The organism is Isoptericola sp. NPDC058082, assembly GCF_042885055.1.
Lineage (GTDB): Bacteria > Actinomycetota > Actinomycetes > Actinomycetales > Cellulomonadaceae > Isoptericola.
On sequence record NZ_JBHVSQ010000001.1, the window covers coordinates 469,481 to 525,144 of the forward strand.

General features: G+C 75.1%; 54 protein-coding genes and 1 pseudogene. 36 read left to right on the forward strand and 19 right to left on the reverse strand.

Going from position 1 to position 55,664, the window contains the following annotated elements:
- The first annotated feature begins 302 nt into the window (after positions 1-302).
- Genes pyrR through pyrF form a run of 7 tightly spaced genes read left to right on the forward strand, consistent with a single transcriptional unit; the run spans position 303 to position 9,413 of the window.
- Positions 303-914, forward strand: coding sequence for a bifunctional pyr operon transcriptional regulator/uracil phosphoribosyltransferase PyrR (gene pyrR, locus ACFVS0_RS02200; RefSeq protein ID WP_430586789.1), 612 nt, complete (start codon positions 303-305; stop codon positions 912-914).
- Positions 911-1,969, forward strand: coding sequence for an aspartate carbamoyltransferase catalytic subunit (locus ACFVS0_RS02205; protein ID WP_430587036.1), 1,059 nt, complete (start codon positions 911-913; stop codon positions 1,967-1,969). The genes pyrR and ACFVS0_RS02205 overlap by 4 nt, the downstream gene beginning before the upstream one ends.
- Positions 1,966-3,303 carry a dihydroorotase gene (locus ACFVS0_RS02210; protein ID WP_430587037.1) on the forward strand — a complete coding sequence of 446 codons (1,338 nt, stop codon included), beginning with the start codon at positions 1,966-1,968 and terminating at the stop codon, positions 3,301-3,303. The genes ACFVS0_RS02205 and ACFVS0_RS02210 overlap by 4 nt, the downstream gene beginning before the upstream one ends.
- A gap of 8 nt (positions 3,304-3,311) precedes the next feature.
- Positions 3,312-3,842 carry a hypothetical protein gene (locus ACFVS0_RS02215; protein WP_430552631.1) on the forward strand — a complete coding sequence of 177 codons (531 nt, stop codon included), beginning with the start codon at positions 3,312-3,314 and terminating at the stop codon, positions 3,840-3,842.
- On the forward strand, positions 3,839-5,173 hold the full coding sequence (gene carA / locus ACFVS0_RS02220; RefSeq protein WP_430587038.1) for a glutamine-hydrolyzing carbamoyl-phosphate synthase small subunit: 1,335 nt from the start codon (positions 3,839-3,841) through the stop codon (positions 5,171-5,173). The genes ACFVS0_RS02215 and carA overlap by 4 nt, the downstream gene beginning before the upstream one ends.
- A complete protein-coding gene (gene carB, locus ACFVS0_RS02225) occupies positions 5,173-8,547 on the forward strand; it encodes a carbamoyl-phosphate synthase large subunit (protein ID WP_430552633.1) in 3,375 nt (1,124 codons plus the stop codon). Before carA ends, carB begins: the two co-directional genes overlap by 1 nt.
- On the forward strand, positions 8,544-9,413 hold the full coding sequence (gene pyrF / locus ACFVS0_RS02230) for an orotidine-5'-phosphate decarboxylase (RefSeq protein ID WP_430587039.1): 870 nt from the start codon (positions 8,544-8,546) through the stop codon (positions 9,411-9,413). The genes carB and pyrF overlap by 4 nt, the downstream gene beginning before the upstream one ends.
- 65 nt (positions 9,414-9,478) lie before the next feature.
- Here the strand turns inward: pyrF and ACFVS0_RS02235 are convergent, their stop codons facing one another.
- A complete protein-coding gene (locus tag ACFVS0_RS02235; protein WP_430586785.1) occupies positions 9,479-10,264 on the reverse strand; it encodes a class I SAM-dependent DNA methyltransferase in 786 nt (261 codons plus the stop codon).
- Between the two features lie 207 nt (positions 10,265-10,471).
- Here ACFVS0_RS02235 and mihF point away from each other — a divergent pair, with 207 nt between their 5' ends.
- The 11 genes from mihF to ACFVS0_RS02290 all read left to right on the forward strand — a co-directional run bounded on the left by mihF (position 10,472) and on the right by ACFVS0_RS02290 (position 21,843).
- Positions 10,472-10,783: an integration host factor, actinobacterial type gene (gene mihF / locus ACFVS0_RS02240; RefSeq protein ID WP_380323750.1), complete on the forward strand. Its 312-nt coding sequence runs from the start codon at positions 10,472-10,474 to the stop codon at positions 10,781-10,783.
- 76 nt (positions 10,784-10,859) lie between these two features.
- Entirely contained in the window at positions 10,860-11,516 is a 657-nt protein-coding gene (gene gmk / locus ACFVS0_RS02245) for a guanylate kinase (protein WP_430552636.1), read from the forward strand.
- A 79-nt stretch (positions 11,517-11,595) separates the two neighbouring features.
- A complete protein-coding gene (rpoZ, locus tag ACFVS0_RS02250) occupies positions 11,596-11,913 on the forward strand; it encodes a DNA-directed RNA polymerase subunit omega (RefSeq protein WP_430552637.1) in 318 nt (105 codons plus the stop codon).
- A gap of 55 nt (positions 11,914-11,968) precedes the next feature.
- Entirely contained in the window at positions 11,969-13,216 is a 1,248-nt protein-coding gene (gene coaBC / locus ACFVS0_RS02255) for a bifunctional phosphopantothenoylcysteine decarboxylase/phosphopantothenate--cysteine ligase CoaBC (RefSeq protein WP_430587040.1), read from the forward strand.
- A 76-nt stretch (positions 13,217-13,292) separates the two neighbouring features.
- Positions 13,293-14,510 carry a methionine adenosyltransferase gene (gene metK / locus ACFVS0_RS02260; RefSeq protein ID WP_430587041.1) on the forward strand — a complete coding sequence of 406 codons (1,218 nt, stop codon included), beginning with the start codon at positions 13,293-13,295 and terminating at the stop codon, positions 14,508-14,510.
- Between the two features lie 238 nt (positions 14,511-14,748).
- Positions 14,749-17,028, forward strand: a complete 2,280-nt coding sequence (locus ACFVS0_RS02265) for a primosomal protein N' (protein WP_430587042.1) — start codon at positions 14,749-14,751, stop codon at positions 17,026-17,028.
- Positions 17,028-17,654 (forward strand): HAD family hydrolase, encoded by a 627-nt coding sequence (locus ACFVS0_RS02270; protein ID WP_430587043.1) that lies wholly within the window; start codon positions 17,028-17,030, stop codon positions 17,652-17,654. The genes ACFVS0_RS02265 and ACFVS0_RS02270 overlap by 1 nt, the downstream gene beginning before the upstream one ends.
- Before the next feature lie 54 nt (positions 17,655-17,708).
- Positions 17,709-18,692 (forward strand): methionyl-tRNA formyltransferase, encoded by a 984-nt coding sequence (gene fmt / locus ACFVS0_RS02275; protein WP_430587044.1) that lies wholly within the window; start codon positions 17,709-17,711, stop codon positions 18,690-18,692.
- Positions 18,689-20,236, forward strand: coding sequence for an RsmB/NOP family class I SAM-dependent RNA methyltransferase (locus ACFVS0_RS02280; protein ID WP_430587045.1), 1,548 nt, complete (start codon positions 18,689-18,691; stop codon positions 20,234-20,236). The genes fmt and ACFVS0_RS02280 overlap by 4 nt, the downstream gene beginning before the upstream one ends.
- Positions 20,237-20,312: 76 nt before the next feature.
- Positions 20,313-20,573 carry a helix-turn-helix transcriptional regulator gene (locus ACFVS0_RS02285; protein WP_430587046.1) on the forward strand — a complete coding sequence of 87 codons (261 nt, stop codon included), beginning with the start codon at positions 20,313-20,315 and terminating at the stop codon, positions 20,571-20,573.
- Positions 20,566-21,843, forward strand: a complete 1,278-nt coding sequence (locus ACFVS0_RS02290) for a type II toxin-antitoxin system HipA family toxin (RefSeq protein ID WP_430587133.1) — start codon at positions 20,566-20,568, stop codon at positions 21,841-21,843. The genes ACFVS0_RS02285 and ACFVS0_RS02290 overlap by 8 nt, the downstream gene beginning before the upstream one ends.
- A 47-nt stretch (positions 21,844-21,890) precedes the next feature.
- Here the strand turns inward: ACFVS0_RS02290 and ACFVS0_RS02295 are convergent, their stop codons facing one another.
- Positions 21,891-22,451 carry a GNAT family N-acetyltransferase gene (locus ACFVS0_RS02295; protein ID WP_430587047.1) on the reverse strand — a complete coding sequence of 187 codons (561 nt, stop codon included), beginning with the start codon at positions 22,449-22,451 and terminating at the stop codon, positions 21,891-21,893.
- Between the two features lie 38 nt (positions 22,452-22,489).
- Between ACFVS0_RS02295 and rpe the strand changes: the two genes are divergently transcribed.
- The 4 genes from rpe (at position 22,490) to ACFVS0_RS02315 (ending at position 25,021) form a co-directional block, all read left to right on the forward strand.
- Positions 22,490-23,152 (forward strand): ribulose-phosphate 3-epimerase, encoded by a 663-nt coding sequence (gene rpe / locus ACFVS0_RS02300; RefSeq protein WP_430562521.1) that lies wholly within the window; start codon positions 22,490-22,492, stop codon positions 23,150-23,152.
- A gap of 146 nt (positions 23,153-23,298) precedes the next feature.
- A complete protein-coding gene (locus ACFVS0_RS02305) occupies positions 23,299-23,562 on the forward strand; it encodes a phosphoribosyl-ATP diphosphatase (protein ID WP_079575216.1) in 264 nt (87 codons plus the stop codon).
- Between the two features lie 102 nt (positions 23,563-23,664).
- On the forward strand, positions 23,665-24,513 hold the full coding sequence (gene hisG, locus ACFVS0_RS02310; RefSeq protein WP_430551880.1) for an ATP phosphoribosyltransferase: 849 nt from the start codon (positions 23,665-23,667) through the stop codon (positions 24,511-24,513).
- A gap of 61 nt (positions 24,514-24,574) precedes the next feature.
- The gene (locus tag ACFVS0_RS02315; protein ID WP_430551881.1) at positions 24,575-25,021 is read left to right on the forward strand and encodes a PH domain-containing protein; all 447 of its coding nucleotides are present in this window, start codon (positions 24,575-24,577) and stop codon (positions 25,019-25,021) included.
- Positions 25,022-25,110: 89 nt separating this feature from the next.
- Here the strand turns inward: ACFVS0_RS02315 and ACFVS0_RS02320 are convergent, their stop codons facing one another.
- On the reverse strand, positions 25,111-26,988 hold the full coding sequence (locus tag ACFVS0_RS02320) for a DEAD/DEAH box helicase (protein WP_430587048.1): 1,878 nt from the start codon (positions 26,986-26,988) through the stop codon (positions 25,111-25,113).
- Between the two features lie 236 nt (positions 26,989-27,224).
- Here ACFVS0_RS02320 and ACFVS0_RS02325 point away from each other — a divergent pair, with 236 nt between their 5' ends.
- From ACFVS0_RS02325 to ACFVS0_RS02360, 8 genes are all read left to right on the forward strand, one after another.
- Entirely contained in the window at positions 27,225-27,836 is a 612-nt protein-coding gene (locus ACFVS0_RS02325; RefSeq protein WP_430562519.1) for a CDP-alcohol phosphatidyltransferase family protein, read from the forward strand.
- On the forward strand, positions 27,833-28,813 hold the full coding sequence (locus ACFVS0_RS02330; RefSeq protein WP_430551884.1) for a DUF881 domain-containing protein: 981 nt from the start codon (positions 27,833-27,835) through the stop codon (positions 28,811-28,813). Before ACFVS0_RS02325 ends, ACFVS0_RS02330 begins: the two co-directional genes overlap by 4 nt.
- Positions 28,810-29,142: a small basic family protein gene (locus tag ACFVS0_RS02335; RefSeq protein WP_079575212.1), complete on the forward strand. Its 333-nt coding sequence runs from the start codon at positions 28,810-28,812 to the stop codon at positions 29,140-29,142. The genes ACFVS0_RS02330 and ACFVS0_RS02335 overlap by 4 nt, the downstream gene beginning before the upstream one ends.
- 7 nt (positions 29,143-29,149) lie before the next feature.
- Complete coding sequence (locus ACFVS0_RS02340) at positions 29,150-30,493, forward strand: DUF881 domain-containing protein (protein ID WP_430587049.1); 1,344 nt, start codon at positions 29,150-29,152, stop codon at positions 30,491-30,493.
- Positions 30,494-30,703: 210 nt separating this feature from the next.
- On the forward strand, positions 30,704-31,180 hold the full coding sequence (locus tag ACFVS0_RS02345) for an FHA domain-containing protein (protein WP_430551886.1): 477 nt from the start codon (positions 30,704-30,706) through the stop codon (positions 31,178-31,180).
- Positions 31,177-31,920, forward strand: a complete 744-nt coding sequence (locus tag ACFVS0_RS02350) for a MerR family transcriptional regulator (RefSeq protein ID WP_430551887.1) — start codon at positions 31,177-31,179, stop codon at positions 31,918-31,920. The genes ACFVS0_RS02345 and ACFVS0_RS02350 overlap by 4 nt, the downstream gene beginning before the upstream one ends.
- A gap of 118 nt (positions 31,921-32,038) precedes the next feature.
- A complete protein-coding gene (locus ACFVS0_RS02355; protein ID WP_430552014.1) occupies positions 32,039-32,572 on the forward strand; it encodes a bifunctional nuclease family protein in 534 nt (177 codons plus the stop codon).
- Between the two features lie 262 nt (positions 32,573-32,834).
- Entirely contained in the window at positions 32,835-33,422 is a 588-nt protein-coding gene (locus ACFVS0_RS02360; protein WP_430551888.1) for a MerR family transcriptional regulator, read from the forward strand.
- Between the two features lie 6 nt (positions 33,423-33,428).
- On the opposite strand, the gene ACFVS0_RS02365 is transcribed toward ACFVS0_RS02360, so the two are convergent.
- Genes ACFVS0_RS02365 through ACFVS0_RS02380 form a run of 4 tightly spaced genes read right to left on the reverse strand, consistent with a single transcriptional unit; the run spans position 33,429 to position 38,953 of the window.
- On the reverse strand, positions 33,429-34,724 hold the full coding sequence (locus tag ACFVS0_RS02365; protein WP_430587050.1) for a phosphatidylserine/phosphatidylglycerophosphate/cardiolipin synthase family protein: 1,296 nt from the start codon (positions 34,722-34,724) through the stop codon (positions 33,429-33,431).
- Positions 34,712-35,878: a tyrosine-type recombinase/integrase gene (locus ACFVS0_RS02370; protein ID WP_430587051.1), complete on the reverse strand. Its 1,167-nt coding sequence runs from the start codon at positions 35,876-35,878 to the stop codon at positions 34,712-34,714. The genes ACFVS0_RS02365 and ACFVS0_RS02370 overlap by 13 nt, the downstream gene beginning before the upstream one ends.
- A gap of 34 nt (positions 35,879-35,912) precedes the next feature.
- Positions 35,913-37,604 carry an FAD-dependent monooxygenase gene (locus tag ACFVS0_RS02375; RefSeq protein ID WP_430587052.1) on the reverse strand — a complete coding sequence of 564 codons (1,692 nt, stop codon included), beginning with the start codon at positions 37,602-37,604 and terminating at the stop codon, positions 35,913-35,915.
- An 8-nt stretch (positions 37,605-37,612) separates the two neighbouring features.
- Positions 37,613-38,953 carry an MFS transporter gene (locus ACFVS0_RS02380; protein WP_430551892.1) on the reverse strand — a complete coding sequence of 447 codons (1,341 nt, stop codon included), beginning with the start codon at positions 38,951-38,953 and terminating at the stop codon, positions 37,613-37,615.
- Positions 38,954-39,095: 142 nt separating this feature from the next.
- On the opposite strand from ACFVS0_RS02380, the gene ACFVS0_RS02385 reads away from it, so the two are divergent.
- On the forward strand, positions 39,096-40,043 hold the full coding sequence (locus ACFVS0_RS02385; RefSeq protein ID WP_430587053.1) for a LysR family transcriptional regulator: 948 nt from the start codon (positions 39,096-39,098) through the stop codon (positions 40,041-40,043).
- A 22-nt stretch (positions 40,044-40,065) separates the two neighbouring features.
- Here the strand turns inward: ACFVS0_RS02385 and ACFVS0_RS02390 are convergent, their stop codons facing one another.
- From ACFVS0_RS02390 to ACFVS0_RS02410, 5 genes are all read right to left on the reverse strand, one after another.
- Positions 40,066-40,623: a methylated-DNA--[protein]-cysteine S-methyltransferase gene (locus ACFVS0_RS02390; RefSeq protein WP_430587054.1), complete on the reverse strand. Its 558-nt coding sequence runs from the start codon at positions 40,621-40,623 to the stop codon at positions 40,066-40,068.
- Between the two features lie 675 nt (positions 40,624-41,298).
- Positions 41,299-42,009 carry a GNAT family N-acetyltransferase gene (locus tag ACFVS0_RS02395; protein ID WP_430587055.1) on the reverse strand — a complete coding sequence of 237 codons (711 nt, stop codon included), beginning with the start codon at positions 42,007-42,009 and terminating at the stop codon, positions 41,299-41,301.
- Between the two features lie 203 nt (positions 42,010-42,212).
- Entirely contained in the window at positions 42,213-43,028 is an 816-nt protein-coding gene (locus ACFVS0_RS02400; RefSeq protein WP_430587056.1) for an SDR family NAD(P)-dependent oxidoreductase, read from the reverse strand.
- Positions 43,029-43,090: 62 nt separating this feature from the next.
- Entirely contained in the window at positions 43,091-43,891 is an 801-nt protein-coding gene (locus tag ACFVS0_RS02405; RefSeq protein WP_430587057.1) for a hypothetical protein, read from the reverse strand.
- Between the two features lie 52 nt (positions 43,892-43,943).
- A complete protein-coding gene (locus ACFVS0_RS02410; RefSeq protein WP_430587058.1) occupies positions 43,944-44,984 on the reverse strand; it encodes a nitronate monooxygenase in 1,041 nt (346 codons plus the stop codon).
- Positions 44,985-45,154: 170 nt separating this feature from the next.
- Between ACFVS0_RS02410 and ACFVS0_RS02415 the strand changes: the two genes are divergently transcribed.
- Together ACFVS0_RS02415 and ACFVS0_RS02420 are read left to right on the forward strand one after the other, a co-directional pair.
- The gene (locus ACFVS0_RS02415) at positions 45,155-45,775 is read left to right on the forward strand and encodes an AAA family ATPase (protein WP_430587134.1); all 621 of its coding nucleotides are present in this window, start codon (positions 45,155-45,157) and stop codon (positions 45,773-45,775) included.
- A gap of 10 nt (positions 45,776-45,785) precedes the next feature.
- Entirely contained in the window at positions 45,786-46,235 is a 450-nt protein-coding gene (locus ACFVS0_RS02420; RefSeq protein WP_430551899.1) for a pyridoxamine 5'-phosphate oxidase family protein, read from the forward strand.
- Between the two features lie 3 nt (positions 46,236-46,238).
- Here ACFVS0_RS02420 and ACFVS0_RS02425 read toward each other — a convergent pair whose 3' ends face one another.
- The 6 genes from ACFVS0_RS02425 to ACFVS0_RS02450 all read right to left on the reverse strand — a co-directional run bounded on the left by ACFVS0_RS02425 (position 46,239) and on the right by ACFVS0_RS02450 (position 52,111).
- Positions 46,239-47,258: an LLM class flavin-dependent oxidoreductase gene (locus ACFVS0_RS02425; protein WP_430587059.1), complete on the reverse strand. Its 1,020-nt coding sequence runs from the start codon at positions 47,256-47,258 to the stop codon at positions 46,239-46,241.
- A gap of 4 nt (positions 47,259-47,262) precedes the next feature.
- Positions 47,263-48,969 (reverse strand): carboxylesterase/lipase family protein, encoded by a 1,707-nt coding sequence (locus ACFVS0_RS02430; RefSeq protein ID WP_430587060.1) that lies wholly within the window; start codon positions 48,967-48,969, stop codon positions 47,263-47,265.
- Complete coding sequence (locus ACFVS0_RS02435) at positions 48,966-49,838, reverse strand: alpha/beta fold hydrolase (RefSeq protein ID WP_430587061.1); 873 nt, start codon at positions 49,836-49,838, stop codon at positions 48,966-48,968. The genes ACFVS0_RS02430 and ACFVS0_RS02435 overlap by 4 nt, the downstream gene beginning before the upstream one ends.
- A 10-nt stretch (positions 49,839-49,848) precedes the next feature.
- Complete coding sequence (locus ACFVS0_RS02440; protein WP_430551903.1) at positions 49,849-50,412, reverse strand: dihydrofolate reductase family protein; 564 nt, start codon at positions 50,410-50,412, stop codon at positions 49,849-49,851.
- Between the two features lies 1 nt (position 50,413).
- Positions 50,414-51,289 (reverse strand): alpha/beta fold hydrolase, encoded by an 876-nt coding sequence (locus ACFVS0_RS02445; protein ID WP_430587062.1) that lies wholly within the window; start codon positions 51,287-51,289, stop codon positions 50,414-50,416.
- A 93-nt stretch (positions 51,290-51,382) separates the two neighbouring features.
- Positions 51,383-52,111, reverse strand: a complete 729-nt coding sequence (locus tag ACFVS0_RS02450; RefSeq protein ID WP_430551905.1) for a helix-turn-helix domain-containing protein — start codon at positions 52,109-52,111, stop codon at positions 51,383-51,385.
- A gap of 102 nt (positions 52,112-52,213) precedes the next feature.
- On the opposite strand from ACFVS0_RS02450, the gene ACFVS0_RS02455 reads away from it, so the two are divergent.
- Positions 52,214-53,053 carry an alpha/beta fold hydrolase gene (locus ACFVS0_RS02455; protein ID WP_430587063.1) on the forward strand — a complete coding sequence of 280 codons (840 nt, stop codon included), beginning with the start codon at positions 52,214-52,216 and terminating at the stop codon, positions 53,051-53,053.
- A gap of 30 nt (positions 53,054-53,083) precedes the next feature.
- On the opposite strand, the gene ACFVS0_RS02460 is transcribed toward ACFVS0_RS02455, so the two are convergent.
- On the reverse strand, positions 53,084-53,896 hold the full coding sequence (locus ACFVS0_RS02460) for a sulfite exporter TauE/SafE family protein (protein ID WP_430587064.1): 813 nt from the start codon (positions 53,894-53,896) through the stop codon (positions 53,084-53,086).
- Between the two features lie 216 nt (positions 53,897-54,112).
- Between ACFVS0_RS02460 and ACFVS0_RS02465 the strand changes: the two genes are divergently transcribed.
- Both ACFVS0_RS02465 and ACFVS0_RS02470 read left to right on the forward strand, forming a co-directional pair.
- The gene (locus tag ACFVS0_RS02465) at positions 54,113-55,132 is read left to right on the forward strand and encodes an ArsR/SmtB family transcription factor (protein WP_430562499.1); all 1,020 of its coding nucleotides are present in this window, start codon (positions 54,113-54,115) and stop codon (positions 55,130-55,132) included.
- Positions 55,133-55,186: 54 nt separating this feature from the next.
- Positions 55,187-55,660 (forward strand): annotated as a pseudogene (locus tag ACFVS0_RS02470) (GNAT family N-acetyltransferase); the annotation flags it as partial.
- Between the last annotated feature and the right edge of the window lie 4 nt (positions 55,661-55,664).

Genomic DNA, 55,664 nt, shown 5'->3' on the forward strand with positions numbered 1-55,664 from the left:
GCGGTGATGGCTTCTATGTTCTGCGCTATAACGCCCCATTTGCGGCGTTTCCGCCCTCTCCCCCCGCCTCCCCCCCCCCCCCACCGCCTGTCCGTCGTTCGGGGCCCGTCGTCCTGGGCTGTGTGACGCACGCCGCGCCCGCATCGTGGGCACGCCCGGTGGGCGCACGGAGGCGACGGGATAAGGTGGAGGCCGTCAGAACGACGCCCTGGGAGCCCGCCTCGAGGGGCACGAGAACCGACACCCTTTAACACCGTCCCGTGAGGCGGAGAAGGAGGTCGCCAGTGACTGCTGGCACCGGCATGCCCGGAACACCCGATCAGCCCGACGTCCCCGAGGGGACCGTCGTGCTCGGCGCGAGCGACGTCGCCCGCGCCCTCACCCGTATCGCGCACGAGATCGTCGAGCGCGCCAAGGGAGCCCAGGACGTCGTCCTGCTCGGTATCCCGACCCGCGGGGTCACCCTGGCCGCCCGCCTCGCGCAGCGGCTCGCGAGCATCGACCCCGCCTTCGACCCGGAGCGCGACCTCGGCGAGCTGGACGTCACGATGTACCGCGACGACCTGCGCCGCCAGCCCACCCGTGCGGTCGGCGTCACGCGGCTGCCCGCGGCGGGGATCGAGGGCAAGACGGTCGTCCTGGTCGACGACGTCCTCTTCTCCGGCCGCACGATCCGTGCCGCGCTCGACGCCATCGGCGACCTCGGCCGACCGCAGGCGGTGCGCCTCGCGTGCCTGGTGGACCGCGGTCACCGCGAGCTGCCGATCCGCCCCGACTTCGTGGGCAAGAACCTCCCCACCGCCCAGACGGAGCGGGTGCGCGTGCTGCTCGCGGAGGTGGACGGCTCGGACGCCGTGGTGATCAGCGGCCGGGAGCCCGGCGCCGCGACCCCGGGCGAGGGGGGCGACCGATGAGGCACCTGCTCTCCACCGCGGACCTGGCCAAGGACGAGGCGATCGAGCTCCTCGACACCGCCGCGCAGATGGCCGCGACGCAGTCCCGCGAGATCAAGAAGCTGCCGACGCTGCGCGGTCGCACCGTGGTGAACCTGTTCTTCGAGGACTCCACGCGTACCCGCATCTCGTTCGAGACGGCCGCCAAGCGGCTGTCCGCGGACGTCATCAACTTCTCGGCCAAGGGGTCGAGCGTCTCCAAGGGCGAGTCCCTCAAGGACACCGCGCTCACGCTGCACGCCATGGGCGCCGACGCCGTGGTGGTGCGGCACTGGGCCTCGGGAGCCCCGTACCAGCTCGCGCACGCCGGCTGGCTCGACGCGGCCGTGCTCAACGCCGGCGACGGCACGCACATGCACCCCACGCAGGCGCTGCTCGACGCCTACACGATCCGCCGCCACCTCGGCGGCCACGGCGGCGGCCTGCGCCGCGGAGGGGACGACGGCGTCGGCGCCGACCTCGCGGGCGTCAAGGTCGCGATCGTGGGCGACGTCCTGCACTCGCGCGTCGCCCGCGCCAACGTGTGGCTGCTGCGCACGCTCGGCGCCGAGGTGACGCTCGTCTCGCCGCCCACGCTGCTGCCGGTCGGGGTCGAGTCGTGGCCCTGCCGGACGTCCTACGACCTGGACGCCACGCTCGCCGACTGGCAGCCGGACGCCGTGATGATGCTCCGCGTGCAGCGCGAGCGGATGTCCGGGGGCGCGGGCGCGTTCTTCCCGAGCCCGCTGGAGTACACCCGCTACTTCGGCCTCGACGGCCGCCGCCTGGCGCTGCTGCCCGCGCACTCGATCGTCATGCACCCGGGCCCGATGAACCGCGGCCTGGAGATCTCCGCCGAGGCGGCCGACTCCGAGCGCGCCGTCATCGTCGAGCAGGTCGCCAACGGCGTCGCGGTGCGCATGGCCGCGCTCTACCTGCTGCTGTCCGGCACATCCTCGTCCGCCTCCGTGCCCGCTCCTGCGCCCACATCTCTGCCCGCACCTGTCTCGAGCACCACCGAAGGGACCGCCCTGTGACCACGACCTATGTGCTGCGCGGGGCCCGTCCCCTCGGCGGCGAGCCCGCCGACGTCGTCCTCTCCGGCGGCGTGATCACCCAGGTGACGGGCCCCGGCGCCGCCGACGTCCCCGCCGGCGACGACGTCGTGGAGGTCGCCGCCGACGGGCACGTCCTGCTGCCCGGCCTGGTCGACCTGCACACGCACCTGCGCGAGCCGGGCCGCGAGGACGCCGAGACGGTCGCGTCCGGCACCCGTGCCGCGGCGGCCGGCGGCTTCACCGCGGTGCACGCCATGGCGAACACCTCGCCGGTCGCCGACACCGCCGGCGTCGTCGAGCAGGTGTGGCGCCTGGGACAGGAGGCCGGCTGGGTCGACGTGCACCCGGTCGGTGCCGTCACCGTGGGCCTCGGCGGCGAGCGCCTCGCCGAGCTCGGCGCGATGGCCGACTCCGCCGCCCGAGTGCGGGTCTTCTCCGACGACGGCAAGTGCGTGCACGACCCGATCCTCATGCGTCGCGCGCTGGAGTACGTCAAGGCGTTCGACGGCGTCGTCGCGCAGCACGCGCAGGAGCCTCGCCTCACCGAGGGCGCCCAGATGAACGAGGGCGTCGTGTCCGCCGAGATCGGGCTGGCGGGGTGGCCCGCGGTCGCCGAGGAGGCGATCATCGCCCGCGACGTGCTGCTCGCCGAGCACGTCGGCTCACGGCTGCACGTGTGCCACCTGTCCACCGCCGGGTCCGTCGAGATCGTCCGGTGGGCCAAGGGCCGCGGCATCGACGTCACCGCCGAGGTGACGCCGCACCACCTGATCCTCACGGACGAGCTCGCCCGCACGTACGACCCCACGTACAAGGTGAACCCCCCTCTGCGCACGGCCGAGGACGTCGAGGCGGTGCGCGCCGGCCTCGCCGACGGCACCATCGACATCGTCGCCACCGACCACGCCCCGCACACCCGCGAGGACAAGGACTGCGAGTGGGGCGCCGCCGCGTTCGGCATGACCGGGCTGGAGACCGCCCTGTCGGTCGTGCAGCAGACCATGGTCGACACCGGCCGCCTCACCTGGGCCGACGTCGCGCGCGTCCTGTCGACCAACCCCGCCCGGATCGGCCGGGTCACCGATCACGGCCGACCGGTCGCGGTGGGCGAGCCCGCCAACCTCACGCTGGTCGACCCGGCCGCCGCCCGGACGGTCGACGGGGCCGCGCAGGCCACCGCGAGCGGCAACACGCCCTTCGCCGGGCGGGAGCTGCCCGGCCGCGTCGTGGCGACGTTCCTGCGCGGGCGCGCCACGGTGCTGGACGGCGCCCCGGTCGCCGCGCCGGCCGTCGGGCTCGGGGGCGCACGATGAACCTCCCCATGCCCGTGGCCGTCGGGATCTGGGTCGTGATCGGCGTCCTGCTCCTGCTCGTGATCCTCACGGGCCGGCGCCGGCTCGCCGCCCGCACCCGCGGCACCGTCCCCGTGCCCCCCGCCGTGCCCGAGGACCTCGGCGCCCTGCGTCTGGGCCCCCTCGACGCCACCTACGTCTCCTCCACGCTCGCGGGGGACTGGCTGGCCCGCGTCGGCGCGCACCACCTCGGCGACCGCTCCACCGCCCACGTGTCCGTGCACGACGCCGGCGTGCTCGTCGAGCGCGACGGCGCCCCGGACGTGTTCGCCCCCGTGGCCGCCCTGCGCGGCGTCGGCCTCGCCCCCGGCATGGCCGGCAAGTACGTCGGCGCCGACGGCCTGGTCGTCGTCACCTGGGAGGACCCGGAGGCGGACGGCGTGCCCGCCGTCGCCCTCGACACCGGCCTGCGCACCCGCCTCGCGCCCGACCGCTCCCGCCTGGTCGACGCCGTGCGCCACCTCATGACCTCCGCCCCCGCACCGAAGGACGAGCAGTGACCTCCAGCTCCCTGACCAGCCCTGTATCGAGCCCGGCACCGAGCCCGGTACCCAGCTCCGGGCCGGGCACCGCGCCCGCGCCGCACGCGGCCCTCCTCGTCCTCGAGGACGGCACGGTCGCCCGCGGCCGCGCCTACGGGGCCCGCGGCGCGACCTTCGGCGAGATCGTGTTCTCCACCGGCATGACCGGCTACCAGGAGACCCTCACCGACCCCTCGTACCACCGGCAGATCGTCGTGATGACGGCCCCGCACGTCGGGAACACCGGCATCAACGACGAGGACCCGGAGTCCGGCAAGATCTGGGTCGCCGGCTACGTGCTGCGCGACCCCGCGCGCCGCGTGTCCTCCTGGCGCGCGGACCGCTCCCTCGAGGAGGAGCTCGCCGCCCAGGGGGTCGTGGGCATCAGCGACGTCGACACCCGCAAGCTCACGCGCCACCTGCGCGAGCTGGGCGTCATGCGTGCCGGGATCTTCTCCGGCGACGCGCTGGTGCGCGAGGTCGCTCCCGGCACGTTCGTGGAGCGGTCGCTGCCCGAGCTGGTCGCCGAGGTGCAGGCCTCCCCGCAGATGGCGGGCGCCAACCTGTCCCCGGAGGTCACGACCGACGAGGGGTACGTCGTCGAGCCGTCGGGCGAGTTCGCCGGGCAGGCCCCGCTCGCGACCGTCGTCGCCGTCGACCTCGGCATCAAGGCCATGACCCCCGCGCGTCTCGCGCAGCGGGGCGTGCGCGTGCACGTCGTGCCCCAGTCGGCCACGATCGCCGACATCGAGGCCCTGCTGCCGACCGACGGCTCGCCCACGGGCGTGTTCTTCTCGAACGGACCCGGCGACCCGTCGTCGGCCACGCACGAGATCGAGCTCCTGCGCGGGGTGCTGGACCGCGGCATCCCGTTCTTCGGCATCTGCTTCGGCAACCAGCTGCTGGGCCGCGCGCTCGGCTACGGCACCTACAAGCTCGGGTACGGCCACCGCGGCATCAACCAGCCCGTCATGGACCGCACCACCGGCAAGGTCGAGGTCACCGCGCACAACCACGGGTTCGCCGTCGACGCGCCCCTCGACGCGGTGTCGAGGGCGCCGCACGACGCCGAGCGCACCGACGGCCGTGCCTACGGACGCGTCATCGTGTCCCACGTCGGCCTCAACGACCAGGTGGTCGAGGGGCTGACCGCGCTCGACGTGCCGGCCTTCTCCGTGCAGTACCACCCCGAGGCCGCCGCCGGCCCGCACGACAGCGCCTACCTCTTCGACCGCTTCGTCGAGCTCATGACGAGCCGCGAGCCCGTGACCGTCCCCGCCGCCACGCTGGCCGCGCTGAAGGAGAACTGATGCCCCGCCGTTCCGACCTCTCCTCCGTCCTGGTCATCGGCTCCGGCCCGATCGTCATCGGCCAGGCCTGCGAGTTCGACTACTCCGGCACGCAGGCCTGCCGCGTGCTCCGGGAGGAGGGCCTGCGGGTCATCCTCGTGAACTCGAACCCGGCCACGATCATGACCGACCCGGAGTTCGCCGACGCCACGTACGTCGAGCCGATCACCACCGAGGTCCTCACCACGATCATCGCCAAGGAGCGTCCCGACGCCCTGCTGCCCACCCTGGGCGGCCAGACGGCGCTCAACGCGGCCATCGCGCTCGACGAGGCCGGTGTCCTGGAGCAGTACGACGTCGAGCTGATCGGCGCGAACATCCCCGCCATCCAGAAGGGCGAGGACCGCCAGCAGTTCAAGGACGTCGTCGCCAAGTGCGGCGGCGAGTCCGCCCGCTCCGTCATCGTGCACACCGTGGACGAGGCGGTCGCGGCCTCCGCGGACCTCGGCTACCCGATGGTCGTGCGCCCGTCGTTCACCATGGGCGGCCTCGGCTCCGGCTTCGCGTACGACGAGCGCGAGCTGCGCCGCATCGTCGGGCAGGGCCTGCACTACTCGCCGACCACCGAGGTGCTCCTGGAGGAGTCCATCCTCGGCTGGAAGGAGTACGAGCTCGAGCTCATGCGGGACAAGGACGACAACGTCGTGGTCGTCTGCTCGATCGAGAACGTCGACCCGGTCGGCGTGCACACCGGCGACTCCGTCACGGTGGCGCCCGCGATGACGCTCACCGACCGCGAGTACCAGAAGCTGCGCGACATCGGCATCGCCGTCATCCGCGAGGTCGGCGTCGACACGGGCGGCTGCAACATCCAGTTCGCCGTCGACCCGGACACCGGGCGCATCATCGTCATCGAGATGAACCCGCGCGTGTCGCGCTCCTCGGCCCTCGCGTCGAAGGCGACGGGCTTCCCGATCGCGAAGATCGCGGCCAAGCTCGCCGTGGGCTACACGCTCGACGAGATCCCGAACGACATCACGCGCGTCACGCCGGCGAGCTTCGAGCCCACGCTCGACTACGTCGTCGTCAAGGTGCCCCGCTTCGCCTTCGAGAAGTTCCCGGCCGCGGACCCGACGCTCACCACGACCATGAAGTCGGTCGGCGAGGCCATGGCGCTGGGCCGCAACTTCACAGAGGCCCTCGGCAAGGCCCTGCGCTCGATCGACAAGGGCGGCGTCGCGTTCCACTGGGACGGCGCCGCGCCGTCCGGTGCGGAGCTGGACCAGCTGCTCGCCGAGATCGTGCGCCCCACGGAGCACCGCATGGTCGGCGTGCAGCAGGCGCTGCGTGCGGTCGTCGCCGGGCACACGACGCTCGAGGCGGTCTTCGACGCGACGAAGATCGACCCCTGGTTCCTCGACCAGATCCTGCTCATGAACGAGGTCGCCGCGGAGGTGGCCGCCGGCCCGACCCTCACCGAGGACGTGCTGCGCCGCGCCAAGCGGCACGGCCTGTCCGACGTGCAGGTCGCGCGCCTGCGCGGCATGGGCCCGGCGGGGGAGGCCACCGTCCGCGAGGTCCGACGGGCGCTCGGCGTCCGCCCCGTCTACAAGACGGTCGACACCTGCGCCGCCGAGTTCGCGGCACGCACGCCGTACCACTACTCGTCCTACGACGAGGAGACCGAGGTGGCGCCCCGCGAGCGCGAGGCCGTGATCATCCTCGGGTCGGGCCCGAACCGGATCGGCCAGGGCATCGAGTTCGACTACTCGTGCGTGCACGCCGCCCTGACCCTCTCCGAGCGCTACGAGACGGTCATGGTCAACTGCAACCCGGAGACCGTCTCGACGGACTACGACACCTCGGACCGTCTCTACTTCGAGCCGCTGACGTTCGAGGACGTGCTCGAGGTCTACGAGGCCGAGCTCGCCGCGGGCCCCGTCAAGGGCGTCATCGTGCAGCTCGGCGGGCAGACGCCGCTCGCCCTCGCGCAGCGCCTCGCGGACGCCGGCGTGCCGATCCTCGGTACGTCGCCCGAGGCCATCGACGCCGCCGAGGACCGCGGCATCTTCGGCCAGGTCCTGCTCGACGCCGGCCTTCCGGCCCCCGCGTTCGGTACCGCCCGCTCGCTGGGCCAGGCGCGCGAGGTCGCCGAGACCATCGGCTACCCCGTCCTGGTGCGCCCGTCGTACGTGCTGGGCGGTCGCGGCATGGAGATCGTCTACTCCGCCGAGCAGCTCACCGAGTACGTGGAGCGGGCTCTCGAGGCGGCGGCCGCGGACGAGCGCACGGCGGGCGGCCTGCTGCCGGCGCCGCTGCTCATCGACCGCTTCCTCGACGACGCGATGGAGATCGACGTCGACGCCCTGTACGACGGCGAGGAGATGTTCCTCGGCGGCGTCATGGAGCACATCGAGGAGGCCGGCATCCACTCGGGCGACTCGGCCTGCGTGCTGCCCCCCGTGTCCCTCTCGACGGCCGAGATCGAGCGCATCCGCCGCTCGACCGAGGCGATCGCGAAGGGCGTCGGCGTGCGCGGCCTGCTCAACGTGCAGTACGCGCTCGTCTCGGACGTCCTGTACGTGCTCGAGGCCAACCCGCGCGCGTCGCGCACCGTCCCGTTCGTGTCCAAGGCGACGGGGACCTCGCTGTCCAAGGCGGCGGCCCGGGTCATGGTCGGCGAGTCGATCGCCGAGCTGCGCGCGGCGGGCGTCCTGCCTGCCGAGGGCGACGGCGGGACGCTCGACCTCGGGGCACCGATGGCCGTCAAGGAGGCCGTGCTGCCGTTCAAGCGGTTCCGCACCGCCGAGGGTCAGGTCGTCGACACGGTGCTCGGTCCGGAGATGCGCTCCACCGGCGAGGTCATGGGCTTCGACAAGGACTTCCCGCACGCCTTCGCGAAGTCGCAGGCCGCCGCGTTCGGCGGGCTGCCCACCGCGGGCCGGGTGTTCGTCTCCGTCGCGGACCGGGACAAGCGCTCGATCGTCTTCCCGGTGAAGCGCCTCGCGGAGCTGGGGTTCGAGGTGCTCGCCACGTCCGGCACGGCGCAGGTGCTGCGCCGCAACGGCATCGGCAGCACGGTGGTGCGCAAGTTCTCCCAGGGCCGTGGCGCCGACGGCGAGCCCACGATCGTGGACCTCATCACCGACGGCGAGGTCGACCTCGTGGTGAACTCGCCGTCCGGCCAGGGCGCGCGCGCCGACGGCTACGAGATCCGCGCGGCGACGACGGCGGCCGACAAGCCGATGATCACCACCGTCGACCAGCTCGCCGCGGCGGTGCAGGGCATCGAGGCGGTCCGCGGCGGCCCGTTCGACGTCGCGAGCCTGCAGGAGCACACGGCCGCGACGCACGAGCGGCTCGGGGTCGGGACGACGGCGGCGGTGTCGGCATGAGCGCCGCGCCGGTGCCGTTCGGCGCGCGGCTCGCCGCGGCGATGGACGCCCACGGGCCGCTGTGCGTGGGCATCGACCCGCACGCGTCGCTGCTGGCGGCGTGGGGGCTGGGCGACGACGCCGCCGGGGTGCGCGAGTTCGGGCTGCGCGTGGTGGACGCGCTCGGCGGGCGCGTGGCGGCCTTCAAGCCGCAGGCGGCGTTCTTCGAGCGGCACGGCTCGGCCGGCGTCGCCGCGCTGGAGGACGTGATCGCCGCGTCGCGGGCCGTCGGCACGCTGACGGTCGTCGACGCCAAGCGCGGCGACATCGGCTCGACGATGGGCGCGTACGCCGACGCGTTCCTGGCCGACGGCTCCCCGCTCGCGGGCGACGCGGTCACAGTGTCGCCGTACCTGGGCTTCGGCTCGCTGGCGCCGGCCGCCGAGCTGGCCGCCCGCACCGGGCGCGGGATCTTCGTGCTGTGCCTCACCTCCAACAAGGAGGGGCACGAGGTGCAGCACGCCGTCGGGCCCGACGGCGTGAGCGTCGCGGCGTCGGTCGCCGCCCAGGCGGCCGTGCTGAACGCCGGCGCCGTCGCCGAGGGGCTGCCGATGGGCTCGGTCGGCCTCGTCGTGGGCGCCACCGTCGGTGACGCCGCCCGGGAGACCGGGACGGACCTCGTGGCCGTGCACGGTCCGCTGCTGGCGCCCGGCGTGGGCGCGCAGGGCGCGGGGGAGCGGGAGCTCGCCTCGGCCTTCGGGGACGCCCGCCGCCAGGTGCTCGCGTCGTCGTCCCGGGGCGTCCTCGCCGCGGGGCCCGACGCCGACGGGCTGCGCGCCGCCGCGGCGTCGGCCGTCGCCGACGCCCGGGCGGCGCTGCGCCCCTGACGCCGCCCGTCCGCACGAAGGCCCGCCTCCCGACGGGGGCGGGCCCTTCGTCGTTCCCGGGCGGGTCAGACCGCGGCGAGCTGCCACACGGACACGTGCCGCTCGCTGTCGGCGGTGAACGGCGTGCGGTCCCAGCCCTCCCAGCGGTGCACCAGGCGCATCCCCGCGAGGCGCGCCATGAGGTCCAGCTCGGCCGGCCACACGTACCGGAACGGCAACCACCGGAACCGGCCGGAGCCGTCGGGCCCGACGGTCACGTGGTTCGACGTGAACCGCTGGGTGACCACGTCGAGCCGGTCGAAGCCCACGTACCCGCCGCCCGCCGCGTCGGGCGCGACGGTGAACGGCACGGTGTCCTGCCCGGGCGGCATGCGTCGCAGGGGCGGCACCCCGACCTCGACGACGAAGTACCCGCCGGGGCGCAGGTGGGCCGCGGCGGTGCGGAAGCAGTCCACCTGGCCGTCCTGCGTCGTGACGTTCCCGATGGTGTTGAAGACGAGGTACGCGACGGCGAACTCGCCGGGCACGCGGGCGCTCGTCATGTCACCGATCGTCACCTCGACGCGGTCGCCGCCCGGCTTGTCCGCGACGCGCGCCGCCATCGCCCGGGACAGCTCGATGCCGTGCACGGGCACGCCGCGCAGGGCGAGCGGCGCGGCGAGGCGGCCGGTGCCGACCGCGAGCTCGAGGGCGGCGCCGTCGCCCGCCAGGTCGGCGAGCACGTCGACCGTGCGCTCGACGACCGCCGGGTCGAACTCGTCGTCGGACGAGGCGTCGTAGGAGGCGGCGACGCTCTCGGGGAACCACCCGTCGTCGGCGGCGTCCGGGGTCTCGTGGGAGTCGGTCGGCATGACCCGACCGTAGGCCGCGGCGCACGGGCAGCAGGAGTCTTTTCCGGGCAGGCGCGCGACCTGCGACGATGTCGTGACCCGAATGCCGCTTTCCTCCCGGTCGCGCGGCGATCCGTCCTGCGCTACGGATTGCCGCCTTCGCAGGTCGTGGCTACTTTCGAGGGAGCAGTTCCCTCAACAGGCGGACCGACAGAGTAGGTGACTTGCGTGGCTCTCCCCCCTCTCACCCCGGAACAGCGTGCTGCGGCCCTCGAGAAGGCGGCCGAGGCTCGGCGCGTCCGCGCGGAGATCAAGAACCGGTTGAAGTACTCCCAGGGCTCCCTCAAGGACGTGATCGAGCAGGGGCAGAAGGACGACGTCGTGGGCAAGCTCAAGGTGGTCTCGCTGCTCGAGTCGCTCCCCGGGGTCGGTAAGGTGAAGGCCCGGGCGATCATGGAGGAGATCGGGATCGCCGAGACCCGCCGGGTCCGCGGCCTCGGGCCGCACCAGGCTTCGGCGCTCATCGAGAGGTTTGGCTGACATTTCCGCACCACCCGCCGGCCGTCCGGCATCGCAGGACTCCCTCGTCACCGCACCCGACAGCACACCTGTCGCCGTGCCCGCGGGAGCGACGCCGGCCCGCCTGACCGTGCTCGCCGGTCCGACGGCCGTCGGCAAGGGCACGGTCTCGGCCGACGTCCGCGCGCGCTACCCGCAGGTGTGGCTGTCCGTGTCGGCGACGACGCGGCCGCCGCGCCCCGGTGAGGTGCACGGCGTGCACTACCTGTTCGTGTCGCCCGAGGATTTCGACCGGATGGTCGCCGAGGGGCAGATGCTCGAGTGGGCGGTGGTGCACGGCCGGCACCGGTACGGCACGCCCCGCGGCCCGGTCGAGGAGCACCTCGCCGCCGGCGTGCCCACCCTGCTGGAGATCGACCTGCAGGGGGCGCGGCAGGTACGGGAGGCCGTCACGGCGATGGGCCTCGCCGCGCAGTTCGTCTTCCTCGCCCCGCCGAGCTTCGACGAGCTGGTGCGGCGTCTGGTGGGCCGTGGCACGGAGGACGCAGAGGAGCGCGAGCGGCGCCTGCGCACGGCGCGGACGGAGCTCGCCGCCGAGGCCGAGTTCGACGTGACGATCGTCAACGACGACGTCACCCACGCCACGGACCGGCTCGCGCGGGTCATGGGCGTGACGTCCGCCGCACCCCGGGTCGCGCTGGAGGACGCCGGGCTTGGGGGTCCGGGCCCGAGCGCGGGTAGGATGGACCGCTGACCCCCTGACGTCTCGTCACCGCGGCTGTCAGCGAACCCGTCACCGAACTTTGTCTCAACGTTTGTCTGGAGTGTGACCCATGGCCGGAACCGTGGCCCAGCCCATCGGCATCACCGACCCGCCCATCGACGAACTGCTCGAGCGCACCGACTCGAAGTACGGCCTCGTGCTGTACGCGTCCCAGCGCGCCCGTCAGATCAACGCCTACTACTCGCAGCTCAACGAGGGCCTGCTGGAGAACGTGGGCCCGCTGGTCGAGACCCGCAACCAGGAGAAGCCGCTCTCCATCGCCATGCGCGAGATCAACGAGGGCCTGCTCACCTCGACGCCGGTCGAGGAGAAGCCCGCGGCCGCCGCGGAGCCGGTCGTCGAGCCCGGCGACGAGATCACCTTCTGACGGCCTGACGCCGGTCGGCGACCGGCGTCACCCTGCGGCGACGAGGTAGCGCGCGATGAGGATCCTGCTCGGCGTCAGCGGCGGCATCGCCGCGTACAAGGCCGTGCTGCTGCTGCGGCTGCTGCGCGAGGAGGGGCACGCGGTCCGGGTCGTCCCGACCGCGTCCGCCCTGCGCTTCGTCGGCGCGCCGACGTTCGAGGCGCTGTCCGGCGAGCCCGTCACGGACGAGGTCTTCGAGGACGTCGCGCACGTCCCGCACGTGGCGCTCGGCCAGGGCGCCGACCTCGTCGTCGTCGCTCCCGCGACGGCCGACCTGCTCGCCCGGGCGGCGACCGGCCGGGCCGACGACCTCCTCACCTCGACGCTCCTCACCGCACGCTGCCCGGTCGTGATGGCCCCCGCGATGCACACCGAGATGTGGGAGCACCCCGCCACGCGCGCGAACGTGGCGACGCTGCGCGAGCGCGGCGTCACGGTGATCGAGCCGGCGAGCGGCCGCCTCACCGGCGCGGACACCGGGCCGGGGCGGCTGCCCGAGCCGGAGGAGATCGCCCGCGTGGCCCTCGCGGCCGCGACGGGTGCGGGCGCCGCGGAGCCCGTGGGCGGGCACCACGGGGACCTGTCGGGCCGCACCGTCGTCGTCTCCGCGGGCGGCACCCGCGAGCCGATCGACCCCGTGCGCTTCATCGGCAACCGGTCCAGCGGGCGCCAGGGCGCCGCGCTGGCGGAGGCCGCGCGCGCCCGCGGCGCCCACGTCACGCTCGTGGCCGCGAACCTGGACGACGCCGTGTGCGAGGCCGCCCGGGCGGCGGGCGTCGTCGTCGTGCCGGTGGAGACCACGGCCGAGCTGCGCGACGCGGTGCGCGCGGGCGCCTCGGACGCGGACGTCGTCGTGATGGCCGCGGCGGTCGCCGACTTCCGCCCGGCCGACGTGCCGGACGCCAAGATCAAGAAGGTGCCGGGCTCGGGCCCGGCGCCGATCACGCTCGTGGAGAACCCCGACGTGCTCGCCGAGCTCGCGCACGACCGGCTGCGCCCCGGCCAGCTCGTCGTCGGCTTCGCGGCCGAGACGGGCGACTCCGACGGCTCCGTGCTCGAGCACGGGCGCCGCAAGGCCCTGCGCAAGGGCGCGGACCTGCTCGCGGTGAACGCGGTCGGCTCCGGGCGCGGCTTCGGCGCCCCCACCAACGCCGTCACGGTGCTCGACGGCACCGGCGACGTCGTGACCGAGGCCGCGGGATCGAAGCGCGAGGTCGCCGACGCCATCTGGGACGTCGTGACGAAGACGTTGCCCGGCATCTGAGATTCACCCCAGCATGTGAGACATTTCCTGCCGCGAGGGCCTGGTCGGGCGCCCCGCTGCCCGTAGGCTGTCCGCCATGACCGATGCGCTGCGCCTCTTCACGTCCGAGTCCGTGACCGAGGGCCACCCGGACAAGGTGTGCGACCAGATCTCCGACGCGATCCTGGACGCGCTGCTGGCGCAGGACCCCCGCTCGCGCGTGGCGGTGGAGACGATGGTGACCACGGGGCTCGTGCACGTGGCGGGCGAGGTCACCACGGACGCGTACGTCGAGATCCCGCAGATCGTGCGCGAGGTGGTGCGCCGCATCGGCTACACCTCGTCGGCGATCGGGTTCGACGGCGACTCCTGCGGCGTGTCCGTGTCGATCGGGCAGCAGTCGCCCGACATCGCGCAGGGCGTCGACAAGAGCCTGGAGGAGCGCGACGACGCCTCCGGTCCGGGCCTCGACCGCGACCCCCTCGACGCGCAGGGCGCGGGCGACCAGGGCCTGATGTTCGGGTACGCCACCGACGAGACGCCCTCGCTGATGCCGCTGCCCATCTGGACGTCGCACCGGCTCGCGGAGCGGCTGTCGGCCGTGCGCCGCTCGGGCGAGCTGCCCGGGCTGCGGCCCGACGGCAAGACCCAGGTGACGGTCGCGTACGACGGCGACCGGCCCGTGCGGATCGACACCGTCGTGCTCTCCACCCAGCACGACGCCGACATCGTGCAGGAGAAGCTGCAGCGCGAGGTGGCCGACGTCGTCATCGCCCCGGTGCTGGCCCAGGTGGCCCAGGAGACCGGCGTCGAGACGGCGGACGCCCGCCTCATCGTCAACCCCACCGGCAAGTTCGTCGTCGGCGGGCCGCAGGGCGACGCCGGCCTCACCGGCCGCAAGATCATCGTCGACACCTACGGCGGGATGGCCCGCCACGGCGGCGGCGCCTTCTCCGGCAAGGACCCGTCGAAGGTCGACCGCTCCGCCGCGTACGCCATGCGCTGGGTCGCGAAGAACGTCGTCGCCGCGGGGCTCGCGCGCCGGTGCGAGGTGCAGGTCGCGTACGCGATCGGCAAGGCCCACCCGGTGGGGCTGTACGTCGAGACCTTCGGCACCGAGACCGTGCCGACCGAGCAGATCGCCGCCGCCATCGAGTCCGTGTTCGACCTGCGCCCCGCGGCGATCATCCGCGACCTCGACCTGCTGCGCCCCGTGTACGCCGCGACGGCCACCTACGGGCACTTCGGCCGCGAGCTGCCCGGGTTCACGTGGGAGCGGACGGACCGCGTCGAGGCGCTGCGCGCCGCGGTCTGATCCCGCCTTTCGCGCCTCAGGTCGCGGCCGCGTGGCGGGATGCTTCCTTCGCGCGGACGCGTTCACGGGCGCCAGGGCGCCCTCCACTTCGGGAGGGATACGTCCGCGCGAAGGAAGCATCCCGCCACGCTCGATCTTCGTCAGGCGGTGTCGCATCGCCGCGGCCTCGTCTCACGTCGTCACGGGAACCGTAGGGGGCTGTGCTGGTGGCGTGGGCGGGGCGTGATGGGATGGCCTCGTGACTGAGACCTCCGAGCCCGAGCAGCCCGCGCTGCTCGGGCTCGACGACGTCCCGGCCCCGCGTGACGCCGCGACGAAGGGGCGCCGCAAGCCCGGGACGGGCGGCAAGGGCGGCAAGGCTGCCCTGGGGGCCACTCCCGTCGCCGAGGAGCTGCCCGTCGCGCGGGTGGTGCTCGACCTGCAGCCCGCGCACCTGGACCGCCCGTACGACTACCTGGTGCCCGCCCCCATGGCCGACGACGCCCGGCCGGGGGTGCGGGTGCGGGCCCGGTTCGGGCCGCAGGAGGTGGCGGGCTACGTCGTGGAGCGTCAGGAGACGTCCGACCACGAAGGGCGGCTCGTGCCGCTCAAGCGACTGGTCTCGGCCGACCCGGTGCTGTCGGAGCCGGTGCTGCGGCTGGCCCGCGCCGTCGCGGACCGGTACGCCGGCACCCTCGCCGACGTGCTGCGCCTCGCGGTGCCGCCCCGGCACGCGCGGGTCGAGAAGGAGGTGCTGGCCTCCCTGGCGGAGCCCGTCGAGGAGGCGGGACAGGACGGCACGGACGGCACGGGGGAGGCCCGGGACCGCCCCCAGGACGCCTCTGACGGCGCTCAGAGCGACTCCGGGGCGCCCGCCGGGGACCTGGCGGTGCCGCGGCCCGTTCGTCCCGTGGCGGCGGGCTCCGTGGCGGCGTGGGAGTCGTACCTCGGCGGGGAGGCGTTCTGCCGCCACCTGCTGGCCGGGCAGGCGCCGCGGGCCGTCTGGACGCCGCTGCCCGGTCTGGCGCCGCCGACCGACGACGGGCCGGCCCACGTGCCGCACTGGGCGGCCGGCGTCGCGCAGGCGGCCCGCGCCACCGTCGCCGGGGGGCGCCGCGTCCTCGTCGTCGCGCCGGATGCCCGCGACGTCGAACGCGTCGTCGACGCCCTGGGCGAGGCCGGGCTCGACGACGTCGTGCGCCTCCTCGCCGACGACGGCCCCGCACCCCGCTACCGCGCGTTCCTGCGCGCCCGGCACGGCCTGGCGGACGTCGTCGTCGGGACGCGCGCCGCCATGTTCGCCCCGGTGCCGGACCTCGGGCTCGTCGTGCTCTGGGGCGACGGGGAGGACACGCTCGCGGAGCCGCACGCCCCCTACCCGCACGCCCGCGACGTGCTCGCCCTGCGCAGCGACCTGGAGTCCGCGGCGTACCTGCTGGCGTCGCCGGGCCGGACCGTGCAGGCGCAGGCGCTGCTGGCGTCCGGGTGGGCGCGCGAGATCGTCGCGCCCCGCGACGTGCTGCGCGCCCGCGCACCCCGCGTGCGCGCGCTCACGTCGGTCGAGCTCGCCGCCGAGGGGCCGGGCGCGGCCGCGCGGCTGCCGACCGCCGCCTGGCGGGCCGCCCGCGACGGGCTGACCCGTGGACCCGTCCTCGTGCAGGTGCCGCGCACCGGCTACCTGCCCGTCGTGGCCTGCGCGCGGTGCCGGACCGCCGCCCGGTGCGCCGCGTGCCACGGCCCCCTCGGCATGACCCGCACCGGCAGCGCACCGCAGTGCTCCTGGTGCGGCCGCCTCGCCGGCGGCTGGCGCTGCGAGGAGTGCGGCGACACCCGGCTGCGCGCCGTCCGCGTCGGGTCGGACCGGACGGCGGAGGAGCTCGGCCGGGCGTTCGCGGGCACGCCCGTGCGGGTGTCCGCGTCCTCCGCGCCCGCCGGGGTGCTCGACCGGGTCGGTGGGGAGCCGGCGCTCGTCGTCGCGACGCCCGGCGCGGAGCCCGTCGCCGACGGCGGGTACGCCGTCGCGCTCCTGCTCGACGCCGCCGTCGCGACCGCGGGCACCGGGCTCGCCACTGCCACGGAGGCGCTGCACCGCTGGCTCGCCGCCGCGGCCCTCGTGCACCCCGCCCGCGCCGGCGGGCAGGTGCTCCTCGTCGGGGACGCCGCTCCCGCCCCGACCGGGGCGCTCGTGCGCTACGACCCCCGGGGCCTGGCCGACCGGGAGCTCGCCGAGCGCCGCGAGCTCGCGCTGCCGCCCGCGGTCCGCGTCGCGGCCGTCTCCGGCGACCGGGGGGCGGTGGACGCGGTCGTCGGCCGCGTCGCGCTCGCGGGGCCCGACACCGTCCTCGGCCCCGTCGAGCAGCCTGACGCCGACCCGCGACGCGGAGCCACCCTCGAGCCCCAGGTGCGCACCGTGCTGCGCGTCCCCCTCGCCCAGGGGGGCGAGCTCGCCGCCCAGCTGCGCGCCTCCCTCGCCGTCCGGTCCGCTCGGCGCGAGGGTGGCGTGGTCCGCGTGCAGGTCGACCCGAAGGAGATGCTCTGATGGCCCTCGCCCCCGCCGGGGCCCCCGTCGACACCGTGGTGCTCGACTTCGGCAACGTGCTCGTCGGGTGGGACCCCTACGGGGCGTTCCCCGGCCGGCCGCGCGCCGAGGTGGCCGGCTGGATGGCGGAGATCGACTTCCCGGCGTTCAACCTCGCCCAGGACGCCGGCCGCAGCTGGGCCGACGCCCGCGCGACCCTCGACGACCGCCCCCACCTGCAGCTTCTCCTGGACGAGTACGTGGCGGGCTTCCCCGGGACGCTGACCGGCCCCGTCCCCGGCTCGGCGGAGCTCGTCGAGGAGCTCGGTGCCGCGGGCGTGCGCCTCCTCGGGCTCACGAACTGGTCCGCCGAGCTGTTCCGGCACGCCGCGGGCGCCGCCCCGGCCACGACCCGCCTGGAGCACGTCGTCGTCTCCGGGCGTGTGGGGCTCGCGAAGCCCGACCCGGCGATCTTCCGTCACCTGGCCGCGACGCACGACGTCGATCCCGCCCGCGCCGTCTTCGTGGACGACGGCCCCGCCAACGTCGCCACCGCCCGGCAGCTCGGCTTCCACGCCGTCCGCTTCACCGACACCCCGGCGCTGCGCGCCGCGCTGCGCTCCCTCGGGCTGCCCGTGCGGCGGTAGGCGGGCGCGTCCCGCCCGAGCCACGGCGCGTCGCCGCCCGACTACGATCGGGTGGTGCGCCTGCTCTTCGCCGGAACCCCCGACCCCGCCGTCCCGTCCATGCGTGCCCTCCTGGCGTCGCGCCACGAGGTCGTGGGCGTCCTGACCCGGGCGGACGCCCCCGCCGGACGGGGCCGCCGCCTCGTGCCCAGCCCGGTGCGGCTCGCGGCCGAGGAGGCCGGGATCCCGGTCCTCACCGAGCGCCCCCGCGGCGAGGATTTCCTCGCGACGCTGCGCGAGCTCGACGTCGACGCCGCCCCCGTCGTGGCGTACGGGCACCTGCTGCGCCCCGACGTGCTCGCCGTCCCCCGGCTCGGCTGGGTCAACCTGCACTTCTCCGTGCTGCCCGCGTGGCGCGGAGCGGCCCCCGTGCAGCACGCCGTCCTCGCGGGCGACGAGGTCACCGGAGCCACGACCTTCCTGCTGGACGAGGGCATGGACACCGGCCCGGTGCTCGGCACCGCCACGGAGACGATCCGCCCCCGCGACACGTCCGGCGACCTGCTCGGCCGCCTCGCGACCAGCGGCGCGGAGCTGCTCGTCGCCACCCTCGACGCGCTCGAGGACGGCACCCTCGCCCCCCAGGCGCAACCGGCCGACGGCGTCTCCCTCGCACCGAAGGTCACGACCGACGACGCCCGCGTCCGCTGGGACGACCCGGCCCTCGCCGTCGACCGCCGTGTCCGCGCCGTCACGCCCGCCCCGGGGGCCTGGACCACCCTGCCCCCCACCTCGGGGCTCGACGCCGCCCCCGGCGCCCGCCTCGGCCTCGGTCCCGTCACCCCGCGACCCGACGTCACCGACCTCGCCCCGGGCGAGGTGCGCGCCGGCAAGAAGGAGGTCCTCGTCGGGACCGCCACGCACGCCGTCGCCCTCGGGCACGTGCAGCCCGTGGGCAAGAAGCCGATGCCCGCCGCCGACTGGGCCCGCGGTGCGCGCGGACTCTTCACCGGTGACACCGGGGACGCCTCCCTGCGGCTCGGGCAGGACGCCCGATGAGCGCGGACCGCCGGGACGAGCGTCGCGACTCCTTCCGCAACAGCAAGGGCCGCCAGCGCGGCGCCGCCCGCTCGCGCGGCGAGACCCACCGCAGCGCCCAGGCGCCCGGCGAGCGCCGGCGTCGCACCGACCCCGCCCGCACCGCCGCCTACGACGTCCTGCGTCAGGTGGACGGCTCCGACGCCTACGCCAACCTCGTGCTCCCGCCCCTGCTGCGCGAGCGCCGCGTCGCGGGCCGCGACGCCGCCTTCGCCACCGAGCTCGCGTACGGCACCCTGCGCCTGCGCGGTCGCTACGACGCGATCCTCGCCCGCTGCGTGACCCGCCCCCTGGACCAGCTCGACCCCGAGGTGCTCGACGTGCTCCGTCTCGGCGCGCACCAGCTCCTGGGGATGCGGGTGCCGTCCCACGCCGCCGTCTCCGAGACGGTCGCCCTCGCCCGTGACCGCGTGGGCGCCGGGCCCGCCCAGATGGTCAACGCCGTCCTGCGCGCCGTCGGGCGCACGTCCCTCGACGACTGGCTCACCCGCCTCTCCGACGAGGCGCCCGACGCCGTCACCGGCCTCGCCACGGTCGGCTCCCACCCCGTATGGATCGCCCGCGCCCTGCGCGAGGCGCTCGCGGGCCACGGCCGCAGCCCGGACGAGGTCGCCGACCTCCTCGACGCCGACAACACCGCCCCGCGCGTCACCCTCGTCGCCCGCCCCGGCCTCGCCGACCCGGACGTCCTCCAGGAGCAGGCCGCCGACGCCGACGTCCGCCTCGACGCGGGCCGCTGGGCGCCCACCGCGCTCGTCCTCGCCGGCGGCAGCGACCCCGCCGCGCTGCCCGCCGTCGCGGACGCCCGCGCAGGCGTCCAGGACGAGGGCTCCCAGCTCGTCACCCTCGCCCTCGCCGGCACGCCGCTCCACGGCCCCGACGCGCGTTGGCTCGACCTCTGCGCCGGCCCCGGCGGCAAGGCCGCGCTCCTCGCGGCGCTCGCGGGGGAGCGGGGCGCCACCCTCGTCGCCAACGAGGTCCAGCCGCACCGCGCCCGCCTCGTCGAACGGGCCCTGCGCGCCGTGCCCGACGGCGTCGTCGAGCGGGTGCGTACCGGCGACGGACGGGAGGTCGGCACCGAGGAGCCCGCCGCCTACGACCGGGTCCTCGTCGACGCCCCGTGCACCGGCCTCGGCGCGCTGCGCCGTCGCCCCGAGTCGCGCTGGCGCCGCACGCCGGCCGACCTGGGCACGCTGACCGTGCTGCAGCGCGAGCTGCTCGGCTCCGCCCTCGACGCGGTGCGCCCCGGTGGCGTCGTCGCGTACGTCACCTGCTCCCCGCACCTGGCCGAGACACGGCTCGTCGTGGACGACGTGCTGCGCCGTCGCGACGACGCCGAACGCCTCGACGCCCGCACGGCGTTGCGCGGCGTGCTCGTCCCCGGGGCGGAGATCGACCTGGGGGCCGACGACGGGGGTGCGCGCGGCCTGGACGTCCAGCTGTGGCCGCACGTGCACGGCACGGATGCGATGCACCTCACGCTGCTCCGCCGTCGCGGTGACTGATTGTCAGGATCTTCTTGCACACCCGCGCCATGCCAGGATATTGTGGCACCCGCCAGGATGGACAGGATATTCCGACATGGTGGGGTTGCGCATGGATGCAGAGCGATGGGCCGTCGCGCGAAGCGCGCGCGACATCGGCCGTTTCGTCCGACAAGCACGAAAGCGCGCCGGGATCAGCCAGGCGGCGCTCGCGGACGAGCTCGGGCTCACCCGACAGTACGTCTCCGAGATGGAGGCAGGTGTCGACAATCTCTACATCACCCGGTTGTTCGAGGCGTTCGACGCGCTCGACATCGACGTACGACTGGCGGAAAGAGGCGACCGTGCCGGTGAGTGAGCTCGACGCGTGGCTCTACGGGACCCGGGTGGCCCGCTTCGTCGGGCGATCGAGCACGCGTGGGACGCACCGCGTCGATCTGGAGTGGGACGCCACGGCTGTGGCCCGCTGGGGATACGGCGCCCGGGTGCTCTCCCACCTTCTCCCCATGGACCCGGACGATGCGCCGCCGTCGCCCCGCGTCACGGCATGGCTCGACGGGCTGATGCCTGAAGGTCGCGTGCGCGACTCGATGGCGATGGAGGCCGGCGTCGACCCGGAGGACTCGATCGGATTCTTCACGGCCTACGGCGGAGACACGGTCGGCGCGCTCCTGCTCGCCCCGCCCGGGCACGACCCGTCACCAGGCCCACGGCCGCCCACCCGCGTCGATGCATCCGGCGTGGCGGCCCTGCTGCGCGAGAGTCTGGCCCGGGCAGGCGGCCACGGCCGCAGCCGGCACCTCACCAGCTCCCTGCCCGGCATGGAGCCCAAGATCGGGCTGGTGCGCGACGACGAGGGCTGGCTCCGGGCGTCGCCCACCCAACCGACGACGCACATCCTCAAGGTGGCGCGCGAGGCGGGCTCTCCCACGGCCGACCTCGTCGACACCGAGGCCGCCGCGCTCGACCTGGCCCGCCGCGTGGGCCTCACGTCGATCGACGCCGAGGTGGTCACGTTCGAGGACGTCCGGGCGATCGTCGTCTCCCGCTACGACCGAGTGTCCGACGCGGCCTCGCCGGGCGGCCAGCGGCGCGTGCACCAGGAGGACGCGGCCCAGGCCCTGGGCATCAACACCCGCGACCCGGAGCGCAAGTTCCAGCACGGCCGGACGCTGCCGTCGCTCGCCAGGATCGCCCGCGTGCTGCGCGAGGACGGTGCCCGGCCCGACCCGCTGCTCGCGCTCACCACCCTGAACCTGGCGGTCGGGAACACCGACGCCCACGCGAAGAACGTGTCGCTGCTGCGGCGCGAGGACGGCACCGTGGCGCTCGCCCCGGCCTACGACGTGTCCATGCACCTGCACCACGTGCACGCGTCGCGGGTCTTCGCGATGGACGTGTCCGGGGAGCGCGACATGGACCGCATCACGGCCGAGCACCTCGTCGCGGAGGGGGAGTCGTGGGGGCTGCCGCGCCGCCGCGCGCTGCGTGCCGTGGCGGCCACGCTCGACGGGTTGCGCACCGGCCTCGGGGAGATCGACCGCGACGCCCACCCGGGCGTGGGTCCGGACGCGTGGCGGACCGTGGAGGCCCGCACCGACGCGCTGCGCGCCGGGCTGCCCTCCTGAGGTGCTTCTCCTGAGGCGCTGTCCTGCTGAGGCGCGCGGCGTGCTCGTCAGGCGAGGGTGCGCTGGAGCAGCGTGGTGCTCACGGAGCGGCCGTGCTTGACGCCGACGTCACGCAGCACACCGGCGACCTCGAAGCCGAACCGGCGGTGCAGGGGGAGCGAGCCGGCCGCCGCGGGGTCGTCGGCCACGACCGCCACGACCTGCCGCACGCCGGCGCGCGTGCAGGCCTCCAGCAGCGCGGTCATGAGTAGCGAGCCGACACCCCGGCCCTGGGCCGCGGGGGCGAGGTAGATCGTGTCCTCCACCGTGTAGCGGTAGGCGGCCTTGGGCCGCCAGGGGGCCGCGTACGCGTAGCCGACGACGGCCCCGTCGACCTCGGCCACGAGGAAGGGCAGGCCGCGGGCGTCGAGGTCCACGAGGCGCTGTCGCCAGGCCGCGACGTCGGGGGCCTGCTCGTCGAAGGTCACGGCCGTGCCGGTGACGTACGGCTCGAGGATCGCCGCGACGGCGGGCAGGTCGCCGACGACGGCGGCACGCACGATGGGCGGTGCGGCGACCGTCGACGCGGTCGACGGCGACGGCTCGGCGGGGGAGGGGAGCGGTGGCACGGGGCGAGCGTAGTGGCTGCTCCGCCTACGCTGGGCGCATGCCTGCGCTGATCAACCCGAGCATCCTGTCGGCCGACTTCGCGAACCTCGAGCGGGACCTGGGCGCCATCGCCTCCGCCGACTACGCCCACGTGGACGTCATGGACAACCACTTCGTGCCGAACCTCACGCTCGGCCTGCCGGTCTTCGAGCGGTTGGCGCAGGTCTCTCCTGTGCCGCTCGACGCGCACCTGATGATCGAGGACCCGGACCGCTGGGCGCCGGCGTACGCGGAGGCCGGGGCGGCCTCGGTGACGTTCCACGCGGAGGCCGCCAACGCCCCGGTGCGCCTCGCGCGGGAGCTGCGGCGCCTGGGGGCACGGGCGGGCGTGGCGCTCCGGCCGGCCACGCCGGTGGAGCCGTTCCTCGACCTCCTGCCGGAGATCGACATGATCCTCGTCATGACCGTGGAGCCCGGCTTCGGCGGGCAGTCGTTCATCGACGGGACGCTGCCGAAGATCCGGCGGGCCCGGCAGGCGGTGGGGGAGTCGGGGCTGGACGTGTGGATCCAGGTCGACGGGGGAGTGTCGCGCGACACCATCGAGCGGGCTGCGGACGCGGGGGCGAACGTCTTCGTGGCGGGCTCCGCGGTGTACGGGGCCGCCGACGTCCCGGCGGAGATCGAGGCCCTGCGCGGGCTGGCGTCAGGCCACGCCCACTGAGCACCTCTCGCGGCTCGGCACGCAACCGGCACCTCTCTCGACTCTCGGAAAAATAGTGTGCCAAGCGTCCTGAACACCCGAAGCTCACCGTCCCGAGGACCGGAACCCTGCCCAGAGCCCGGGGTCTCGGCGTCTAGGCTGAGCGGGTGAAGACGTTCGACTCCCTGTTCGCCGAGCTGACCGAGAAGGCCACGACCCGCCCCGCCGGGTCGGGGACCGTGGCCGAGCTGGACGCCGGCGTGCATGCGATCGGCAAGAAGATCGTGGAGGAGGCGGCCGAGGTCTGGATGGCCGCCGAGCACGAGACCGACGAGGCCGCCGCGGAGGAGATCTCGCAGCTGCTGTACCACCTGCAGGTGCTCATGCTGGCCAAGGGACTGACGCTCGAGGACGTGTACGCGCATCTGTGAGCGCCCGGACCGGGGCCGCACCGTCACGGTGCGGCCCCGTCGTCCGTCGCGCGCGCCCTGCCGCCCGACACGTCCCGTCCTGATCAGAACGAGGTAACCGCAGTGCTCCGTATCGCCGTCCCCAACAAGGGCTCCCTCTCCGTCCCGGCCTCCGACATGCTGCGCGAGGCCGGCTACCGCCAGCGTCGAGACACCCGCGAGCTCGTGCTCGCCGACCCCGACAACGGGGCCGAGTTCTTCTTCCTGCGCCCCCGCGACGTCGCGGTGTACGTCGGCTCCGGCACCGTCGACGTCGGTATCACCGGCCGCGACCTGCTGCTCGACTCTGGCGCCGACGCCGTCGAGCACCTGCCGCTGGGCTTCGCCGCGTCGACGTTCCGTTTCGCGGCGCCGGCGGGCACGATCACCGACGTCGACCAGATCGCCGGCCGCCGGGTGGCGTCGTCGTACGACACCCTGGTCCGCTCGTACCTGCGCGAGCGAGGGATCGAGCCGTCGGCCGTGGTGCACCTCGACGGCGCGGTGGAGAGCTCCGTGCGCCTGGGCGTCGCGGACGTCATCGCGGACGTCGTCGAGACGGGCACGACGCTGCGCGCGGCGGGTCTCGAGGTGTTCGGCGAGCCGATCCTGCGTTCCGAGGCGCTGCTCATCCGACGCAGCGACGTGGGGGAGCCGGCCGGGCTCGACGTGCTCACCCGCCGCCTCCAGGGCGTGATCACCGCGCACGAGTACGTGCTCATGGACTACGACGTGCCGATGGAGCTCGTCGACGCCGCGGTGGCGGTGACGCCCGGCTTCGAGTCGCCCACCGTGTCGCCGCTGCACAACGGCGAGTCGGCGGCGGTGCGGTCGATGGTGAAGCGCTCGGAGACCAACCGCGTGATGGACGCGCTGTACGAGGTGGGGGCGCGCGGCATCATCGTGACCTCCATCCACGCCAGCCGGCTGTGACCCGGCGGGTCGGCGCCCGCCGACCTGTCGAGCACGTGCGGGCGGTGGCAGCGTGGTGGGCATGAGCGCGTCACGCTTCCGCACCTTCCGGCCGCTGTGGGGCCAGGTCTCGGCCTGGTTCGTGTGGGTGGTCGCCGCGGTCGGCAGCGTGGTGGTCGGGCTCGGCTCGAACGGGCCGATGGGCGCGGCCGCGGTGAACAAGATCTCGTTCGTGGTCTTCGCGCTGGGCGTCACCTGGCTGCTGTGGCGGCTCGGCGGCGTGCACGCGGTGCCCTCGGAACAAGGGCTGCGGGTGCGCAACCTCGTACGATCCCGGACGCTCGCGTGGCCGGAGATCGTCGAGGTACGGCTGGGCCCGAACGACCCGTGGGTGCGCCTCGACCTCGCCGACGGCGGCACGATCGCCGTGATGGGCATCCAGCGGGCGGACGGGGAGCGCGGGATGGCGGAGGCGCGGCGCCTGCGGTCCCTGGTCGTGAGCCTCGGCGAGGCACCGGACCGCACCTGACCGCGTCCGCCCCTGCCGGGGACGACGACGCCCCGCGAGCCGTACGGCTCGCGGGGCGTCGCGGTGTCTCGGGCCGGTGCCCGACGCCGTCAGACCGTGCGGGCCGGACGACGGTCGGTGCGGGGCCGCTCCGTGCGCGGGGCGCGCCGCTCCGGGGCGCCCTTGTCGACGGAGATCCGGAGGGCCTTGCCCGCGACGTGGGCACGCCCGATGCGGTTCATGTCGGCGTCGTCGAGCGGTCGCGAGATGTCGACCAGCGAGAAGTTGCCGAAGATGTCGATCTTGCCGATGTCGCTGCCCGACAGGCCGCCCTCGTGGGTGAGCGCCCCGACGATGCCGCGCGGCTGCGCGCCGTGCGTGTGCCCGACGGAGATGCGGTAGCGCGTGCCGGCGGCGGGACGACGGATGCCACGGCCACGGTCGTCGCGATCGCGGTCGGAGCGGGGGTGGCGGCCCGTGCGGTCGCCGTCCCGCTCGGTCCGCTCGGCGCGGTGGGTCTCGCGGGTGCGCCCGCCCTTGGCCTCGGCCCGCTCGCGCTCGTGCTCCTCCTGGGCCGCGCGCTGCTGGGGGCCGTCGTCCCCGACCGCGAGCGCCAGGAGGGCGGCCGCGACCTGCAGGGCGTCGTCGTCGGCCTCGACGGGGGCCGTCGTGCCGTCGGTGTCCTCGGCGGACGCCGCCGCGGTGGCGGCGCGCTCCTGGAGCATCCGGGTGTACAGGTCGAGGCGGCCGGACTCGATGCGGGTGCCGACGGCGTCGAGGAGGCGGCGGGCGCGGTGCTCGGAGACGTCGCGCGGCGAGGGGATCTCGACCTCGGCGAGCGTGGTCCGGATGGTCCGCTCGATGTGCTTGAGCTTGCCGCGCTCGTGGGGCGTGACGAACGACAGGGCGCGGCCGGTGCGCCCCGCGCGGCCGGTGCGGCCGATGCGGTGCACGTAGGCCTCGGGCTCGCGAGGGATGTCGAAGTTGACGACGAGGCCGATGCGGTCGACGTCGAGGCCGCGGGCGGCGACGTCGGTGGCGACGAGCACGTCGAGGGCGCCGGACTTGAGGCGCTCGACGATCTTCTCGCGCTCCTTCTGGGCGACGTCGCCGGAGATGGTGGCGGCGGAGGTGCCGCGCTCGACCAGGGCGGCGCCGACCTCCTCGGCGTCCTTGCGGGTGCGGGTGAAGACGATGGTGGCGTCGGCGTCGGAGGTGGCGAGCACCCGGACCAGGGAGCCGATCTTGTGCCGGAAGGGCACGACGGCGTAGGTCTGCTCGACGGTCGACACGGTGGACGACTGCCGGGATACCGCGATCGCGACGGGGTCGGTGAGGTGGGTCTCGGCGACGGCGCGGATGGCGGGCGGCATGGTCGCGGAGAACAGCGCGACCTGCCGCTTCGCGGGGGCCTGGCCGAAGATCGTCTCGACGTCCTCGGCGAAGCCCATGCGGAGCATCTCGTCGGCCTCGTCGAGGACGAGGAACTTGACGCCGTCGAGGGAGAGGGTGCCGCGCTCCATGTGGTCCATGACGCGGCCGGGGGTGCCGACGACGACGTGCACGCCGTCGCGCAGGGCGCGCTGCTGGGGCTGGTAGGGGGAGCCGCCGTACACGGAGGTGACGCGCACCCCGGGCAGGTGGGTGGCGAAGGACTCGACGGCCTCGGCGACCTGGAGCGCGAGCTCGCGGGTGGGGGCGAGGACGAGAGCCTGCACGTGCCCGCCCGCGACGGAGGCGTCCGGGTCGAGGGCGGCGAGCAGCGGGATGCCGAAGGCGGCGGTCTTGCCGGTGCCGGTCTGGGCGACGCCGGTGATGTCGCGACCGGCGAGGAGCTCGGGGATGGCGCGCGCCTGGATGGGCGAGGGCGTCGTGAACCCGAGGTCGTCGACGGCGGCCTGCAGCGGTGCGGGGAGGCCGAGGTCGGCGAACGTCGGGTCCTGCCCGGTGCTCTGCTCGGTGGGCAGGGTGGAGTCAGGGGTGCTCAAGAGCGGTCACCGTTCTGTGGGTGGTGGGGGAGGAGTCCTGCACCGCCAGGGGCGGCGGGGCGGTCGCTCGGTCCCGGACACACACCAGCCCCGCTCTGAGCGGGGCACAACGAACACGCGGGAGGCACGACGAACTCCGAAGGTGCCCCCAGTCTACCGGCCGGTGCCGGATGAGGTCCGGCGGGTGCCGGTGAGTTCGGCCACTGGGCGCAGGGCGCGTGCGTAGGATGTGCCCCGTGCAGGAGGGCCAGGAGATCAGCAGCCGGGTCTTCACGATCCCGAACCTGGTGAGCTTGCTGCGCCTGGCGCTGGTGCCGGTGTTCGCGGTGCTGATCGTGGTGGGCGAGGACGTGTGGGCCCTCGCCGTCCTGGCCTTCTCCGGGTTCACGGACTGGCTGGACGGCGTGCTGGCGCGGCGCCTGCACCAGGTGACGCGGCTGGGCCAGATGCTGGACCCGGCGGCGGACCGCCTCTTCATCTTCGTCACGCTGGCGGGCCTCGCCTGGCGGGACGTGGTCCCGCTGTGGTTGCTGGTGCTGATCGTGGCGCGTGACGTGCTGCTGATGTGCCTCCTCCCGGTGCTGGCGCGGCATGGGTACGGCCCGCTGCCGGTGAGCTTCGTGGGCAAGGCCGGGACGTTCGCCCTGCTGTACGCGTTCCCCCTGCTCCTCCTGGCGACGATGCCGGGCGTGGTCGGCGCGGCGGCGCACGTCGTGGGCTGGGCGTTCACCTGGTGGGGCGTCGGCCTGTACTGGGTGGCGGGTGTCCAGTACGTGCGGCAGGCGCGCGTCCTGCTGGGGGCCGCGAGCGCCGGGCCGGACGCCCGGGGTACGGAGGGCGAGGCGTGACGGCGCCGGTGCGCACGCCGGCGCGCCGCCGCCCGGACGAGTCGATGACCCTGCTGGTCGAGGTGATGGAGAAGCCTCTGGACCCGGGGTACGCGGAGGAGGCCGAGCGGCGCGCCGAGGCGGCGCGGGCCGGGCGCCCGGCGGGGCGCCGGGGGCTCTCCGTCGTGCTCCTGCTGGTGCTCGCGGCCCTGCTGGGGTTGCTGACCGTGTCGGCGGCACGGCAGCTGCGAGCGCCCCAGGCCGAGGTGGCGGCGGCGCGCGAGGTGCTGGAGAACCAGATCGTGGACCGGCGCGGGGAGGTGGACGCGCTCCAGGCCCGGTCGGTGGCGCTGAGCGACGAGATCGAGGCGCTGCAGCACACCGCGCTCGCCAGCGAGGACCCGGGACTGTTGCAGACGCTGCAGCGCGACGGCGTGGTGAGCGGGTCGGCGGCCGTCAGCGGCCCCGGTCTGGTGGTCTCCCTGTCGGACGGCGACGCCGCGCAGTCGGAGTCGGATCCCGACGCGAGCGCCCGGGTGCGGGACGCGGACGTGCAGACCGTGGTGAACGCCCTGTGGGCGGCGGGCGCGGAGGCGATCTCGGTGGACGACCAGCGGCTGACGTCGCTGTCGGCGATCCGTAACGCGGGGGACGCCATCCTGGTGGACCTCGTGCCGCTGCCGGGGCCGACCTACGCGATCCGCGCGATCGGCGACCCCGACGACCTGCAGACCGCGTACGCTCGCTCCGGCGCCCCGGCGTACCTGCAGCTGTTGGGGTCGCGCTACGGGATCCAGTCGAGCGTGACCCCGCAGAGCGACCTGTCGCTGCCGGGCGTGGGGAACCAGACCCTGCGGTACGCGTCGACGTCGGGTGCGGGGGAATCCTCGCAGCCGGGCGACGACGCCCAGGGGGCACCGCAGAGCACACGAGAGAGCACATCGCCGGGGACGTCGCAGGGGACGTCGTCGTCCGACACCGAGGAGGAACGCTCATGATCGCCGCGATCGGGCTCGTGATCGGCGTGATCGCCGGTCTGGTGCTGCAGCCGACCGTGCCGGTGGCGTTGCAGCCCTATCTGCCGATCGCGGTGGTGGCCGCCCTGGACGCTTTGTTCGGGGGCCTGCGCGCCAAGCTCGACGGGCTGTTCGACGACAAGGTGTTCCTGGTGTCGTTCCTGTCGAACGTGGTCGTGGCGGCGTTCATCGTGTTCCTCGGCGACCAGCTGGGCGTGGGTGCGCAGCTGTCGACCGCGGTCGTGGTGGTGCTGGGCATCCGGATCTTCTCGAACGCGGCGGCGATCCGCCGCCACCTGTTCAAGGCGTGAGCGGCGGATGAGCGACCCGAAGGGCGACCGCCCCGACACCCCCGAGTCCGCTGAGACGCCTGAGACGCCCGACGTGGTGTCCGGCGAGGGCGACGCGGACGTGACCGCCGGGGCTGCGTCGTCGGCCGTCGAGGACGACGCCGCGGTGGCTGCCGCGAGCGCCGGGCCCCCGCAGGCCCCAGCCCCGCAGGAGGACCAGGCCTCGCAGGAGGAGCCTGTGCCCCCGGAGGCGCCCTCCCATGGCGTCCCGGCCGACGGTGACTCCACCGATCGGGACCTCACGGGCGAGGACTCCCCGCAGGGCGAGGCGGCCACGTCCTTGGAACCTGAGGGCGAGGCGGTGGGCCACGCCGAGCCGGCCGCCACCACGGAGGCGACCCGTGCGGGCGACTCGGACGACGAGCTCGAGCCGCCGGGGGAGCCGCTCGCCGTCGAGCCTGCGCCCGGACCGCCGGACGACGCCCCCGGTGACTCCGAGGACTCCGTGGACTCCGAGGACTCCGCAGGCACGGACGACCCCCCGGAGTCGGACGCCCCCGAGCCTGGCAGTGGCGAGCCGGCCGGCGCTGAGAACGGTGTCGACGACACGACCGAGCACGCGACCGCGAGCGCCGGGGCGGCGTCCGCCGCGCCGAGCGGGTGGCGCCGGCTCGGGGCGGCGCTGCGTCCCCGGGCGAGCCGATCCCAGGTGCTGGCGGGCGTGCTGTGCGCGGCGCTGGGCTTCGCGCTGGTGGTGCAGGTGCAGCAGTCGGCGTCGGACCAGCTCTCGTCCGCGCGCCAGGAGGACCTGGTGCGCCTGCTCGACGAGGTCACCGACCGGGCGCAGCAGCTCGGGGACGAGGTCTCGGGGCTGGAGGCGACGCGCGACGAGCTGGAGTCCGGTTCCGGGCAGGCGCGGTCGGCGCTCGAGCTCGCGGAGCAGCGTGCGGAGTCGGAGGGCATCCTGTCGGGGCGGCTGCCGGCGCAGGGCCCGGGGGTGCGCGTGACGATCCAGGACCCGGCCGGCGCGCTGAAGGCGTCGCAGATGTTCAACGTGCTGGAGGAGCTGCGCAACGCGGGCGCGGAGGTGGTCGAGCTCAACGGGGTGCGCCTGGTCACGTCCACCTGGTTCGAGGACGAGGGTGGCGCGATCGTGGTCGACGGGACCTCCCTCTCCTCCCCGTACGAGTGGACCGTCATCGGCGACCCGGAGACGATGGACCGCGCGCTGGAGATCCCCGGCGGCGCGCTCGCGACGGTGCGTACGGCGGGGGCGGAGGCGTCGACGGCGCGCGAGGACGAGGTGAAGATCACGGCGGTCACGCCACCGGGGGAGCCCGAGTACGCGCAGCCGGAGCGCGCGCGCGACTGACAGCGCGACCGACAGCCTCGCGAGGCGCGTCGGGACTGGTCCGACGGGCCGGCCGCCGGTGAGCGGGCTTCCCGCCCGTGCCCCGGTCGGGGTAGGTTTGTCGGACGACGGCGCACGTCGGACGCACAGTCGGCCATCCGGGGCCACCGGCTTCCCGGGCCCGGTCGGCAGCGTCGCCCGACCCACCGGCCCGACCTCACAGGAGGACTGATGACGGACCCCCGCCCTCTCCCGCCGCACCAGGCGGCCGCGGACACCACCGCGCACCTGGGGCGCGTGGGCGCGCCCGCGGAGGAGCAGGCGTTCCGGATCCCGCTCACCGCGGAGGAGGCCGCCGCCGTCGCGGCCCTGCCCCGGCACTCCGCGCTCCTCGTGGTGCAGTACGGCTCCGGCGCCGTGGGGGAGCGTTTCCTGCTGGACTCCGACCGCGCGGTCGCCGGCCGCAGCGAGCAGGCGGACATCTTCCTGGACGACGTGACCGTGTCGCGCAAGCATGCGGAGTTCGCCCGCGAGGGCGACCGGTTCGTGGTCCGGGACATCGGCTCCCTCAACGGCACGTACGTCAACCGGGAGCGCATCGACGCGGCGCCGCTGGTGACGGGTGACGAGGTGCAGATCGGCAAGTTCCGCATGTCGTTCCACGCCAGCCCGCAGGCGCCGCGGGACCCGCAGGCGCCCGCGTCGTGACGGCGGCGCAGGCCGCGCAGGGCGAGGAGCCCGCCGGCGCGCCGGAACCCTGGCCGCGGGGCATCTCGCGCCAGGCGACGATGCGGATCTCCGACGTGCTCGCCCAGCTGGGTCCGGAGTTTCCGTCGGTCTCCCACTCCAAGCTGCGGTTCCTCGAGGACCAGGGCCTGATCGACCCGGTGCGCACCCCGTCGGGCTACCGGCAGTACAGCCCCGCCGACGTCGAGCGCCTGCGGTTCGTGCTGACGGAGCAGCGGGACTCGTACCTGCCGCTGAAGGTCATCAAGGAGCGTCTCGCCGAGATGGACGCGGGGGAGCCCGCGCCCGGACCGGCGCCACGGCTCGCCGACGCGGGTGCCGCGGCCGAGGTGTCGCGACGGCGCTGGACCGTGGAGACCGTCGCGGAGGCGACCGGCACGACGGTCCGCTTCGTGCAGGAGCTGGTGTCCGCGGGCGTGCTGCAGTCCCGGGCGGGGAGCCGGTTGGACGACGGCGCCCCCGACGTGGTGCGGATCGCGGCCCGGCTCGCGGAGCACGGCATCGAGCCGCGCCACCTGCGGTCGTTGCGGGCGTCGGCGGACCGGCACGTGGGCCTGGTGGACCAGCTCGTGGCGCCCTACCGCAGCCAGCAGACCCCGTCGGCGCGCGCCCAGGGTGCGGAGCTCGCGGCGGAGGTGGGCGAGCTGCTCGCTCGCCTGCACTCGACGTGGGTGCGGCAGGGGACGGGCGACCTCGTCTGACCGGCCCTTCGCGATCCCTTCGCGTGCGGTCCCGATCCGGCGGGCCCCCCGGGCGACGTGCGGCACCTAGCGGACGTACCGTGGATCGGTGGAACCCGACGACGCGAGCGACGCACCGATGGTCCCGGTGGAGGTCCTCGGGGTGCGGCAGCAGCAGCACGACCAGGAGATCGTGGTGCTGCTCCTGGACGCCGCCGCGAACCTCGCCGTCCCCATCGTCATCGGGGCGCGCGAGGCGTCGGCCATCGCGATGGCGCAGGCGGGTCTCGTGACGCCGCGCCCGATGACGCACGACCTGCTGCGGGACCTTCTCGGCGCGGTGGGCGTGGAGCTCGAGCGGGTCGAGATCGTCGCGCTCGACGGCGGGGTGTTCTTCGCCGAGCTGGTCCTGTCGAACGGCACCCGGCTCGACTCGCGCGCCTCGGACGCGATCGCCCTCTCGGTGCGGACCGGGAGCCCGGTGCTCTGCTCGGCGGAGGTGGTGGCCGTCGCCGGCGTCGAGGTGGTGGACGTCGAGCAGCAGCGCGAGGTGGAGAAGTTCCGCGACTTCCTCGACCACGTGAACGCCGCCGACTTCACGGCCCCCGGGGGGCCGCACGAACCGGGCACGCCCCCGAACGGCGGCGAACGGCCGGACGACGCCCCTCCCTGACGTCGCGGGCCAGGACCGGGGCCGGCGAGCGACGCCCGCCACGCCCGGACGGACCCTCGACCTCCGGTCGAGGGTCAGACTCGGTTACCGTAGGAGCCGAACCCTCAAGTCGTGGTCGACGGTTGAGGGACGGGCGTGAGGTCCCTTCGTGGGGACAGGTTCGTGGGGGCAGGGCGCCGCGACACGCGGTCCCGCTCGGCGCCGACGTCGTTGACGACCCCCCGGGGGCGTCCTAGCGTGGAGTCCAACACCAGGAGGCACAGTGAACAGCAGCGGTGAGGCAAGCGTCCCCACGGGTGCTTCGGTGCCGCACGGCGCCCAGGGGCTCCTCTTCGGTGAGGACCTCACGGAGCAGGACGCCGCCACCGGGTACCGCGGCACCACGGCGTGCCGGGTCGCGGGGATCACCTACCGCCAGCTCGACTACTGGGCCCGCACGGGCCTCGTGGAGCCGTCCATCCGGCCCGCGACCGGCTCCGGGACCCACCGCCTGTACAGCTTCCGCGACATCCTCGTGCTCAAGGTGGTCAAGCGGCTCCTCGACACCGGGGTGTCGCTGCACCAGATCCGCAGCGCCGTCACCCACCTGCGGGAGCGCGGCGTCGAGGACCTGGCGCAGATCACGCTCATGAGCGACGGCGCGTCGGTGTACGAGTGCACGTCCCCCGACGAGGTCGTGGACCTCGTCCAGGGCGGCCAGGGAGTGTTCGGCATCGCCGTCGGCCGCGTGTGGCGCGACATCGAGGGCACGTTGTCCGAGATGCCGACCGAGTCCCTCGAGGACGAGGAGCCGGCCACGCACGAGGGCGACGAGCTCGCCGCCCGACGTCGCGCCCGTACCGCCGGCTGACCCCCCTCAGAGGAAGGGGCGCAGCGGCGACATCAGCCGCTCGGCGACCTTCGACAGCGGGTGCCGGCGCTGCCACTCGTCGCGGGTCAGCTCGCGCGAGTTCGACTGGTCCATGCGGAACGCGTCCTCGAGCTGCCCCGCGAGGCCGACGTCCACGACCTCGAGGTTGATCTCGTAGTTGCCCGTGAGGCTCAGCCGGTCGATGTTCGCGGTGCCGACCGTGGTCCAGCGCCCGTCGATGGTCGCGGTCTTGGCGTGGATCATCGCCCCCTGGTAGAGGAAGATCCGCACGCCGCCGCGCAGCAGCGTCGAGTAGTGGCCGCGGGCGAGCCAGTCGGCCACCACGTGGTTCGACCGCTCCGGCACGAGGACCCGCACGTCGACGCCGCGCGCTGCGGCCGCGAGGAGCCCTGCCTGGATGTCCTCGTCGGGGATGAAGTACGCCTGGGTGATGTACACGTGCGAGCAGGCGCGGTCGATCGCGTCGAGGTAGATGCCCCGGATGGGGAAGACCAGCTCCGAGGGCGCGTTCCGCGCCGCGCGCAGCTCGGGCAGCCACAGGGGGGAGCCGACGTCCTGCAGGACGGGCAGACGGGGGTCGCGCCACCGGTTCCAGAAGTCGACGAACGCGTTCCGCAGCTCCCACGCGGACGGGCCCGTGAGGCGCAGGTGCGTGTCCCGCCACTGCGTCGCGTAGAGGGAACCGATGTTGTAGCCGCCGACGAACGCCGTCTCGTCGTCGACGACGAGGATCTTGCGGTGGTCGCGGCCCGAGCGTCGGACGTCGAGCATCAGCAGCCCGGGACGCATCGCCGGGAAGCGCAGCACGTGCACGCCCGGCAGGTCGTAGAAGCGCCGGGAGATCACCAGGTTCGCGAAGCCGTCGTAGACGACGTAGACCGCGACGCCGCGGGCGGCCGCCTCCACGAGGGCCTGCTTGAACCGGCGGCCGACCTCGTCGTCCTTCCAGATGTACGTCTCCAGGAAGATCTCCCGCTGCGCACCGCGGATCGCCTCGAGCATCGCGTCGTAGAGGTCCGCGCCGTACGTGTAGAGCGTCGCGGTCGTGTCCTCGATCTCGGTGGACGACGGCGGGGCCGTGGGGAACGGCTCGTCGAGCGGGTACTGGTGCCGACGGAAGCGCTCGAGCCCCATCACCGTGGCGGCAGCCGCCACCGGGACCGCCGCGGCGAGCACCGCGCCCCGGGTCGTGTACCGGCGCAGGGCGGGCCAGTCGATCTGGACACGGACGGGCTTGCGGAGACGGGGGAAGCGAGGCGGCACGAGGCTCACGGTAGCCACGCCCCGTCACCACCGCGCGCCGAACTGTCGGGTACGTCGGTGATGTCACCCGCCGGGGTGGCCGGAGCCTCGGCCGCGGTCGTCGCGGGCGCGGCGAGGCCCGCCGACAGCGGGTGCGACCGGATGGCCGCAGCGAGCTCGCCCTCGATCCGGTCGAGGTACACGCCGGTGGTGGCGATGGACCGGTGCCCGAGCAGCTCCGCGACGACCTTGACGTCCCAGCCCTCGGCCACCAGGAGCGTGGCGGTGGTGTGCCGGAGCGCGTGGGGGGTCGCCGGCCGACGGTAGGGGGCGGGCATCCGCTCGACGGCACGCGCGAGCAGGGCGCGCACCGCCTGCGTGTCGACGCGGCGGCCGCGCCAGGTGAGCAGCAGGGCACGCTGCGCGTCCGGGTCGTCGGGCCGCCGGGCGGCGAGCCGGGGCCGCAGCTCGGTCAGGTACTCCTCGAGCGCCGCCGCCAGGGGTGCGGAGAGCGCGACCGTGCGGATCGACCCGCCCTTGCCGACGATCCGCCACCGCGTCTCCTCGGGCTCGCGCGTGAAGTCCGCGACGTCGGCGCGGGCCAGCTCCGAGACGCGCGGACCGAGGACCAGGAGCAGCGCGACGACCAGGCGGTCGCGCAGCGCCAGCGCCTGGTCCGACCGTGCGGCGCGTGCCCCGGCCCCCGCGGTGGCCGCGGGGGCGTCGGCCACCGCGGACGCCTGCAGCAGCGCGCCCGCCGCCGACGCCGACAACGCCGTCCGCTCCACCCGCAGGCGGTCCCGCGAACGGGCGGGGGGCGCCGCCCACTGCATCGGGTCCGCCTGGACCCAGCACTGCCGGGCCGCATGCGCGAAGAACCGGCTCACCGACTGCCGGAACCGGTTGACCGTGGCGACCGACCGCCCGGGTGCGCCCTTGCGACCCGGGTCGCTGTACCGCCCGTCGGGGCTCGCCTGGTAGCGCACGAGCGCGTCGTCGACGTCCTCGCCGGTCACGTCGTCGAGCACGCGGTCGTCGCCGACCAGGGCCGCGAACTCCCGCACGTCCCGCTCGTAGCTGCGCGCCGTGGCAGGGGACAGGACTCCGCGCACGCTCTCCACCTGCACCGATGCGAGGTAGCGGTCGGCGGCCGCGGCCACAGTGAGGCGGTTCAGGCGGGGAGGGGCGACCACGGGGACAGGCTAGGCGGGCGCACCGACACGACCGTCAGGCGGCGACCGCCGCGCGTGCCCGCACGGCGCCGAGCAGGGCCGCGAGCGCCGAGGGGTCGTCGGGCAGCACGTCGCCGCGCCAGGCGACGTGCTGGTCCTGGCGTGCGATGGCGTAGCGCGTGACGTACGACGCGGGCACGAGGTCGTCGGGCACGACCACCAGCTCGATCGGCAGCCCGGCGGACCGGGCGGCGGCCACCCAGTGGTCCCACCCGGCGTCGGGCGCGCCGGTGCGCCCTGCCACGACGAGCGTGTACCAGGGGCCGAGCCGGTCGTAGAGGGAGACGCCGTCGCCCAGCCAGACGTGCGGCAGGCGGCAGCCCGGGACGGTCGAGGGGGTGTAGCTGCCCATCGTGTAGTCGGGCGCGTCACCGTCGGGGACGATGATCGGGGACCCGGTGTAGGAGTACCCGAAGTTGAGCCCTGCGGCGGCGAACTGCTGGACGTTCAGGCGGTACGCCAGCTCGCCGAGCTCGCGGCGCGCGGCCTCGCCCGCGGCGTCGTCGGACTCGAGGTGGGCCGGGAGGTCGGTGGCGCCGATCTTGCGCAGGTGCCCCATGGCGAGGCGCGACACCTGGTCGGTGATCGGCTGCCGCTCGGCGGCGTAGGCGTCGAGGACCGCGTCGTCGGCCCACCCGGTCACGACGGCGCCGAGGAGCCACGCCAGGTTGAGCCCGTCGGCGATCCCGGCGTTCATGCCGTACCCGCCGTACGGCACCCACAGGTGTGCGGCGTCCCCGGCGAGGAACACGCGACGGTCGCGGAAGGTGTCCGCGACGAGGCGGCGGGCGACCCAGTCCTCCTTCGAGAGGACCTCGTACGCGACGTCGTCGCCCAGCCCGAGGATGTCGCGGACGGCGCGGTCGCGGTCGACGGAGTCGTCTGCTGCCTCCTCGGGGGTCAGGTAGGTGTGCACGAGGAAGACGTCCCGCCCGTCGATCGCGTAGACGTGCCCCTGCCGGCGAGGGTTGAAGACGTACACCCCCCACGCCGGGTCGGCGTCGACCTGGTCCGCCAGCCCGGGGACGCGGACGCACGTCGACTGGACGTGCTGGAGCACCGGGTCGCCGTGCAGGCGCGCCCCGATGGACCTGCGCACGAGGGAGCGGCCGCCGTCGGCCCCGACGAGGTAGCGCGCGCACACGGTGACCTCCGTCCCGCCGTTCGGGCCCCGGAGCGTCGCCGTCACGCCGTCGTCGTCCTGGGCCACGCCCGTGCAGCGCGTGTCGTTGCGCAGGTCCACGTGGGGGAGCGCGGCGACGTGACGCTCGAGGATCGGCTCCAGGTAGCGCTGGTTGACCCGGTGCGGGGGCTCGGCCGTCTCCCACGTCGTGTCGGGGCCGGCTCCGTCGCCCCGGCGCCGGGCGGCCGCCGACGGGATCTCGATCCGCCCGAACTCGATCCCGGTCGCGCTGGTGCGGAACGCCACGTCCTGCGGGTGGTCGGCGGGCAGGCCCGCGGAGCGGACGGCGTCGGCGAGCCCCAGGCGGCGGAACGCCTCCATCGTGCGGGCGGAGACGTGGTTGCACTTGACGTTCGGCGGCTCCAGGAAGGGGCGGTCCTCGACGACGACCGTCGAGACGCCGCGGGAGTCCAGGTCGGCCGCCACCAGCAGGCCGACGGGCCCGCCGCCGACGATGACGACGTCCACGTCGTAGGGCTCGGGGAGCTCGGGGGAGCGGGTCATTCTCGTCCTCACTTTCCGGCGGCCGCGTCGATGGCCGACAGGTCGCGCTTGCTTCCTTCAGGGGCGAGCAGCAGGGCGCCCGCGCACACGGCCAGCACGGCGATCCAGACGCCGGCCAGCAGGGGGAGCCCGCCGGCGGACGAGGCGAGCGCCCCCGCGATGATCGGGGTGAAGCCGGCGCCGATCGCCGACGCGCCCTGGAACGCCAGCGACGAGCCGGTGAAGCGCACCGACGTCGGGAACAGCTCGGCCAGGAACGCCGCCAGCGGGCCGAGGATGACGCCCTGGATCGCCTGGCCGCCCACCACGGCGACCGCGAAGCTGACGTTGTCCCCCGTCGCCACGAGCATCACGAGCGGGTAGGCGAACAGGGCCGCGGCGACGATGCCGACCGCGATCACCGGGCGCCGGCCGAACCGGTCGCTGAGCCGCGCCGACAGGACCGTGCAGACGAACAGCGCCACCGCCGAGAGCACCTTGGCGTTGAGCGCGAACGTCGGGTCCGCGCCGTGCGCCGTCGCGTAGCTCAGGCCCCAGACGCTGGCCATCCCGGAGATCGTCAGCTGCGACATGGCGACCAGCAGGCCCAGCACCAGCACCCACGGCGACCTCGTCAGCACCTGCACCAGCGGCACCCGGCGGTCCTCCGCCTCCTGGTCGAAGCGGAGGAACAGCGGGCTCTCCACCACCTTGAGGCGCACGAACAGGCCGATGAGCACGAGGACGACGCTCAGCAGGAAGGGCACCCGCCAGCCCCAGGCGAGGAACTGGTCCTCCGGCAGGAGGGTGAACAGGCCGAGCATCCCCGCCGAGAGGACCGACCCCGCGGGCGCGCCGAGGTTCGCGAACGAGGCCGCGAAGCCCCGCTTGCCGCCGGGCGCGTGCTCGAGGGCGATGAGCATCGCCCCGCCCCACTCGCCGCCCACCGCGAACCCCTGGACCAGGCGCAGCGCCACGAGCAGGAACGGTGCGGCGACGCCGATCTGCGCGTACCCGGGGAGCACCCCGATGAGAGCGGTCGCGGTGCCCATCAGGAGCATCGTCGTGACCAGCACGCCCTTGCGGCCGAGACGGTCGCCGAAGTGGCCGAAGACGATCCCGCCGAGAGGCCGGGCGACATACCCCGCGGCGAGCGTCCCGAACGACGCGACGGTCGCCAGCGCCGGGTCCAGGCCGGCGAAGAACACCTGGCCGAAGACGATCGCCGAGGCGCTCGCGTACAGCATGAAGTCGTAGAACTCGATCGCGCTCCCGAGGAAGCTCGACGCGAGGATGCGCCGCATCTGCGGGGTCCGGAGCGATTCGCTCGGGCCGGTCCCGGTGGGCTGTCGAGAGGTGGTGGCGCTCATCCTTGAACTCCCTGGGCGGACTGTCGGAGCGCGGTCCTCGCGATCCGTGCCCGCCGGCGGTGGCGGACGCGGACGAGCCTGCCCTCCGGCCCGCTGTCAAAGCAATGACAAGTAATTGACGTTGTTGTTTAACCTTGCTCACATGGGTGTCGAGATGTCCGTCCGTCAGCTCGAGATGTTCAGCGCCGTGGTGGACCACGGCTCGATCACCGAGGCCGCCAGGGCGCTCATCGTGTCGCCCGGCGCCGTCTCGCTCGCCATCACCCAGCTCGAGGCCTCGCTCGGCGTCCAGGTGGCGATCCGCACCCGAGGGCGAGGGGTCCAGGTCACCGCCGCGGGCAGGGACGTGTACGAGCACGCGCGGGAGATCGCCGAGAGCCTGCAGGAGATCCGGAAGGTCGCGGCCGCCACGCGGGGCGGCCTCACCGGAGCGCTGCGCCTCGGCCTGTTCACCACGCTGTCCCCCTGGCTCTTCCCGCCCCTCGCCGAGCACTTCGACCGGTCCTTCCCCGACGTCGACCTCCAGCTCGTCGAGGGCGGCTCGGCCGAGCTCCAGGACCAGCTCGCAGAAGGACGGCTCGACGCCGCCCTCCTGTACGAGAACCACGTGAGCACGCCCCTGGAAACCCGGCGCCTCGCCGCCGTACGGCTGCAGCTGGCGCTCGCGGCCGCGCACCCGCTCGCGGCGTACGACGCCGTGCCGCTCGCGGCCCTCCGCGACGAGGACGCGGTGCTCCTGGCGATGCGCCCGGCGAGCGACCACGTCGAGGAGATCCTGCGCGTCGCAGGCATGACGCCGCGGGTCCGCTGGCGCAGCACCAACGTCGAGACGATCCGCTCGCTGGTCGCGCGCGGCCTCGGCTACACGATCATCATGGGGCGGCCGTACGGGGACCTGACGTACGAGGGGATGCCCGTGGTCTACCGGCCGATCGCCGACGACCTGCCCGCGAACGCGCTGGTGCTCGTGACGCCCAAGGGCGGGCGGCCCACCGCCAAGCTCCGCGAGCTGGCCGCGTTCTGCGACGAGGCGTTCGGGGAGGACGTGGAGCCCGGCGTCCCCACCAGCCGGATGGGGAGGCTCTCCTGACCGTCGCGGGGGAGGGAAGGGCTCAGAGCTCGAAGAGGGTCGGGTGCTCGAGGTGCACGCCCTCGACCTCCAGCATGCGCAGCTTGGTCCGCCGTCCGCCGCGCGCGGAGAACCCGCCGACCTGACGGCCCGCGGCGAGCACCCGGTGGCACGGCACGATCGGCGGGAACGGGTTGCGACCGAGGGCCTGGCCCACCGCCTGCGCCGCGCCGGGGGAGCCGAGCCGTGCCGCCACCTCGCCGTAGCTGAGGGTGTCGCCGGCCGGGACGGTGCGCACGACCTCGTACACGCGACGGTCGAACTCCGGGACGGCGGCGAGGTCGAGATTGATCCCGGACAGGTCGCCGGCGCCGGTCTCGAGGAGGGCGGCCACGCCCGCCACGGCGGCGGCGACGGCGGCGCCCGGGGCGGCCTCGCGCGCGGCCGGGTACCACGTCTTGACGGCGTCGCGGGTGCGCTGCGGCGAGCCGTGGGGGAGTGCGGAGCCCACGACGACACCCGGCTCCCGCCACACGAGGGCGCAGTGCCCGATCGTGGTGGGGAAGACGCAGAAGGCGAGCCCGCCGGGGGGAGTGGCCATGTCGTCCACGGTAGTCACGCGGTCCGACAGCGCCCTGGGGGCGCGGCCTCGTGCGCGGAGACCCGGTAACCGAGGTCATTCCGCCAGGAGCGAGCGGGCTCGCGGCCGTTCGTCCGAGACCACTGTGTTGTGTCATACACAATGGTTTGTCACGTATGTCCGAATCAGCCTATCGCGAGCCGGCGCGGATGGCGAGGCGTCGTCCGGAGCTCGCCGCCCGCCGTCCGTCGAGTCGTGCCGGACGGGCGGCCTCGCGACCTCGGTGGGCGACTGCCCACGGGGGACCGGGCGAAGGCCGCGGGGCCGACCCGGGTCGTACGAGGCTCAGACGGGGCCCGGGCGCGGCGAGATCAGGCGTGCGCGGGTTTCTGCGCACGCCGACGGCGGCCACGTGGTGACACGTCGTGCGACACGTCGCTGCGACATCGGCGTCAGGCGGCACGGACGGTCGTCGTCACCAGATTCGTGAGGCGACATTCGTGCGGCGGCGTCCTGTCGTGCGACGGCATCGTCGAGCCAGCACGGCTGACGACGCGCGTCCCTGCAGGAATGCAGCGCGGGGGCGCCAGGCGACAGTGCGCGACCGCGCGACGACGCCCGTCTCGAGACCTTGCGGTACCGCGTCGAGGGAGGGGCTCCCAGGCGCTCCCTGATCGCGTAATGACATAATGTGCATTATCGGTTGATGGGTGAGACGTCCTCGAGACCCCGGTCGATGCCCAGGAAACGGCGCAGCGCGTCGGCGCCCTCGACCGCGATGTCGTCGCTCGGACGGACGAACGTCGCCGGCGTCACGACGACGCGTTGCTCGTCGACCCCGGCGACACCCTGCCGGGTGCGCTGCACGATCCGGTGCAGGCCGTTGTCCGAGTACCCGACCTTGCGACTGACGGCCGCCGAGGCGTGATTCCCCACGACGTACCCCGACTCGCACCTGCTCGCCCCGAGCTCGTCGAACGCGAACCCGACCGCGAGCTGGCGCATCAGCGTGCCCGTGCCGATCCCCTGGTGCGCTCGCCCCAGCCACGATCCGGTGGCGACGACCCCGGTCTCCGCGAATCCCCTGGCGTGCAGGTCCTGCATGCCGACGAGCACTCCGTCGCGACGGACCGCCAGGGCGAGGCGCCACTCGCCGGGCGCGAACGTCGCTCGTTGGGTCCACCACCACGCCAGCGACGTGGTCGGGAACCCGTGCGGCGCGCCGAGGGAGAACGGCTGTGCGTGCCAGTCCAGGAGGAACGGCATGGGCAGGTCGGGGTCCTCGATGCCACCACGGACCAGCTCGACGAGCTCGGGCAGGTCGTCGTCGCGCAGGACGCGAAGCTCCACCGGCCCGCAGGCGATCCGCAGGGCGAACGGCGGAAAGATCTCTTCCAGGGTGAGCATGGTGGATTGTCTCGGATGACCCCGCCTGCCGGCAGCGGATTTCCTGGCTCTGTTGCCCCGGGCGCGCCCGCCAGTGCCCGGCGACGGGACGGCTGGCGAGGATCACGGGCTCCCCTCCCCCGCCGGCGCGCCGTCCGTGACGAGATGTCGACGGACGCCGACATCCGGCGCGATGTGAACGCTGAGCAACATCTCGGGAGATGTCACCGATCGGTGACATCAGGGTGGCGGTCTCCCCCGCCCCCGAGGCTCTCGAACCGCGCGAGCGGGCCGACGAGGATGCCGCCGTCGACGGGCAGCGTGACACCGGTGATCCAGGCGGCGTCGTCGGAGGCGAGGAACGCGATCGCGGCGGCGACGTCCTCGGGCTCCCCGATGCGGCCGAGCGGGTACAGGGCCGCGAGCCGGTCGGGGTCGGACCTCTGGTCCCACGAGCGGGTGCGGACGGTGCCGGGCGCGACGACGTTGATCCGCACTCCCCTGCCGCCGAGGCGCACCGCGAGGTTCTGCGCGAGCGACACGAGCCCGGCCTTCGCGGCCGAGTAGTCCTCGTCCCCGAAGGCCTGCAGGCCGTTCACGGAGCCGACCAGCACGATCGATCCCCCGCGCTCCAGGTGCGGGGCCGCGGCCCGGACGCAGCGGGCCGGCCCGGCCAGGTTGAGGTCGACACCGGCCGCCCAGGTGGCGTCGTCCATGCCGTCCAGGATTCCCGGGTGCACGCCGGTGCCGCCCGCCACGCCGACGAGCACGTCGAGCCGGCCGTGCCGCTCCAGGCTCGCCGCCACGGCGGCGTCCACCGACGCCGTGTCCGTGATGTCGCACGCGACGGCCGAGGCGGACGCCGCGCCGTCGGGCAGGTCGTCGACGGTGCGCCGCGCCGCGTCCTCGTCGAGGTCGGCGACCACGACGGTGGCGCCCTCCGCGTGCAGGCGTCGCACCGCGGCCGCACCGATCCCGTGCGCGCCGCCCGTGACCAGCGCCACGCGGCCGTCGAAACGTCCTGTCGAAGGTCCTGTCACGTCCGTCCTCCTCGTCGAGCGTTGATCGTCGATGCTGCCGTCAGCACGCGTCGGTGCACGTGTCAGAGCGTGAGCCGGTAGTAGCGCTCCTCGCCGTACCGCTCGAACCCCGCCCGGCGCAGGAGGCGGGCGGAGGTGCTGACCCGGCCCTTGACGAGGGCGAGCGACGCGCCCGCGGCGACCGACAGGCGCAGGCGTTCCTCCAGCACCGCGCGGTAGGCGCCGCGACCGCGGCGGTCGGGCACGGTGCCGGCGCCCCACAGCCGGGCGACGGTGCCCAGCTCGGGTCGTGGTGCCGCCGCGAGCGTGACGCCGGCGGACGCCACGGGCTCGCCGTCCTGGTACGCCACGACACGGATCTCGCGGCTGTCGGCCGCGAGCAGCGTGCGCGCGGCGTCGGCGAGCCGGTCGTCGTCCAGGGGCTGCTGGTCCCACACCGCGGTGTCGACGCGGTCGGCGTCGCGCAGCCCGTCCACGTCGGTCACCCGCCGCACGACGAGGCGCCCGTCGCGCTCCGGCGTCTGCGGGAGGCCTGGCCCGAGGCCGCGGGCGAGGACGTCCACGGTGTCCTCGAGCCGGGCACCGCGGCCGAGCAGCAGGTCGGTGAGGTCGGGGGTGCTGCTGGCCGAGACCCAGACGCCGAGGGTGTCGCTGCCCCAGGCCCGCGCCTGCTCGACGGCGTCCCGCAGGACGTCCTGGGACGCGCGGGCCGACGCGAGCCCCGTGAGCACGACGCGCCCGTGCGCCCACGCGGGCCACCGGGTGAGGGTGACGTCGGTGACGACGCACTCCGCGTCCGGCGGCACCCACGACCACTCGGTGGCGGCGCGCAGCACGGTCGGCGGGTCCCAGGCGGCGCTCATGACGGCAACGTAGCGAACCGGCGAGCGGTCGCGGCGGTGCCGCGCGCGGGCGTCACAGGTCGGCGGCGAGGGCGCGGACGACGTCGGCCGCGGGCCCGGTGGCGGCGCTGCGGTGTCCGGTCCCGGCCCACAGGTGCAGCCGCTCGGCGTCTCCGGCGGCAGCCGCGCGGCGGCGCAGCTCACGGGTGAGGTGGTGCACCTGCGGGTAGGCGACCGGGGCGTACGGGTCGTGCCGGGTCAGGAAGCCGTTGACGAGCGCGCGGGCGGGGCGGCCCGTGAAGGCGCGGGTCACCGCCGTCGTCGCGTACCGGGGGTCGGCGAGAGCGTCGCGGTGGGTGCGGGAGGTGCCGGCCTCGTCGGTGCGCAGCAGCAGCGTGCCGACGGCGACGGTCTGCGCCCCGGCCCGCAGCAGCCGGGCGACGGCGGCCGCGCCGTCCACTCCCCCGGCGGCGACCACCGGGAGCCGCGTCCGTGCGACGACGGCGGCGACCGCGTCGGCCGTCTCTGCGTCGGCGACCGACCGGCGCGGGTCCCACGTACCGCTGTGCCCGCCCGCGCGCGGATTCTGCACGACGAGGCCGTCGGCACCGAGCTCCTCGGCGGCGAGAGCCTCCTGCGGGGTCGTGACGGTGACGAGGACGACGGAGCCCGCCGCGCGCAGGGCCGCGACGTCCGCCGCGGGCGGGGGCCCGAACGTGAACGACACGACGGGCACGGGGTCGCGGCGCAGCAGGTCGACCTTCGCGGCCCAGTGGTCGTCGTCGGTCGCGGGGACGGCCGTGAGCGCGGCGTCGAGGTCGACGTCGTGCGCCGCGGCGTCCGGCGCGATCCGCCGCGCGTAGGCCGCGAGCGCCGCGGGGTCGGGTCCGGGTGCGGTGGCGGGGACGAAGAGGTTGACGCCGAACGGGCGGGCCTGCTGGTGGGCGCGGTGGATCTGGTCGGCGAGGGTGTCGGGTGCCTGGTAGCCGCCGGCGAGGAAGGCGAACGCGCCGGCGTCGGTCGTGGCGGCGAGGAGGTCGAGCGTGGTGACGCCGCCGGCCATGGGGGCGGCGACGAGGGGCAGGTCGGTGCCGAGGAGGGTGGTGCGGGCCATGTCTCGCATCGTGCCACCGGGCGGGCGCGGTCTGCGCGTGACGGGTCGGCAGGACGGTCTCATCTGGCGCTCATGCGGGCCTGGCACGCTGGGCGCCCGCCGGTCGGCGGTGCGGACATCGGTGTGGAGCTCGGTACGGGGATCGGTGCGGAGAGGGGTGGGTGCGCGGGATGACGGTGGTGGTGCGGGAGCGTGCGACGGTGCGGGGCGCCGGGACTGGGACGTTCGTGCTGGTGGGTGGTGTGCCGGGTGCGGGCAAGAGCACGGCGCTCGCGCGGGTGGCGGGGTTGCGACCCGGGGTGCGGGTGCTGGACAGCGAGACGGCGCGTCGTGACCTGCGGGGGCGGGTGCCACGCGGGGTCCCGTACGCGGTGTACCGGCCGGTGGTGCACGTGCGGCACCTGGCGGGGGTGGTGCGGGCGGTGCTGGGTGGCCCGCGGGACGGCACGGAGCTGCTCGTGGTGCACGACCCGGCGACGTCGCGGGTGCGGCGGTGGTGGTGGGCGTGCCTGGCGCGGCGGGCGGGGTGGAGTCCGGTGCTGGTGATGGTCGACGTGGAGCGCGGCGAGGCGTTGTCGGGGCAGGAGGTGCGGGGTCGGAGGGTGCGGGCGCGGGCGTTCGCGCGGCACTGGCGGCGGTGGGCGGCGCAGCGTGCGGGGCTGGTCGCGGCGTCGGGCGGTGCGGCGGGTGGCTGGTCGCAGGTGCACGTGGTGGGCCGGCGGCAAGTCGTGGGGCTGCTGGTGGGTGTGGTGGACGCGGCGGTACCGGTCCGGGTGCGTGGTGCCCGCTAGGGTCGCGCTCGTGACGTCGTCGGGTCTGTCAGGTGGTGCGCTGGAGCGGCTGGTCGGGCACGTGCGTGCGGTGGGCGACGGGGTGGTGTCGACGGTGGGCCCGGACGGTGCCCCGCAGGCGGCGTACCTGACGTTGGCGGTGACGGCACGGGGCGAGCTGGTCTTCGACGCGCGGGTGGGCTCGCGCAAGGTGGCGAACCTGCGGCGGGACCCGCGGGTGGCGGTGGTGGTGGGCGGCCCTGGCGGGACGACGCTGCAGGTGCAGGGCGTGGCGGACGTCCCGTCGGGGGACGACGCCGCCCGGTGCGCGGACGCGTACCGGGCGGCGTTCCCGCGGTTCGCGGCGTCGTTGGACGACCCGGGGATCGTGGTGGTGCGGGTGGTGGCGCGGTGGGCGCGCTGGGGCGACTACCGCTCCTCTCCCCCGGTGGTGGAGGACCTGGTGGGCGGGGCCGGCTGAGCCTCAACGCCAGCCGAGGGCGGGCGCCACGTGCTGGACGACGTTCTCGATGACGTGGGCGTTGTACTCGACACCGAGCTGGTTGGGCACGGTGAGCAGGAGGGTGTCGGCGGCGGCGACGGCCTCGTCCTCGGCGAGGTCCGCGACGACGTCGTCGACCTCTCCGGCGTAGGTCTTGCCGAAGCGGGCGCGGACGCCCTCGAGGACGCCGACCTGGTCGGTGCTGGCCGTCTCGAGGCCGAAGTAGGCGCGGTCGCGGTCGTCGGTGATCGGGAAGATGCTGCGCGACACGGACACGCGGGGCTCCCACCCGTGGCCGGCGGCGGCCCACGCGTCGCGGAAGCGTTGGATCTGCTCGGCCTGCAGGCGGTGGAACGGGACGCCCGTGTCCTCGGACAGCAGGGTGGAGCTCATGAGGTTCATCCCCTGGGCGGCGGTCCACTCGGCGGTGGCGCGGGTGCCGGCTCCCCACCAGATCCGCCGGCGCAGGCCCTCGGAGTAGGGCTCGACGCGCAGCAGGCCGGGCGGGTTGGGGAACATGGGGCGCGGGTTCGGCTCGGCGAAGCCCTCGCCGTCGAGCACCTCGAGGAACCGGGCGGTGTGGCGGCGGGCCATGTCGGCGTCGGACTCCCCTGCCTGGGGCTCGTGCCCGAAGTGGCGGAACCCGTCGATCACCTGCTCGGGCGATCCGCGGCTGATGCCGAGCTGCAGCCGCCCGCCGGCGATGAGGTCGGCCGCGCCGGCGTCCTCCGCCAGGTACAGGGGGTTCTCGTAGCGCGTGTCGATGACGGCGGTGCCGATCTCGATGCGGCTCGTGCGGGCGCCGACGGCGGCGAGCAGCGGGAACGGGGACGCGAGCTGGCGCGCGAAGTGGTGCACGCGGAAGTACGCCCCGTCGGCGCCGAGCTCCTCCGCCGCGACGGCGAGGTCGATCGACTGCAGCAGCGCGTCGGAGGCCGAGCGGGTGGCGGACTGCGGGTGCGGCGTCCAGTGGCCGAAGGACAGGAATCCGAGGTGCTTCACGCCCTCAGTCAAGCCCACGGGTCGCGGGCCCGCCCGTCGCGGCGCCGACGTCGGCCCACAGGTCGCACCGGTGGTCGGCCGCGAAGGGAGTCGCGCCGATCCCGCGGGTGGAGAGCTCGACGACCGTCTGCCCCGGGCCGAACCGAGGCCAGTGCGGGCGCCCGGGCCCGTTGACGTCGCCGGTGCGCGCGAACGCCGCCCAGTAGTCGATCATCGTCGCGGACAGGCGCTCCTGGGCCGGGTCGAGCGGCGGAGGCTGGTGGCCCCCGACGAGGGTCCACAGGTATCCGAGCTCGAGGCCGTGGTAGGCGCCTTGGGGGAACCCGTCGTCGGGGTCGGGCCCGGCGTCCTCGGCGAACTCGTACACGTGCACGGGCTGGTGCGGTGCGGCGGCTTGCGCGGTGCGCAGCACGGGGCACGCGCCGATCTGGGCGCCCCAGTCGCCGAGGACGGCCGCGAGCGCCAGGGCCGGGCTGTCGTGGTCGCTGAGCGGGTAGGCGTCCAGGACGGTCCCGGCGTCGGAGCCGAAGGCCTCCGTCAGCGTCGTGCGGTAGCCCTCGGCGGTGACGCCGGGAGCCTGCCAGCGGACGAAGCTGCGCATCTCGTCGCGCGTGCCGCCCACCAGCAGCGGTACCCGTGCGGCGCTGCCCCGGCGCAGGGCGTCGATCGGCTGTCGCGGGAGGAACGGCGTGCCGGCGACGGGGTTCCACGGACGGTCGCCGGAGCGCTCCGTGAGGCCGAACCCGACGCCCGAGTGCGTGCCGACGAGGTCGGGCAGACCGGCGCGGCGCAGGCAGGCGGCGACGCCCGCCGGGCCGCCCTCGCCGGCGCACCCGAGGTGCTCGACGGCGCGGTCGCCGAACGCCTGCCCCTGGGCGCGGTCGGGGACGGGGTTGGCGCAGGCGCCGCTCTGCACGATCGCCCGGTCGAACAGCATCCTCGACGTGGGTGCGGCGAGCTGCGCGCAGACGGACCGCGCCCCGCCGGACTGTCCCGCGAGGGTGACGTTGCGGGGGTCGCCGCCGAAGCTCGCGGCGTTGCGCTGCACCCATCGCAGCGCGGCGGCCTGGTCCATGAGCCCGTAGTTGCCGCGGTGGGGGCCGAGCGCCGACGTCGACAGGAAGCCGAGCGCACCGAGGCGGTAGTTCGCGGTGACCACGACCAGGCCGCCCCGGGTCGCGAGGCGGGCGCCGTCGAAGCGGGCCGCACCGCCGGAGTCGAGGCCGCCGCCGTGCAGCCACACGAGCACGGGCAGGCGGTCGCCGCGGCGGGCGTGGGCGGGCGCGACGACGTCGAGCGTGAGGCAGTCCTCCTGCCCGAGGACGATCTCCGGCTCTCCCTGCGGGCACAGCGGGCTCGGTGCGGTCGCGTCCCGGATGCCGGCCCAGTCGCGCGGGGGTGCCGGTGGTCGCCAGCGGCGCTCGCCGACGGGCGGGGCCGCGTACGGGACGCCGGAGTAGGTGACGTGGCCGGTGTCGGCGTGCCCGCGCAGCCACCCGGAGTCGACGCGCAGGACGGCGCCGCCGTCAGACCGTGCCACCGCTGCGGCCGGATCGGGTGCGGGTTCGGTCGCGGGCCTGGCACCGGCCCCGGGTGCCGCGGCGGCGAGCAGGGCGAGTACCGCGACGAGTGTGGCGACGAGTGTGGCGACGGCCCGCCGCCAGGATCCGGGACGGACGGCGGTCGTGTCGTCGGTGCTGGCGGCGGTCATGGCATTCCTCCGCGGTCGGTCGGCGCGCGCCGCACGAGGGCGCGCAGGTGCCCGGCGAGGACGTCGGGCTGGTCGAGGGGCACGAGGGTCGCCGACTCCGGGACGTGCGCCAGCTCGGCGTCGGGCAGCAGGCGGGCGAGGCGGGGTCCGTGCTCGGCCGGCATCATCCGGTCGTCGTCCGCCCAGGCGACGAGCGCGGGCCCGGTGAAGGCGCCGAGCCCGGCGGACCAGTCCCGGTCGGCAGGGACGGGGAAGCGGGCGCTGAACCGGCGCAGGTCGGCGCGCACGAGCGGGTCCCGGAAGGGCTCGAACCAGCGCCGCAGGAGCGCGTCGGGCACGGGGCGGGCGGCCATCGCGGAGGCGAGGCGGCGACGCACCGCGGGCAGCCGCGTCAGCTGCGCCTGGAGGGCGAGCGCCCCGGGGACGCGGGCGGCCCGGGCGAGCAGCCGTCCGGGCCGCCCGGCGGGGACGTTGTCGAACGCCTCGCAGGCCACGAGTGCCAGCCGCGCGACGCGGGAGTCGAGCCCCAGCTCGACGAGCACCTGCGCGCCGCCCCAGTCGTTGAGGACGAGCGTGACGGCGCGCAGGTCGAGGGCGGCCATCAGCTCGGCGACCATCCGCGCGAGGGAGGCGTTGGTGAGCTCGTCGCGCGGCGCCGGGTGCCGGTGGGCGCCCAGCGGCAGCGTCGGCGCGACGCACCGCAGCCCCGGCAGGCGCGCGACGACGGCGTCCCACACGGCGTGGTCGAGGAGCGGGCCGTGCAGGAGCAGCAGGGCCGGTCCGGTGCCCCCGGTGTCCGAGTAGTCGATCGTCGCGGTGCTCAGCTCGATCGTGCGCACCGCCGGCACGGTCCCCTCGTGGGTGCTCACGGTCCGGTCCTCAGCGCGCCCGCCGGTGGACCGTGACGAGCACGCCGTCCCCGTAGGTCGTGGCCTCGACCAGGCGCCACGCGGACTTGTCCGGGGTCGGGGGCCACAGGGTGCGACCGTGCCCGAGGACGAGGGGGAACGTCATCAGGTGGATCTCGTCGACGAGGTCGTGCGCGAGCAGGCCCTGCACCAGGCTGATGCTGCCGGGCACGGAGATCTCGCCGTCGACGTCCCGCCGGAGCCGGGCGACCGAGTCGACCAGGTCGCCCGGCAGGACGGTGGTCCCGGACCACCGAGGGTCGGTCAGCGTGCCCGAGACGACGTACTTCGGCATGCCGTTGTACTTGTCGGCGAGCTCGCCCTCGTACTGCGGCCACGCGTCGGCGAACCCCTCGTAGGTGCGGCGCCCCAGCAGGAGGGCGGACGCCCCCAGCGCCTCGGTCTCCTTGAAGCGTTCGCCCTCGGGCCCGCGGTCGACCTCGAAGCTCCAGTCCGGGTAGCGGAAGTCCTCGCCGCCGGGCGCCTCGACGACGCCGTCCAGCGAGATGAACTCGGTGACCACGATCGATCCCATGTCAGCGCTCCTCGAGCCGGAGCTGCTCGTGCCGGGGCTGCTCGTGCGGGGTCTGCGGGTGCGAGGGCTGGCCGGCGAACGCGCGCAGCTCGGCGGCGAGCACCTCGGGCGTGGTCGTGTGGTCCTCCCCCGGCACGGGCCGCAGGGTGGCGGTCGGCAGGTGCGCGCTGATCGCGCGGGCCGCGGACGCGAGGAACGGCCAGGTGCCGGTGCCGTGCATGACCAGCACGGGGACGTCGACCCGGTCCCACAGGTCCGGGCGCAGCGGCCGGCCCGACATCGCGTCGCCGACCTGCCGGCCGTCGTAGGCGATGGTGGGCGCGACCGCCTCCAGCGCGGACCACGTCTCCGGGTCCTGCCGCACCTCGGCCACCATGTCCGGCGGCAGGCCCACGGCGGCGGTGAGGAACAGCGCGACGGCGTCCCCGGGCCGCCCGGCGGCGACGGCGTCGTCCAGCCGCGCGACGTAGTCCGCGGGCAGCGGCGGCCGGTCGTCGTCGACCACCGCGTTGGGCTCGAACAGCGCGAGACGCGCCACCCGCACGCCCGCCTGGGCGGCGTTCAGCGCGAGGTTGCCGCCGGAGGACCACGCGAAGACGGTGGTCGCCGGGCTGCCACCGGCGACCTGGTCGATCACCGCCGCGAGGTCCTCGAGCTCCCGCTCGGGGGCGTAGGGAGCGGTGTCCCCGCTCTGCCCGCGGCCCCGGCGGTCGTAGTTGACCACGAGGAACTCGTCGGCCAGCAGCTCGGCCGTCGCGGCGTTCTCCGGGGTGGTGGCGCGATGGGCGGTCGCGCCGTCGATGATGACGATCGGGTCGCCGGAGCCCCACGTCGAGCAGGCGATCGGCGTGCCGTCGGCGGACCTGACGGTGGTCATGGTCGTGCTGGTGGACGTCCTGCTGGTCCTGTCGGTGGACACTGCGGTGCCTCCCTGGCGGTCGCTCGCGGCGGGATCCGCGACACGGCCACGCTAGGAAGACGCGGGCTGCTCCGGCTTGTACAGGAGCGACATGGTGTCGGCCGGCGACTCGGCGCGCGCCGCCCGCAGCTGCGTCGCCGTGCGGCCGATGAATCGCCGCAGCGACCGGGCGAGGTGGGGCTGGTCGAAGTAGCCGAGCGCGTGCACGACGTCGAGCGGCGCCGCGCCGTCCCGGAGCAGCACGGCGGCCGTGCGGGCCCGGTCGATCTGCCGGATGGCGCCCTGCGTGAGCCCGGTGGTCGCGGCGACGCGGCGCTGCACCGACCTCGTGCCCACGCGGGCGGCCCCGCCCCGCACGACGTCGTCGACGAGCGGGTCCCGCACGAGCACGCCGGCCCGCACCAGCCGGTCGACGAACGCCTCGGCGTCGTCCGGCCGCGGGATCGGCCACTCCTCGCCGCGCAGGACGAAGCCGTCGGCCGTGACGTGCGGGCTCTCCAGCTCGCCGTCGACGAGGGCCGACGCGGGCAGGTGCGGCATCGTCGCGCCGTGCGCGAACGTGATGCCGAACGAGTCCGAGTCGCCCGCGATCCGGGCCGCCGTGGCCACGGTCTCGGGGCCGCGTACCGCGGCGTGCGTCCGGCGACCGTCGCGCCAGAACACCAGCTCCCAGTGCGACGTCGCGACCGAGGTCATGGTCCCGTCGCCCGACGCGCGGCCGCGCCAGACGCGCGCGACGTAGCGCGAGTCCGAACCGCGGTGGACGCTCTCGACCGGCATGCCGCTCCTTCGACGGGACCGACCCCGTCCCGCCCCTCAATGTAGCGACGCGCGGGTCGCCACGCGCAGGTGCATGGGGCGACCGCCTGCGAGAATGGCCCGGTGAACGCCACCGCCGGGGACTCCCCGCGCCCGCTGCCGCCCCTGGCCCACGACGTCGCCGGCGACCCCGGAGCCCGCGCCGTCGTCCTCCTGCACGCCGGGGTCGCCGACCGGCGCATGTGGGACGCCGTCGTGCCCACCCTGGCGCACACGTTCCGCGTGGTGCGACCGGACCTGCGGGGCTTCGGCGACTCCCCGCTGCCCACCGGCGGCGCCCCGTACACGAACGCGGGCGACGTCGCCGCCCTGCTGGACCGGCTCGGCGTCCCCGACGCCGCCGTCGTCGGGTCGTCCTTCGGCGGGAAGGTCGCGCTCGAGCTCACGACGGCGCACCCCGGCCGGGTGCGCGAGCTCGTGCTGCTGTGCCCCGCCGCCCCCGGCGTGCCCGACACCGACACGTCCGACGCGTTCGACGCCGAGGAGGCCAGGCTCCTGGGCGCGGGGGACGTCGAGGGCGCGGTGCGGCTGAACGTCACGACGTGGCTCGGCCCGGACGCCGACGACGCCGCCGCCGAGACCCTCGCCGTCATGCAGCGGCGTGCGTTCGAGGTGCAGCTCGCCGCCGACGCGGCCGCGAGCGCCGCCGGCCTGCCCGAGCCCGGCCCGGACGGCGTGGACGTGGACCTCGCGGGGATCCGGGTGCCCACGTTCGTCGTCGAGGGGGCGCACGACATGGACGCGCTGCGGGCGTGCGCGCAGCACGTGGCGGCGTCGGTGCCGGGGGCCGAGCTGTCCCTGCTGGAGTGGGCGGGGCACCTGCCGGTGCTGGAGCGGCCCGACGCGATCCTGGCGCTGCTGCTCGACGTGCTGCGCGACGACCCCACGGTGCACGCTCCCTGACCTGCGGTCGACGGCCCCGGGCGCCGCGGGTCAGGCGGCGAGCCACTGGTCGTGGGTGATCTTGGCGACGAGGGCGACGACGACGAGCAGCAGGACGGCGCGCACGAACCCCGCGCCGCGGGACAGGGCCGTACGTGCCCCGACGATGCCGCCCGCGACGTTGGCGACGGCCATGCCGGCGCCGAGCAGCCACAGCACGTGCCCGAGCGCGCCGAACAGGGCGAGGGCGCCGAGGTCGCTGCCGATGCTGACCACCTTGGCCATCGCGGAGCCGCGCAGGAAGTCGGTGCCGAGCGCGGTGACGCACAGGGCGACGAGCAGCACGCCCGTGCCGGAGCCGACCACGCCGCTGTAGAACCCGACGCCGCTCGCCCCCACGGCGAGCACGAGCGTGGGCCGCGAGACCGGCCCGCGGCCGGCCGGGGCGGCGGCGTCGGGGGCGTCGGGGGCGTCGGGGGAACGGCGGGGGCGCGCGACGGCGGCCCACCCGCCCACGCCGACGAGGGTGGCCGCCACGACGAGGGTGATGGCCGCGCGCGGCAGGTGGGAGGCGGTGGCGGCGCCGACCATCGCGGTGGGCAGCCCGAGGGCGGCCGCCGCGAGCGCCCGGCGACCGTCGAGGCCGACACGGCGGACGTAGGTGACGGCGGCGCCCGACGTGCCGGTGATCGCGACGAGCTTGTTCGTGCCGAGCACGGTGGCGACGGGCAGCGACGGCAGCGCGAGCATGAGGGCGGGCACCTGCACCAGTCCCCCACCGCCGACGACGGCGTCGAGCCAGCCCGCGGCGAACGCGACGGCGATCAGCAGGCAGGCGGCGGTGGGGTCGACGTGCAGGCCCATGGCTGCTCCTCGGGTGGGGGGCGGCTTTGGCGTCCCGGCGATGCCGGGGGTCGCGCCGCCGTACAGGGCAGGCAGAGGGGCGCGACGGGGGCGGCGAGACGGCGCGCGCGGACATTGCGCCTGGACGCAAACAGGGGGTGAACCCGGGTAGCGGGTGCCGGGGGCGACTAGCGTGGGCGGTGGACGACCCCGAGTCGACCCCCGAGGTGGTGGCCCGTGCTCACGATCGACCTGTCGGCGGAGGACCTCACGCGCCTGCGCGCTCCCGGGCGCCCGGACCCGCTGTGGGACACGGTGCTGAGCCTGCACCTGCTGCAGAACCGGCAGGCGGCGCTGGCGTTCGACCCGTGGCGGCGGCAGGTGCGCGCCCGGATCGTGGAGGCGGGCCTGACGACGACGGTCGCGGCGCTCGCGCGCCTGGCGCCGTTCGCGTCGTACTTCCCGGACTTCCTCACCCCGACCCCGGTGGACGGGCCGCGTCCCGACGGCGGCCGCGGGGACGCGGGCATCGAGGCGGCCGCGGACCGGGTGGCGAGCACCCCGCGGCCCCGGCTCGCGCGCGAGCTGGCGATGACGTTCCGCTCGGGGGCGGCGCCCTGGGTGCGGCGCATCGCGGCCGGCGAGGCGGAGGCGATGCGCTGGCTCGCGGGCGCGCTGTGCCGCTATCACGCGCTGGCCGTCGCCCCGTACGCGCCGGTGACCCGCGCGGCGCTCGCGGCCGACCAGGAGGCGCGGGACGCGGCGTTGCGGCGGGGCGGGATGCAGGGGCTGATGGGCAGCTTCGACCCGCTGCTGCGCCGCGAGGGCGGCCGATGGACCGCCTGGTACCCCGTGACGCGGACGCTGCCGCTGCGGGGGCGTCCGCTCACGATGGTGCCGTCGGTGTTCTGCGTGCTGGCGCCGGTGGTGCTCGAGGACGACACGCTGGACCCGGTGCTGGTGTACCCGGTGGACCCGGCGCCGGGGTGGCTGGCCCGCGGGGGCGACGCGGCGGACGAGGGGGTGCAGGTCGCGCACCTCATCGGCCCCACGCGGGCGCGGGTCCTGGAGGTGCTGGACACGAGCCGCACGACGACGGAGCTGGCGCGGGTGCTGGACCTCACGCCGGCGACGGCGAGCCGGCACGCGACCGTGCTGCGGGAGGCGGGCCTGGTGTTCTCGGAGCGGCAGGGCAACCGGGTGCTGCATACCCGCACCCGGTTGGGGGACGCGCTGCTGGCCGGCCACGTGGGCTGACGCCCCGGCCTGGTGTGAAACGTCCGCGTCACACGCCGGCGCGAGGATGCGGGGGTGATCATCGCCCCGGAGTCCCCCGCCGCCGCCGACGTGCGCGCGCTGCTGGAGGAGCACCTCGCCGACATGTACGCCACCTCCCCTGCCGAGTCGGTGCACGCGCTCGACCTGAGCGGGCTGCTCGCCCCGTCGGTGACGTTCCTGACGGCGCGCGAGGACAACGGGACGCTGCTGGGGTGCGGTGCGCTGAGCGAGCTCGAGCCGACCACCGCGGCGTCCGGCGGTCGGGGCGAGGTGAAGTCGATGCGCACGGCCCGTCCCGCGCGGGGGCGCGGCGTGGCGGGCGCCGTCCTGGACCGGCTGGTGGCCCTCGCCCGCGAGCGCGGGTACGCGGCGGTGAGCCTGGAGACCGGGCCGCAAGAGTACTTCGCGCCCGCCCGGCGCCTGTACGCGCGGCACGGTTTCGTGCCCTGCGGGCCGTTCGGCGGCTACTCCCCCGACCCGTGCAGCGTGTTCCGCACCCTGGACCTCACCG

Excerpts from the sequence above, each read along its gene's own strand:
- ACFVS0_RS02215 (WP_430552631.1), top strand. The coding sequence starts at position 3,312 with ATGCCCGTGGCCGTCGGGATCTGGGTCGTGATCGGCGTCCTGCTCCTG.
- rpoZ (WP_430552637.1), top strand. The coding sequence starts at position 11,596 with ATGGCCGGAACCGTGGCCCAGCCCATCGGCATCACCGACCCGCCCATC.
- ACFVS0_RS02440 (WP_430551903.1), bottom strand. The coding sequence starts at position 50,412 with ATGGGATCGATCGTGGTCACCGAGTTCATCTCGCTGGACGGCGTCGTC.
- ACFVS0_RS02450 (WP_430551905.1), bottom strand. The coding sequence starts at position 52,111 with ATGCCGGTCGAGAGCGTCCACCGCGGTTCGGACTCGCGCTACGTCGCG.
- ACFVS0_RS02460 (WP_430587064.1), bottom strand. The coding sequence starts at position 53,896 with ATGGGCCTGCACGTCGACCCCACCGCCGCCTGCCTGCTGATCGCCGTC.
- ACFVS0_RS02375 (WP_430587052.1), bottom strand. The coding sequence starts at position 37,604 with ATGACCCGCTCCCCCGAGCTCCCCGAGCCCTACGACGTGGACGTCGTC.
- metK (WP_430587041.1), top strand. The coding sequence starts at position 13,293 with ATGACCGATGCGCTGCGCCTCTTCACGTCCGAGTCCGTGACCGAGGGC.
- ACFVS0_RS02385 (WP_430587053.1), top strand. The coding sequence starts at position 39,096 with ATGGGTGTCGAGATGTCCGTCCGTCAGCTCGAGATGTTCAGCGCCGTG.
- pyrR (WP_430586789.1), top strand. The coding sequence starts at position 303 with ATGCCCGGAACACCCGATCAGCCCGACGTCCCCGAGGGGACCGTCGTG.
- ACFVS0_RS02430 (WP_430587060.1), bottom strand. The coding sequence starts at position 48,969 with ATGACCGCCGCCAGCACCGACGACACGACCGCCGTCCGTCCCGGATCC.
- ACFVS0_RS02205 (WP_430587036.1), top strand. The coding sequence starts at position 911 with ATGAGGCACCTGCTCTCCACCGCGGACCTGGCCAAGGACGAGGCGATC.
- rpe (WP_430562521.1), top strand. The coding sequence starts at position 22,490 with ATGCCTGCGCTGATCAACCCGAGCATCCTGTCGGCCGACTTCGCGAAC.
- ACFVS0_RS02395 (WP_430587055.1), bottom strand. The coding sequence starts at position 42,009 with ATGCTCACCCTGGAAGAGATCTTTCCGCCGTTCGCCCTGCGGATCGCC.
- ACFVS0_RS02355 (WP_430552014.1), top strand. The coding sequence starts at position 32,039 with ATGGTCCCGGTGGAGGTCCTCGGGGTGCGGCAGCAGCAGCACGACCAG.
- ACFVS0_RS02410 (WP_430587058.1), bottom strand. The coding sequence starts at position 44,984 with ATGGCCCGCACCACCCTCCTCGGCACCGACCTGCCCCTCGTCGCCGCC.
- ACFVS0_RS02280 (WP_430587045.1), top strand. The coding sequence starts at position 18,689 with ATGAGCGCGGACCGCCGGGACGAGCGTCGCGACTCCTTCCGCAACAGC.
- ACFVS0_RS02340 (WP_430587049.1), top strand. The coding sequence starts at position 29,150 with ATGAGCGACCCGAAGGGCGACCGCCCCGACACCCCCGAGTCCGCTGAG.
- ACFVS0_RS02445 (WP_430587062.1), bottom strand. The coding sequence starts at position 51,289 with ATGACCACCGTCAGGTCCGCCGACGGCACGCCGATCGCCTGCTCGACG.
- ACFVS0_RS02405 (WP_430587057.1), bottom strand. The coding sequence starts at position 43,891 with ATGAGCGCCGCCTGGGACCCGCCGACCGTGCTGCGCGCCGCCACCGAG.
- pyrF (WP_430587039.1), top strand. The coding sequence starts at position 8,544 with ATGAGCGCCGCGCCGGTGCCGTTCGGCGCGCGGCTCGCCGCGGCGATG.
- coaBC (WP_430587040.1), top strand. The coding sequence starts at position 11,969 with ATGAGGATCCTGCTCGGCGTCAGCGGCGGCATCGCCGCGTACAAGGCC.
- ACFVS0_RS02270 (WP_430587043.1), top strand. The coding sequence starts at position 17,028 with ATGGCCCTCGCCCCCGCCGGGGCCCCCGTCGACACCGTGGTGCTCGAC.
- ACFVS0_RS02285 (WP_430587046.1), top strand. The coding sequence starts at position 20,313 with ATGGTGGGGTTGCGCATGGATGCAGAGCGATGGGCCGTCGCGCGAAGC.
- ACFVS0_RS02315 (WP_430551881.1), top strand. The coding sequence starts at position 24,575 with ATGAGCGCGTCACGCTTCCGCACCTTCCGGCCGCTGTGGGGCCAGGTC.
- ACFVS0_RS02380 (WP_430551892.1), bottom strand. The coding sequence starts at position 38,953 with ATGAGCGCCACCACCTCTCGACAGCCCACCGGGACCGGCCCGAGCGAA.
- ACFVS0_RS02415 (WP_430587134.1), top strand. The coding sequence starts at position 45,155 with ATGACGGTGGTGGTGCGGGAGCGTGCGACGGTGCGGGGCGCCGGGACT.
- ACFVS0_RS02335 (WP_079575212.1), top strand. The coding sequence starts at position 28,810 with ATGATCGCCGCGATCGGGCTCGTGATCGGCGTGATCGCCGGTCTGGTG.
- ACFVS0_RS02390 (WP_430587054.1), bottom strand. The coding sequence starts at position 40,623 with ATGGCCACTCCCCCCGGCGGGCTCGCCTTCTGCGTCTTCCCCACCACG.
- carB (WP_430552633.1), top strand. The coding sequence starts at position 5,173 with ATGCCCCGCCGTTCCGACCTCTCCTCCGTCCTGGTCATCGGCTCCGGC.
- ACFVS0_RS02235 (WP_430586785.1), bottom strand. The coding sequence starts at position 10,264 with ATGCCGACCGACTCCCACGAGACCCCGGACGCCGCCGACGACGGGTGG.
- ACFVS0_RS02345 (WP_430551886.1), top strand. The coding sequence starts at position 30,704 with ATGACGGACCCCCGCCCTCTCCCGCCGCACCAGGCGGCCGCGGACACC.